Source organism: Streptosporangium sp. NPDC006930, assembly GCF_040635605.1.
GTDB lineage: Bacteria > Actinomycetota > Actinomycetes > Streptosporangiales > Streptosporangiaceae > Streptosporangium.
Genome location: NZ_JBEYID010000001.1, coordinates 661,321 through 717,395, shown reverse-complemented (window position 1 = coordinate 717,395; position 56,075 = coordinate 661,321). Strand labels below are relative to the sequence as shown.

The window sequence follows — 56,075 nt, the reverse complement described above, 5'->3', positions numbered from 1 at the left end:
GGCCAAACCGACGTACGCCTGCGGCTGGAACGTCAACACCCTCGGAAACTGGTGGCACGACGGCCGGCTGATCCCCTACGGCACCGAGAGCATCCTCGCCCGGACGAGCAACGAGTTCTGCTGGGCGGCGCTCGCCAACGGCAACGGCATCGACCTCGACACGATGATGTGGGAGGTGTTCCAGCAGTTCGCCGCCTGGCCCTCCCACGACCTGTTCTGAGGACGGCCCCCGTCAACGAAGAAACCCGGGCCCCCTTCGGGCCTGGGCTGCCGAGAGTCCCCTGCGTACACGAGACGGCCCCCCTTCACGATCACATCTCGGGCACGCTCGGGCACCTTCAGGCGCTGAGGGCCCGCGCGACCGTGAGGCTGTCCTCTTGAAGTGCTCTCCCGCTGAAGGGCGGGAGATTCCCCCCTACCTTGCGGTGGCGGGCTTGACGCGGCGAGCGCGCCTGACGACTGCCCTCCCGGCAGCCGGGACGAGTGCGAGGCCCGTCCGGTACAGGTGCAAGACGTTTCGGGCGGCGTTGTGGTCGGCGTTGCCGGACCAGCCGCAGCCTTCGTTCTTGCACACGAACACAGCCTGGGACTCCCGGCTGCCCGCCGTGGTGAACCCACAGGCCGAGCAGCGCCGGGAGGTGCCGGGGGCGGGAACCTTGTACAGGGCGCCGCCGTGGCGGGCGGACTTGTACGTCAGCATCGTCACGGCGCGCCCCCATGCCTCCTGGCCGATGGAGCGGTTCAGGCCGGACTTCTGCGCGACGTTCTTGCCCGGTTCCTCGATGGTGCCCTTGGCGGAGGTGACCATGTTCGGGATGTTCAGGTGTTCCACCACGATCACGCCGTAGGTGCGGGCGAGGTCGGTGGTGGTTTGGTGCTGCCAGTCGATGGCCCGGCGCTTGGCTCTCGCGCGCAGGCCTGCGATCTGGTCATAGGTCCGCTTCAGCCGGTTGGAGGGGTGCTCGCCGGGCTTGCGGAGGCTTTTGCGGTGCGCGGCCCGCTGTTGCAGCCGCAGCAGTTTGGTCTTCTCCTCGGCGTTGAGCCATTTGTCCCGGTCGGCCTTACCGTCCGCAAGCCGGGCAGGGCGGCCGTGGTGTCGATGGCGGCCATCGGACAGGGCCAGGGGGATGTTCACTCCGGCGTCGATGCCGACCTCGGGGCCGGTGTGGGGTTGAGGTTTCGGCTCAACGGTCTGGACGCGAAAGGCGAGGTGCCAGCCGAGGGCGTCCTTGATCAGCCGCGCCCCGGTGATCCGGTTGTCGGCGTCGGCCTTCGTGCCGACCGGTAGGTCTTTGGTCCAGCGGAACCGGATCCGGCCCACTTTGGGGATGTTCACCGTGCCCCAGCGTCGGTGCACCCGCTGGATGTGGAGGTTTCGGCCCTGTGGAATGTCCACGCCCATCACCGTGCGCAGGCGGGCCTTGAAGGTCGGCGCGTCGGCTCGGCCGTCCCAGCAGTTCTTCCACGCCTGGAAGTAGGTCTTCAGTACCGCTTGGGCAGCCTGGGCGGGAAGGACGGCGAGCCAGTCGATGTCTTTTCTGGCCTGCCGGATCGCGGCGTCGGCCGCGGCCAGGGAACGCTTGTGCTTGGGGAGCATCGTCCACCACTCGTGCAGCAGGTTCCACATCGTGCGGGCCGCGTGCGCCTGGTCGTCGATGAGCCGAGCCTGTGCGGGAGTCAGCGCCAGCCGGGCGCGATGCCCGAACCGCCGGTGCTCCACACCAAGCTCTACGCCACGCTCCACACCGAGTCCCATGCGGGGCATCGTATCGTTTGGTTTATGTCACCGCGCTGGAATTCGAATCCTGACGTACGCACGGGCCGTCATGTCGTCTATGCCCTTCATGTCCATTTGGTTTTCGTTACCAGGTACCGGCACGGCGCCTTCACCGAGGCCATGCTCAACCGGTGCGAGGAGATCATGCGGGATGTCTGCGCGGACTTCGAGGCGCAACTGAAGGAGTTCAACGGCGGGGGCGATCACGTGCACCTCCTGGTGCACTACCCGCCCAAGGTGCAGCTCTCAAAGCTGGTCAACAGCCTCAAGGGCGTCTCGGCCCGACTCCTGCGCAAGGAGTACGAGACGCACATCCGCCGATACCTGTGGGGTGGACGCTTCTGGTCTGGCTCCTACTTCGCCGGGTCAGTGGGCGGCCCACCGATCAGCGTCCTGCACCACTACATCGAACAACAGAACCCTCCGGCTTAGAGCACGCTCGGGCCTTGGCGACCCTCCCGCGCGGGCCTTCACCCCCTGGCCTGAGGGCCGAAGCACCGGCCCCCATTTCGGTAGATGTGGTAGCGGGTGACGAGCCCGTCCTCGACGGTGAGGTTCGGCGCGAACGGCGAGGTGTACGTGGACCCGTTGTCCCGCACCGTCTGCACGATCTCCCCAAACACGACGGGGTTCGCCCCGTCGACCAGGGTCCGCGTCACCGACGTGCCGTTCATCTCGGGCACATGATGGGTTTCCAGCGACCGGAAATGGTCCACCACCTCGGCCCGGCCCGACCGGGGACGAATCCACGGCACCGCCGGATGCCCCTCGGCGGGCCAGTTCAGCTGCCAGTCGACCGGTTCGGCGAACAACTCCGCCGTACGGTCATGATCGCCCTTGACCATCCGACCCAGCAGTTCTTCCACGACGTCACGGGTTTCACCACTCATGTCGCAAGCATCCCTATCTCGAATGCCACCCGTCGATTACCGCCGAGGTAGGGCGGGCTCGCGAAGGCCGAAACCGGAGAGCGCGCCCTACGCGACCGCGTCCACCACCCCGAACGGCTACACCATCACCCGAGGCCGCGCCTCATCGTGAACCGGTACGGTCAGCGGGCGGGAAAGTCGAACTCGCCGTCCTTGACGCCGCCGACGAACGCCTCCCACTCGGCCCGGGTGTAAACAATCACCTCAGCCCCAGGCCGACGACTGTGCCGCACAGCGACACGCCCACTACCATCAGCCAACGGACCAGCCTCGACGCACTGACCACCCGCATCAGGGCTTCTGGTGCTGATGTGCCAGGCGACACCCGCCAGTTCTTTGGGGTCGATCGTCATGTGCTTCTCCCTCTCGCTCGTCTGATACGACCGATCGCAGTCCGGATGACAGTCGCGGACTCATCCGGGTTGAGAGCAATGCTACGGATGGAATTGTACGCTCGCGTGAAGTTCTCGGCGCCCTCTGCTTCGCTATAAACAGCGCCGCTCCGGGTTTCCACACAGGCGATGTCGGAATATGGCTCTCGCATGTCGAAGATCGAAAAAGAGCCCTCCAGGCTGGCGTGCGCCCCAGCAGTGAACGACAGAATCCGAATGGTCACATTCGGCCTGTTCATAACCTCGGACAGATGCTCCAACTGGGCGCCCATCACCTTCGAATCGCCGATCATGCGGTGCAATACAGCCTCATCAAGGATGACCTCCAGGTTCGGAGCGGGTTCGGCATCGAACACACGTTGCCGGTCTATCCGAAAGTCCACCCAGCGCTCGATCTGCTCGTCGGAAGCATCCATGCCACCTGCCGCGATGACCGCCTGCGCGTAGTCCCGAGTCTGAAAGAGACCGGGAATGACCATCGCTCCGTAGAAGCGGATTCTCTCCGCCCGGGTTTCGAGCCAGGCATGATCAAACATCACACCAAGGGGAGCTGCGGCATAACCGTCCCACCAGCCCTTGCGCCAGATATCGCGACTCAGTTCTTCCAGTCCGTCACGAATCTTATGGTCGTCGACACCGTACAGGTTGAGGAGTGCCAGCACGTCAGACACCCTCGCCGGGATAATTCCGGACTCCAGTCGACTGATGGTCGCGGCGTCACGCTGCAGGTAATCGCCTGCCTGCTTGAGCGTTATTTTTGCCGACTCACGGAAGTCTTTCAGATGTTTGCCGAGCCATTGCGCCCGCAGAGTGGGTCCTCGCCTTGCACCCATCGCCGCCTCCTTCGAGTTCACCGTGTCGCCACTTCTGGGTAAATCTGAACAAATCCGGCAAGCTCATTACGTAAGCTTGCGCAAATTCGAATTCGATGCCACGCTACCGAAGCGTCGGTCGTCACGCTCGGTGTTCGCTCGAAAACGTAGAGGAATCAGGGCGGAGCGGAGCCGTACGGCAGATCTTCACCCAGGTTCAGCATCGGAAGGGAGCACCGACATGGAGCACCACCCTGGTTCCGACCAGCCATCCGCCTGCCATGGCCCGGACTTCGGCGAGCACTACCCGCGAGAGGTGGCTCTGGAGCGTGCGTACACGCTGACCGGCGATCTTCCCCGCATGTTCGCCCTGGTCCAGGATTTCGCCGAGAGCGAGGAGAGTCACCCCGAGGTGGTGGCCTACGGGCTGGCGCTGCCGGGAGGCACGGCGACGACCGTCGGCGCGAACGGCCGCGGCTTCGGCCTGTGGGCGAGCCCCCGCAGCGCCGCCCGCCGACTCCATTCCGACCTGGTCTGGTTCGGCGACGGCGGTATGCAGGAATCCACCCGGTAGATCCCGGTATGCACAGGCATCGACTCCCGGCACGGGACACCGTGCCGGGAGCCGTCCTGCACGACGCGGCCACCCACCTGGAAGCCCTCCGCTGTAGTGCCGTATCAGCCAACGTTTGCCCGGTGAGCGGGCGCTTGCGCTGACCTCCAAGTAAGGCACAAGTACCTTCTGCGACTTTTGGTGACCGATACCGAGATCGCAGGAGATTTTCCATGGGGGTTCACAACTTCTTTCCGGCCGACCGGATGCGCAGGTGGACGATGCCGTTCCCGCCGCAGGCATCCGGACCGGAAGAGGTCCTGGCGGCCGCGCGGCTCGATCCGCGGGCCGTCGGGGACACGAAGGAGGTCTCGCCGGGAGGCAGGACGCACCTGAAGGGGCCCATCGAGGCCAGACCGGATCCGAAGACCCGGGTGGAGCCGTCGCGACCCTGGCGGACCGCCTATGTGGCGCCCCCGGTCGCCTTCGGCGGGGACGACGAGAGGACGGCATTCGTCTCGCCGGCGAGCGGGAACGACGAGACCACCGCGACGGACGCCTGGCATGGCCTCAGGAGCCGCGCACCCGCCCGGCCGAAGACGGCGGCCATCGCCGTCTTCACTGCGGGTGCCACGATCGCCCTGCTCACCCTGGTCGCGTTCGGCACCGTGCTGGACCAGGTCTGGCTGATGCCCCCGCTCGTCGCCAGCGCCGCCCTGGTCTTCGGCGCGCCGACCCTGCCGCTGTCGCAGCCGCGAAGCGTGATCGGCGGCCAGTTCCTGGCGGCGCTCACCGGATTCGCCGTCCTGGCCGTCGCCGGCTCCTCCGTCTGGGCCGCCGCCGTCGCCGGCGGCTTGGCCCTCGGGGTCACGGCCCTGACGCGTACGCCGCACTCGCCCGCCGCCGCCACCGCGACGCTCGTGGTCGCCCAGCAGCAGCCCCTGGTGCCATTCCTGCCGATACTCGTCGCCGCGACCGTCATCCTGGTACTCGTCGGCATGCTCGTCGGACGCAGCGGGGTGACCCCGCGCTACCCCACCTACTGGTGGTGACAACCACCGGCTCCGCCGCTCGCCATGCCCGGCTCGCATTCACTGCGTCGGTGTGCGACAGACAGCAGTGGCACGGCCACCGGCATCGGCTCCCGGTACGGGGCACCGTGCCGGGAAGAGGACAGCGTTGTTGCTGAGCACGGTGGTGCTCAGCGGGCTGCTGGCCACCACCCTCTCGTACGCCGCCGCATCCTCCGCCCTCGCGCCCAAGACCGCTGTGGCCCAGGTGAAGGCGAGTCCCGCCAAGCGGTCGGGTGCGTGTCCGACCACGGTGGGATTCTCCGCGGTGGTGGCGGCCAAGGGCAAGGGCATCATCCGTTATAGGTGGGTACGCGGCGACGGCGGCAAGAGCGTCGTCAAGAGCTTCCGCGTCAACGGCTCGCGCAAGGTGGTCGTGCGAGACCGGCAGACCTTCGACCGCGACACCACCGGCTGGCAGGCCGTCGAGATCCTGGGCAAGAAGGGTCTGTCGGGCAAGGCACGCTTCAGCGTCGCCTGTGACGGTCCCGCACAGGTGTGGGACGTCTCCCACCCGCTGCCCGCCCAGCCCGGACGACCGATGGAGTCCGCGGCGGACGTGGACGTCAGCCCGGCCGCCCACAACGACGTTTGCCCGGCGACGGTACGGTTCACCGCGACCATCCAGGTCTCGCGCACCCCGGCCACCGTCGACTACCGGTGGATCGACAGCATCACCGGCGAGGGACGGCCGGAGTCGCTGTACTTCGCCGCCGGCGGGCCGCGCCTCCGCCAGGTCACGCTGCCGATGAGCGTGGGCAGCTCCGCCCGCGGGTGGAAGGCCGTCCACATCCTCACCCTCGGCGGACACGACTCCGGCCGCGCCGACTACGCGGTGACCTGCAAGAGCGGCCCGGCGCCCACCCCGACGTCCACTCCGAGTTCCACCCCGACGTCCACGCCCACGCAGCCTCCGGTGACGCCGGGACGGCAGATCGTGGAGCTCACCCCGGGCGACTACGCGGGCACCTGCGTGGAGCCTGTCGCGTACCGGGCCACCGGGCGGGTCACGCTCCCCGCCGGAGCCGCGCAGCAGGTCACGTACTGGTGGCTCGTGGACGGCGCCGCCTGGCAGAAGCAGGTGCTGGACTTCCCCGCCTCCGCCCAGGCCCGCTCCCAGGACGTCTCCGCCTCCTGGACCCTCGGTGCCGCAGGGGGCGGCCCGCACAAGGTCGGCCTCATGGTCGAGGGCGGCCCCTCCCAGCCTGACGAGCGCCCGTACACCTTCACCTGCGACGAGGGGCCCAACAACGCCAATGTGACCTTCCGCTACGTGCTCGTGCCGCTCTACGCGGGCGACTGTGACCGTTCCTTCAGCATGCGTGTGGACGGGCTGTTCACGACGGACCGGGAGACCGAGGTCAGGTACCGCCTGGTGGCCGACGGCCAGCCGGGGCCGGTCAGGAGCCGGGTGCTCAAGCCCGGCGTCGTCCAGACGATCGGCGATTTCTGGAACAAGTCCACGCAGAGCAGCGGAAACGGCACCGTACGACTTGAGGTGCTCAACCACAACAAGCCGTTCACCCAGCAGACCTACTCCTGGACCTGTGTGCCGAAGGACCCGACACCGGGCACGGTCCGCATCGGCGGGCTGACCTCGGTGGCCTACCACGGCGACTGCGACGCCGCGCCGTACCCGACCGCGTGGGCGGACCTCCATGCGGCTCCGGACACGGAGATCAGCTACCGCTGGGTCATCGACGGGAAGCCGGATGACACCCACACGCTCAAGGTCGGATCCAGCGGATTCCTCGGCCTCCAGTCCGCTCACTGGACCCGGAGTTCGAAGACCAGCGGAACGGTCGCCATCGAGGTGCTGAACCACAACAAGCCGACCAAGCAGGCCGCGTATCCGGTGAACTGCATCTGATCGACATCGTCCCGCCCGTAGCCCCCCTACGCGGACCACGGGCTTTCACGTTCTCCGGTGTCCTCGTCACCCGGCTTGGGCCTACCTCCGAATCCGGTTCCAATCTCCCCGGAAGCCGGTCCCACCACCCGCAGGCGAGGAGCGCCATGCCCCTGACACCGAGGCGGCGTCTGGGTCTGGACCCGGCGGAAGGGCCTGGTGCCGGTCCCGATGACGTCGCCGCCGAAAGAAGGACTCCGGAGAACACCGAAGGTGCCCCGGCCGGCGGGCCGGGGCACCTTGGTGAGACGATCTAGCGCTGGGCCTCGATCATCCAGTGGTGCTTCTCCAGATCCTGGGTGATCTCGATGAGGATGTCCTGGGTGACCAGGTCGGGCTTCTCGGTGGCCGCGATGCGCTCGCGCATCCGGCGGACGATGGACCCGAGGATGTCCGTCATCGCCGCCACGACCTTGCCGTCGTGGATGTAGCCGGTCTCCAGTTGCGGCACCTCGCTGGTCTTCGCGAGCGTGGAGGCCCGGCCGTCGGGGTTGCACCCGAGGGCCACCGCGCGCTCCGCGACGGTGTCCGCGTGCTTCCTCGCCGACGAGACGATCTTGTCGAGCTGCAGGTGCAGCGACCGGAAGTTGTGGCCGATCACGTTCCAGTGCGCCTGCTTGGTCAGGAGTGACAGGTCGAGCAGGTCGACGAGCGCGCCCTGGAGCACGTTGCCGACGACCTTCTTGTCTTCCGCGTTGAGTGGACTGGTGATCGCAGACATAGAGTTTCCCCCTGTTTCGAACCTAGTTTCCTCTTTGCTGCTAAATGTCCGTACCCACCTATCTGCCCCCTACGCAGGCCGAAATGTTGACACTGTCATGATTACAGTGTCACTATCGAGGCATGGAATGGACCATCGGTGAACTGGCTGAGCGGGCATCCGCGGCGCTGACCCCCACCGCCCAGCTCAACGGGCGGGTGAGGGACATGCCCAACGAACGCCTCATCCGCTGGTATTCGACGATCGGCCTCCTCGACCCCCCGGCGGCCCGCCGAGGTCGCGTCGCCATGTACGGCAGGCGCCACCTGCTCCAGATCGTCGCCGTGAAGCGACGCCAGTCCGACGGCCGCACCATCGCCGAGATCCAGGCCGAGCTGGCCGGAGCCACCGACCAGACCCTGGAGTCGATCGCCCGCCTCCCCGACCACCCACCGCAACCCGCACCCCCTCCGGCAAGCACAGGCTCCCCCCAGCCGGCACGCCCGCGCTTCTGGGCCGGACCGCCCTCCCCCGCAGAGCCACCGACGCCACCGAAGTCACCGGAGCCGGTGAAACCGGTGAAACCGGAGGTGCCCGCACCACCGCCCCGACCGGCCGCCGCACACACCGCACAGCCGCCACCGCCCACCGCTGCCGTCGCTGCCGAGCCCCGGCCCGCGCCGTCCTCGCCACCCGCCCCGAAGGCCGTGGCCGTCCACGGCGTAAAGCTGGCGAACGGCGTGACGCTCCTGCTCGACACGGGTGCGAACGCCCCCACCCCCGACGACCTCGCCGAGATCGCCGCCGCCTCGGAAGGGCTCCTGTCACTCCTCCGCGAACGCGGCCTCACACCTCCGGAAGGAACTCACTCATGATTACCTCGATCACAACGCTGCCGCCGGAGGAGTGCCACCCCGTCCCCGACACCGGGCTGGGGGCGCTCGCCACCGAGCTCGGCAACCTGCCGCTGGAGAGCGTGGACGTGACCGCCGCCGTGTCCGGCCTGAGTGCCGGGGTCGAGGTGGTCCAGGGTTTCCGCAACCCGCACGACGTGGCGCTTGAGGCGACGTACGTCTTCCCGCTGCCCGACCGGGCCGCCGTGACCGCCTTCAGGATGGAGGCCGACGGCCGGGTCATCGAAGGCGTGCTCAAGGAGCGCGGCCAGGCCAGGGCCGACTACGACCAGGCGATCTCCCAGGGCAAGAGAGCCGCGATCGCCGAGGAGGACCGGCCGGACGTCTTCACCATGAGGGTCGGCAACATCGTGCCGGGCGAGCGGGTCACCGTGCACCTCACGCTGAACCAGCCGCTCCCGTACGAGGACGGCGCGGCCACCTTCCGCTTCCCGCTGGTCGTCGCCCCCCGCTACATCCCCGGCACCCCGCTGGACGACGAGCGGGCGGGCGACGGGTGGGCACCGGACACCGACGCGGTCCCCGACGCCTCCCGGATCACCCCGCCGGTGCTGCTGCCCGGCTTCCCCAACCCGGTCCGCCTCTCGCTCGCCGTCTCCGTCGACCCCGCAGGACTGGAACTGCGCGAGGTCCGCTCCAGCCTGCACGTGGTCCTTCAGGAGGGCGGTGTGATCCGCCTCCAGCCGGGTGAGCGGCTGGATCGCGACTTCATCCTGCGCCTGGCCACCGGCGCCTCCACCTCCCTCGCGCTCGCCCCCGAGGAGAACGACGAGGAGAACGGCCCGGAGAACGATGAAGGCACGTTCACGCTGACCGTCGTCCCGGAACCGGCGCCCGCAGAGGCCAAGCCCAAGGACGTGGTGCTCGTCCTCGACCGCTCGGGCAGCATGACCGGCTGGAAGATGGTGGCGGCCCGGCGCGCGGCCGCGCGCATCGTCGACACGCTCACCTCGGGTGACCGGTTCGCGGTGCTCTCCTTCGACAGCGTCGTGGAATACCCGGAGGGTCTCGGCGAAGGGCTGTCCGAGGCGTCCGACCGCAACCGCTACCGCGCCGTGGAGCACCTGGCCAGGCTGGAGGCGCGCGGCGGCACCGAGATGCTGTCCCCGCTGGAGCGGGCCGCCGAGTTGCTCGCCGACTCCGCCAGGGACCGGGTGCTGGTGCTCGTCACCGACGGGCAGGTCGGCAACGAGGACCAGATCCTGGCGCGGACCGGTGCCGCGCTGGCCGGGGTGCGGGTGCACACGGTCGGCATCGACAGGGCGGTCAACGCCGGTTTCCTGGGCAGGCTGGCCGGGGTGGGAGGGGGTAGGTGCGAGCTGGTCGAGTCCGAGGACCGGCTGGACGAGGCGATGGAGCACATCCACCGCCGGATCGGCGCCCCCCTGGTCACCGACCTGTCCCTCAAGGCCGACGGGCTCGACCTGATCACCGAGACGGTCAGCCACATCGGCTCGATCTATTCGGGCGTCCCGCTCACCGTGCTCGGCCGCTACCGTGGCCCCGCGGAAGGGGCGATCACCGTACGGGGCGTGGGCGCCGACGGCTCGCCGTGGGAGCGGAGGGTCACCGCCTCCGTGGTGGACAATCCGGCCGTACGGGCGATCTGGGCGCGGGCGCGGCTGCGTGCCCTGGAGGACCGTTACGCGGCCGGTGACCGGTCGCTGGAGGCCGAGATCGTCGAGACCTCGCTCAGGTACGGGGTGCTCTGCAGGTTCACCGCCTTCGTCGCGGTCGACACGCAGGTGGTCGCCGAGGGCGGTCCCGGACACCGGGTGATCCAGCCGGTGGAGCCGCCCAGCGGCTGGGAGAACCCGATCGCCGCCGCTCCGATGATGATGACCTCGATGGCCTTCGAGAACGCGGCGGCCCCGCCGCCCCCCGCGCCCACGGGACCGCCCGGGATGGCCCGCCCCGGCTCCATGCCGAGGTTCGCGGCGAGCCCCGCCGTCGGCGGCATGCCGCACGAGGCGGCGGCCGGAGGCTTCGACGACCGCGCCAGGATGCTGCGCCCCGCGCCGGCGGGGGCTCCCCCGAAGCGCGGCAAGTCCCAGGCCGGCCCTCAGGACCCGCCGAAGGAGCAGCTCGCCGAGGAGCTGAAGCGGCTGCGCGCCGCGGCCTCCCTGCCCGCCGCCGAGCGGCTGCTCCTGCTGGAGGACCTGGGCAGCCGCCTCGCGGCCCTCGTCGTCTACCTCGGCGGCCACGCCGAACTCGCCGCCCTGGCGAGCGAGCTGCAGGCCGGTGGGGACGTGGACGTCCTGTGGCGCAGGGCCGTGGAGGTCCTGGAGTCCCTGACGGGTTCCACCGGGCGACGTCCGTTCTGGAAGCGGTGACCTCCCCGGTCCCGCCGCCCCGAGGAGCGGAGCCCGAACCCACGGGAGGCCGTGGCGACGAGCTGAGGGGCGGCGGGACCGATAAGGGACAGAGTGGGCCGGGGGCGGGAAGATCGGGGTTCCAACCTCGGCCGTGCCACATAAAGTAGCGGGATGGTGATTCTGGACGGCGGCCTGGCCACCCATTTGGAGGAGCTGGGCGCGGACCTGCGAGACGACCTCTGGTCGGCGAAACTCCTGCTGGAGAACCCCTCCGTGATCCGGCAGGCGCATCTCGACTACTTCACCGCCGGCGCCGAGGTGGCGATAACGGCGAGTTATCAGGCGAGCATCCCCGCGTTCGTGAAGCGAGGGCTGAGCGCCACCGAGGCCGAGGACCTCATCCTGCTCTCCGTGCACCTGGCCGCCCAGGCCAGGGACGCCCACGGTTCGGGCACCGTGGCCGCGAGCGTCGGCCCGTACGGCGCCTATCTGGCGAACGGCGCCGAGTACACCGGCGCCTACGACCTCGACGAGGACGGCCTCACCGACTGGCACCGCGACCGCTGGCACATCCTGGCCGACAGCGAGGCCGACCTGATGGCCTGCGAGACCATCCCGTCCTACACCGAGGCGAGGGCGCTGAGGCGGCTGCTCGCCGAGACGCCGGGGATGCGGGCATGGGTGAGCTTCTCCTGCCGCGACGGCGAGCACATCAACGACGGCACCCCGCTCAAGATGGCGGCCGGCCTGTTCGCCGGCAACCCCCAGGTGATCGCGATCGGCGTCAACTGCACGGCGCCGCGCCACGTGCTCAGCCTGATCTCGCAGATCAAGGGCAAGCCCACCATGGTCTACCCCAACTCGGGCGAGGTCTGGGACTCCGCGAACCGGCGCTGGCTCGGGCTGGCCGACCCGGTGGAGTTCGGGGAGGCCGCGGCCGGGTGGACCGCCGCCGGCTCGGCCTTCGTCGGCGGCTGCTGCCGCACCACCCCGGAGCACATCCGCCAGATCCGCGCCCACCTCACGGGGGCGGACACCCCGTGAGGTCCTGACCCACCGCTCCTGCCACGCCCGCGAACGCCGGATCTCCTGCCTGAAGGGGGTCCGGCCTGTCGGCGAGAGCGAGAACAGGGCGGACGATCCTCTCCGCTCCGCTCCTCCCCCGGACGCCGGGGAGACCGTCGCGCAAGATCCGAGCGCTTCTTGAAAACGTTTCAACGACGGCGAAAAAGTCGTGTGACACCCACGGGCAACGTCAACACCGCCACGTCGACCCGAGGGACGAAACCAGTCAAGTAGGACGAAAGTACCTGAACTCACTAGCAAACCGAAGGTTGTTACGTTTTAATCAGTGCACATGAGCTCGGTGAGCATAAAGGAAGTCGCGACGCGCGCCGGGGTCTCCCCAGGAACGGTATCCAACGTGCTCAACTGGCCGGACAAGGTCGCGGAGTCCACCCGCGCCCGGGTCGAGGAGGCCATCCGCGACCTGGGGTTCGTCCGGCACGGCTCCGCCTCCAGCCTGCGGGCCGGGCACAGCCGCACCCTCGGCCTGTCGGTCATCGACATCGCCAACCCCTTCTTCACCGACGTGGCGGCGGGGGTCGAGGACGTGGCCAGCGAGCGCGGGTACGCGGTGATCCTGGGCAACTCCTCGGGCGAGTCCCTCAAGGAGGAGCGCAACCTCCTGGTCTTCGCCGAACAGCGGGTCCGCGGGGTGCTCATCACGCCCGCCGGTGCGAACCTGACCAAAATCGACCAGCTCAAGAAGCGTGGCATCAGCGTGGTCCTGGTGAGCCACCCCGCCGAACACGCCGACCAGTGCTCGGTCGCGGTCAACGACATCGCCGGCGGCTCACTCGCGGTCTCCCACCTGCTCTCCACCGGGGCCGAGCGGATCGCCTACGTCAGCGGCCCGCACACCATCCGCCAAGGCGCCGACCGCCTGATCGGCGCGGAGCGGGCGCTGACCGCCGCCGGCCGCGACCCTGCGGAGGCACTGCAGGAGATCGCGATGAGCGCGATGAACGCCAGGTCGGGGCAGCAGGCGGCGGAGAAGCTGATCGCCGAGGGGCGGCTGCCCGACGCCGTGTTCTGCGCGAACGACCTGCTCGCCCTGGGCATGTTGCGCGGGCTGCTCCAGGCGGGCGTACGGGTCCCCCAGGACGTCTCTCTCATCGGTTACGACGACATCGACTTCGCCTCGGCGTCGACGCTCTCGCTCAGCTCCATCCGGCAGCCGACCCACCGGCTGGGACGGGTCGCCACCGAGCTGCTGCTGGACGAGTGCGACAACCCCGACTCGCACGCCCATCAGCAGATCATGTTCCAACCCGAGCTGGTGATCCGCGAGTCGACCCGCTGACCCGCCTCACCGGTGATCTCGTCTCACTCTCCGAGCCGTCTCACCGCCTCCCCCTGCCTCACCCCTTTGATCCCACTTCACCGGTCACCCAGCCCTCGGATGACTTCACCGGTCACCCCGCCCTTTGATCCCGCTTCACCGGTGACGCCGCCCCGGTCAGGAGCGCTTGCGCGCCTCCTTCGCGGCCTGCCTGGCGGCCTCCTTCGCCTCCTTGGCGGCGCGGGCGGCCTCGACCTTGGCACTCGCGGCGTATTTGTCGACGTACTCCTGACCGGAGAGCTCCATCAGCGCGTACATGATCTCGTCGGTGACGGCGCGCAGGACGAGGCGGTCCTCCTCCATCCCGTAGTAGCGGCTGAAGTCGAGCGGCTTGCCGAACTTCACCCCCGGGCGGATGCCCAGCTTGGGCAGGACGCTGCCCGGGGGCATCATCTCGAAGGTGTTGACCATCGCCCACGGGACGACCGGCACGCGCGACTCCAGCGCGAGGCGGGCCACACCGGTCTTGCCCTTGTAGAGGCGGCCGTCATGGGAACGCGTACCCTCGGGATAGATGGCGAGCACGTTCCCCTCGCCGAGGATGCGCTTGCCGGTGCGCAACGCCGCCTCGCTGGCCTTGCCGCCGGAGCGGTCGATGGGGACGGTGCCGACACCGCTGAAGAAGGCCTTGCTCGCCCGCCCCTTGAGACCTCGGCCGGTGAAATAGTCGGACTTGCCGAGAGAGATCACCTTGCGCCGCAGGAACAGCGCCCCGAAGAAGTGATCGGCGAACGACAGGTGGTTTCCGGCGAGGATCACCGGCCCTTGCTTCGGCACGTTCCCCACACCCTCCACCCAGGGGCGGAAAATCAGATGAAGCAAGGGCGAGAGGATGGCCTTCACCACCCAGTAGAACACTCGATGCTCCTTCGATTGACAGGCGAGAATCTGGAGTTATCCTCCCACTTCAGATCCCGGCCACCTACCCCCCCGAACCACCCAAATCGACCTCTCGCAAAACATGTCCCAGTCGTGCGACGATCAGGCGAACCTTACTAGGAGCCGCGATGCCAGTCATGCCCGGTGCGGAGGCGTACCACCATGCGGGAGGACAGATCGGCGTCCTGCTCTGCCACGGATTCACCGGATCGCCGCAGTCGTTGCGTCCCTGGGGCGAATACCTGGCGGCGGCGGGTCTGACGGTGGCGCTGCCGAGGCTGCCCGGCCACGGCACCACCTGGCGGGAGATGGCCCGCACCGGTTGGGAGGACTGGTACGCCGAGCTGGACAAGGCCCTGGCGGACCTGCGCGGCAGCTGCGCCGAGGTCTTCGTGATGGGCCTTTCACTCGGCGGGTGCATGGCGCTGCGGCTCGCCGAGGTGCACGGCGACGGAATCAAGGGAGTGGTGGTCGTCAACCCGTCGATCGTCAACGACGTGCCGCTGCTCAGACTGGCTCCCCTGCTCAAGTTCGTGGTCGCGTCGGTGCCGGGCGTGGCCGGGGACATCAAGAAGGAGGGAGCGGCCGAGCTCGGCTACACGCGTACGCCGGTCAAGGCCGCGGCCACCCTCCTGCGGCTGTGGTCGCTGACCCGATCGGAGCTGGGTAAGATCACCCAGCCCGTCCTGGTTTTCCATAGTCCGCAGGATCATGTTGTGAAACCGATGAGTGTGCGTATTCTGCGGGAGAGGCTGACCAAGGGGAATCTGAATGTTGTGGAGCTCGCCGACAGCTACCATGTCGCGACGCTTGACAACGACGCTGAACGGATCTTCGCGGGGAGCCTGGAGTTCATCACCTCGAACGCGTCTGTACCCTTGCAGAGAGACTGATCGCGAGCGGGGGATACGCGGTCTTCGGGAGAAAGTGATCGACCGATGAGCAACGAGCCCAACTAGGTGACACCTCAAAGCGATGAGGACGAGGTCTGGCGTCAGATCGTCGCGTCCTTCAACGACACCGCCGAGCGCGACTCGGCAGATCAGCCGTGGCCGGACAGCGAGAACCTTCCGGCCGAGCCTCCGCGACGGGTGATCAAACAATCGGACGAGGAAGACCTCCTGCGTGAGGACGATCCCGCCGACGAGGCCGAAACCGACACGGAGCAGTCCGGCGGCGAGGACGAAGGGCACTACGTGCCTCCGCCCCCACCTCCGCTGCCCAAGACCGACGCCACCACCAAGATCGCATGGCTCGCGCTGTTCGGCGGCCCCGCCTACCTGCTGCTGAGCGCCGCGCTCGGCTGGAACCTGCAGGGATGGATGCTCTTCACCGCGGTCGCGGCGTTCATCGGCGGCTTCGTGGCGCTGGTGGTCCGCATGGGTGACGGCCCGCCCAACGACTCCGGCTGGGACGACGGCGCGGTCATCTGAGCGGTCCGCTGCTCGGTGCGCCCCGGGTTCGCTACTGCTTGGTGCGTCCCGAGCCGGCACGCGCCGAGTTGCCGAAGCGCTCGATCACGTCGGTGTACTTGCCGGAGGCGTCGACCACGTGGCCGACGGTCCACACGGTGTCGGTGCCCGGCAGGTAGGCCACCGACTGGAGCCGCACCGTCCGGGGAGCGGCGGTCTCAGGACCGCGCAACGTCTTGACCTTGCGCCCGTCGTACCGGAGCAGGAAGGCCTCCCCCGGCCGATCCAGATCGACCCCGGAGATCCAGTAACGGCCCTTGCGGTCGCCCGTCACCCCGTACAGCCGAACGTCTCCCTCGGGGAGGGAGACCCGAGACCACTTCTTGCCGTTCCAGGACAGGGCGAGCGGGACGATCCCACCGTTCTCCCGGTAGACGCCGCCGACGGCGAGGGCCCGCTTGGGGCCGTCGAGGTGGACGTCACGCAGGTAGCCGCCCGGGATCCGGGGGGTCTTGTAGGTCTTCCAGCGCCCGCCGGACTGCTTCATGATCAACGGCTTGCCGCCGGTGTCGCCCACCGCCCACCCGTCGCTCTTGCCCGACAGCGCCACCCCGTACAGCGCGCCTTTGTCGGGAAGCTGGGTGAGCTTCCACTTCGAGCCGGTGCCGGTCACGACCATGGGCACCTTGTCGCGCCGCCCGACGGCGACCACCCGGCCGGGAACGGTCGCCACCCCGCCCAGCCAGTCGCCGGCGTGCAGCTTGTCGACGATGACCCTGTCGAAGGACGCCCCGTCTCCCCTCGCCAGGTAGGGAAGGCCGTCGTGCCCCTCACCGACGGCCCACAGCTCGGTCGCCGAGGCCGCCGCGACGGAGCGCAGCGGCCCGGCGCCGGTCGGGTCGTTGCGGATGCCGACCTCGCTCCACGAGGTGCCGTCCCAGTGGGTGATCGCGCCCCGGCTCTGCCAGACGTCCCAGACGCTCTGCTGGCCGACCGCCCACACGCTCGTGGCCGAGACCCCCACCACGTCGGACAGCGACCCGTCACTGCTCAGGCCCGCGCTCACCGGAGCCTGCCACGCCTCGATCGCGGGCGGGCTGACAGGGTCGGCATGGGCTGGGAACGCTTGCGAGGACAGCAGGAGCAGGCCTCCCGCGCAGAGAACCAGCGCACGCCGCGGAAGGCGACGGGTCATGTTTCAAATGGTACGGGGCTCATCCACTCCCCGTGTGCCGGTCTCCTCACTTGACGGGCGCTATCTGGAAAGACGTCCTTTCCTTGTCACGGAAATTTTCCCTGTCACGGAACCGCTCGTCATCCGGGCTCCCTCGCGAGACCTGGGTCGGGCTCCCCAGGGAGGCCCATATCGGGCTTGCCCTGCGTGCTGCCCGGCCCGCCCGTATCGGGTGATCTCACCGGGCCCGTACCGGAATCGGGACCCGTGGCCGGATCCGGTTGGCCGGTCTCGGGGCGCGGGTGGTCAAGCTCGGCGATCACCGGCAGGTGGTCGGTGGCGGCCACCAGGTCGGCGGGGTCCGCGTCGGCCCCGCCGCAGGACACCACGGAGAGACCCTCCACCGCGAAGATCGCGTCGATCCGCTTGTGCGGGCCCCTCGCGGGAAAGGTGAAGCCGTCGCCGCGCGGCGAGACCGGGTAGCAGTCGGTGAGCCGCTCGGTGAGGTGCCGCCAGCTCGGCTGACCGGACTGCTCGTTGATGTCTCCCGCCAGCACCGGCAGCGCGTCGAACCGGTCGGCCACCGCCCTCAGCAACCTCACCGCCTCGTCCGCGTGGCGACGCCGGGCGGTCTCGTCGAGATCCAGATGGACGGAGCCGACGGCGACCCGACGCCCCCCCGACTCCACCACGGCGATCGCGATGGCGCGCCGTTCCAGGGGAAAGAAGGACTCCAGCAGACGGCCCTCCCCGTACAGCAGCCGCACCCCGGGGCCGGTCAACACCGCGACCCCGCCCCTGCGGCGGCCCGCGGCCACGGCGAGCCCGCCGAAGGAGGCGAGCCGTCTTCTCCTGCGGCGCCAGCACAGGAACCGGGGCGCCTCCTGCACGCAGAGCACGTCGGCACGGAGCGCGGCGACCACCCGCCCCAGCGCCGGGACGTCGTCCTTCATGGAGCGCACGTTGTAGCTGGCGATCCTGAGCACACGGCCACCTCGATTCGCGACACGTGCCGCGAGGATAACCGCGCGCCGTCGGACGTACCAGCCCGTCCCGATCGGCATACGGGCGGGCTGGTACGTACGGAGTACAGCTGGCGAGGAAGCCGTCAGCGCCTGCGGGCGAGATCCGCGGCGCCCACCAGGCCCGCCGAGGGGCCGAGTTCGGCGCAGCGGACCTCGGCCAGCGGGCGGTGCCCCCGTCCGCTCAGGTGGGTGTTGAAGAACTCGCGGGTCTCGTCGATCCACAGGTCCGCGGCGCGCGAGACGCCGCCGCCGAGGACGAAGCAGCCCGGGTCGAGAACGGCGGCGAGGTCGGCCAGGCCCTGGCCGATCCAGCGGGCCATCGAGGAGAACGCGGCGAGCGCGGCCGGGTCGCCCTGCCTGGCCGCCTCGGTGACCTCCTGGCCCTCGATCTGGTCGGGCGTTCCTCCGGCGATCTCCAGGAGCCTGACGGCCCGGTCCGGCTCGGCCTCGGCGATCAGCTTGGCCTCCATCACGAGGGCGCTGCCGCTCGCGTACCGCTCCCAGCAGCCGAGGTTGCCGCACCCGCACAGGCGCCCGTCGGGGACCACCTGCATGTGGCCGAGTTCGGCGCCCATGCCCCAGCGCCCCCGGTACAGGGAGCCGTCGAAGACGATGCCTCCGCCGATGCCGGTGCCGACGGTCACGCACACCAGGTGGGTCTCGCCGCGCCCCGCGCCGAACCTCGCCTCGCCCCACGCCATCGCGTTGGCGTCGTTCTCCACCACGACGGGAAGGCCGACCATGTCGGAGACCTTCTTCTGCAGCGCCTCCTCGCGCCAGGCGAGGTTGGGGGCGAAGCGGACAATGGACCTGGTCTCGTCGACGAACCCGGCCGCACCGAGGCCGACGGCCTCGATCTCCCGGTCCTTGGAGAGCTCCAGGATCACGTCACCGATCGTGTGGGCGACCTGCTCCGGATTCTCCGCCGGGGTGGGCCGCAGAGCATGCTCGATAATCAGGCCGTCCTCGTCGACGACTCCCGCCGCGACCTTCGTACCGCCGATGTCCACACCGATGGTCAGCGCCATTGTCCATTCATCCTCTCCCCCTGGGCTCACCCCAGGTCGATGTGCTCCACGGGGGTGTCTCCTCGCTCGCGCTCGCGCTCCCGCTGTGCGGGCGCGGGCTTGCCGAGTCCGTCGACGGCCGACTTGAAGGCGGCGAACAGCTCGGTGCCCGCCTGCATGAGGTGGTCGGTGACGGCGCCGCCGCCCGACTCACGCTGCGCGGCCATCGCGCGGCAGACGGGGCAGGCCCGGCAGATGTACTCCTCATGCTCCGAGACCGCCTCCTCCCACACGTCCCGCTCTCTTCTTCCGCGCCCGCCACCGGAAAGCGCGCTGCCGACCCCGGTCATCGTGCCCTTGATCAGATTCTTGCGCAGTTCCCTGGTGGCTTTCTGCTGCAGGGTGTCGAAGAGCTTGAACGCCTCCTCGGCGGCGGTGCCCAGCGGGTCCTTGCCCTCCTGGGACCGCTCCTCCCGTGCCCGCCGCTCGTCACGTGCCCGCTCGTCGCGCGCCCGTTCCTCACGTGCCCGCTCCTCACGTGCTCGCTCTTCGGCGGCGGTGTCCTTCTCGCGGCCCGCGGGCTCGGCGCGGTCGCCTGGCCTGGCCCAAGGGGTCCATCCGGCCGCCCGCTCCTCACGCCTGGCCCGATCGGCGCGCTCGAACCACTCGGCGCGCGCGTCGCGCTCGGGCTCCCCCGCGTTCTCCTGCCGCTCGACGGCCTCCACCGGCTCAACCCACACAACGGGCTCGACGGGCTCGACGGGCTCGGACGTCCCCGCGGGGCCTCCCTGCGGGGATCGCTCGGCCGGCTCCGCGCGCCGGCCCTTCTGCGCCGTCGTCCTCCCGGTGCGCCGGCCCTTCTGAGCCTTGCCGGCACCTTCGGCCGCCTCGGCGGTTTCGGTACCCCCGGCACCCCCGGTGCCCCCGGTCTCTCCGACCTCGGGCGGCGGCTTCGCGGCGGCGGTCTTCCGCGGTTTCCTCGGCGCACGCGGCTTCGGGGTCTTCTCAGCGTCATTCGTGTTATCGGTCATCAGGCCCTCCCGATTCGAACCGTACCCGGAGAAACCCATCTCGGAGCGCGGCGTCCCGCACCGGCCTGCGGGCCAGTGCGACGGGCAGGGCCAGGACACGGCGGTAGGAACCGGCGTTGACGATCAGCTCGTCACCCTTGCGCGCCAGATCCACCTCGTCCTTGTCCGCGAGTGGCAGGGCGAGGAACAGCTCGCCGTCGGCGGTGATCCGCAGTGGCGGGTCGACGGAGGGCGGGGCGAAGGGGTCGCTCTCGCCGTACATGGCCTCGGCGACGGTGATGAGGGCGTCGAGGCCGACGGGCTCGGCCTCCAGGTACGGCACGATGTGCACGGGCAGCGGCGCGAAGGACTCCTCGACCTCGGCCAGGTGGCGGGCCTGGGCTCGCACCCATCTCTCCCGCCACGGGTCGGCGCCCTCGGAGGGGAAGACACGGTTCGCGACCACCGCGTCCACCCGGTAGCCGTACAGGCTGAGGGAGGTCAGCGTGCGCCGGGCCTCGGCGAGCACGACGGCCTCGGGGGTGAGCACCAGCCGGACGCTCGCGTCGGGTCCGGTGAGCAGCTCGCGAACTTCCAGCAGGCCCCGGTGGAGCCGCTCACCCGCGCCGATCACGTGGTCTTCCGGCATGCTGACCTGCGCCAGGCGGCGGACCAGCGGGGAGAGAGCGCTCAGCAGCCGCCTGCCGACGGGCAGCAGCCGGTTCACGTGCCAGTCGAGGGCCTCGGGCAGAGCGAGCAGCCGAAGTGTCTCGGCGGTCGGGGCGCAGTCGATGACGATGACGTCCCACAGGCCGGTGCGCGCCTGCTCACGCAGTTCGAGGAGCGCGATGATCTCCTCGGCGCCGGGCAGCACCGTGATCTCCTCGGCGGTCACCTCGTCGAGGCCGAGCTCGGCGAAGACGCCCCGGGCGTAGTCGCGCAGCTCGCCCCACTGGCGTTCCAGCACCTTCTGGGTGTCGACCTGGTAGAGGGAGAGACCGGGCGCGATCTCCGTGGGCTCCCCGCCCGCACGCACGCCGAGGGCGTCGGCGAGCGAGTGGGCGGTGTCGGTGGAGACCACCAGGGTCTTGAGCCCGGACCGGGCGGCGAGTGTGGCCGTCGCGGCGGCGGCGGTCGTCTTGCCGACGCCGCCCTTGCCGGTGAAGAGCAGGACCCTGCTCACGCCACCTCCCGGCGGAAAGACGTGGAGCCGCGCTCCGCGCCCGCGCCGTGCCGCGTCTCCTCCACCCTCATGGGGTCTCGACGCGCTTCTTCAGCCCCTTCAGGGCGGTGTCGATGATGACCTTCTCCGCCTTCCGCTTGATCATGCCGATCATCGGGACCTTGAGATCCACGGCGAGCTCGTACGTCACCTCGGTGCCGTTGCCCGCGTCGGCAAGACGATAGCTCCCGGTGAGCCCGGAGACCATCTTTCCCGCCTCGGCGATGCTCCAGTCGACGGACTCCTCGCCGTGCCAGGTGTAACGGAGGGTGTACTCGTCGCTGATCACACCCGCGTCGAGGACGAACCGGACCGTGGCGGGCCGACCGTCCTCCCCCGTGGACAGGACGCGCGCGGCCTTCACCTGACCGGCCCACTCCGGGTACGAGGGGAAGTCGGCGATGACCGTCATGACGGTCGACCGGTCCGCGCCGATCTTGATGCTGGAGGTGGTGCGATCAGCCATGGGGCAACCGTACTGCCTCACGATCGCCGATGTACGCCCGGCGGGGCCGGGCGTGGCCAGGCGGGGACACCGCGATGACGGTGGCCGGTGACGGCAACCCGACGACGGGAGGCCGACGGGGAGCCGTGCCCCGAGGCGCTCATCCGGCGCCGGATCGACTACAGCTCCAGCACGTAGGGGACGCCTTTGTTTCTGAAGTGCCCCACGTTGAGGCATTCGGTCCTGCCGATCCGGGTGCGGGTGGCCAGGGGCTGGTGGACGTGGCCGAACAGGGCGTAGCGCGGCTGGGTCCTTCTGATCAGCTCCAGGGTGGCCTCGCTGCCCCGCTCGAAGCGCCGGGCGACCACGTCGTAGAGCAGTTCGGGGACCGCGGGAGGGATGTGGCAGCAGAGCACGTCGACCTCGCCGACGGCCTCGACCTTGCGGGCGAACTCCTCGTCGTCGATCTCGTACGGGGTCCGGTACTGGGTGCGCAGTCCGCCCCCCACGAAGCCGAACCGCAGACCTCCGATCTCCGCGGTCTCGCCGTCGAGCACCCGGTGCCCCTCCCTGACGTACTCCGGCCAGTAGACCGGCAGGTCCACGTTGCCGTAGGTGATGTACGCGGGGGTCGGCATCGCGGCGAAGATCTCGCCGTACTGCCGCCGGACGGAGCGCTCGATGTGGTCGCGCGGGTCGCCCTCCAGCGAGGCCCACAGCGCGGAGGACATGGCCCGCGCCTCGTCGAACCGCTTGGCCGTGCGCAGCGCGATGAACTCCCCCGCCCGCTCGGCCCCGAAGAGCTCGGCGAAGATGCCCTGGGAGTGGTCCTCGTAGTCGACGAACAGGATGAGGTCGCCCAGGCAGATGAGCGCGTCGGCGCCGTCTCCCGCGCGGGCCAGCGCGTCGGCTCTTCCGTGTACGTCACTGACGACGTGAACCCGCATGTCAGGCATCCTCACCACCAACGAGTAGGGCCATATGGGATGAACCTCGCAGGGCGCGAGCCCAGCGTGAAGGCGTACGGCGCGGCCGACGGTTCGCTGTGACGGTACTTGCTACGGTGAAATCAGTCTTCATAACGCCTGGGTGACGAATTTACCCATACGTAACTTATCGCGATAGCTTCCAGACAGCCCATCGATCGTGCGTCTCCAGGAGTGACCCGTGCGCGAGTACAGCGTCCCCGTGCTGGTGGATGTCCCCGCCTCCGCCAACCTCACCGACACCGTGTTCCGGCGCGCGGAGGAGGAGCCCAACGTCGTCGCCCTGCGGCGCAAGGTGGGCGACGACTGGACCGCCGTCACCGCCCGCGAGTTCCGCGACCAGGTCGCCGCGGTGGCCAAGGGCCTGATCGCGGCCGGGGTGGAGCCGGGTGACCGGGTGGCCCTGATGTCGCGCACCCGCTACGAGTGGACCGTGATCGACTACGCGATCTGGGCCGCGGGGGCGGTCGGCGTGCCGATCTACGAGTCCTCCTCCGCCGACCAGGTCGCCTGGATCATCTCCGACAGCGGCGCGAAGGCCGTGTTCGCCGAGCTGGATTCGCACGAGGAGACCATCCGCGAGGACGCGTCCGGCCTGCCCGGCCTCAAGAACATCTGGCGTATCGAGGGCGGCGCCCTGGAGGAGCTCACCGCGCTCGGTGCCGAGATCTCCGAGGAGACGCTCACCGAGCGCAGGTCAGGTCGCGGCATCGCCGACCTGGCGACCATCGTCTACACCTCGGGCACCACCGGCAGGCCCAAGGGCTGCAGCCTCACCCACGACAACCTGCTGTTCACCGCGAGGAACGTCGCGAACGGCCCGCTGGAGCGCCTGTTCGTCGTGGAGGAGAGGGCGGCGCTGCTCTTCCTGCCGCTCGCGCACGTCTTCGCCCGCATCATCGAGGTCGTGCTGATCGAGACGGGCACGATCCTCGCGCACACCCCCAACATGAAGAACGTCGCCCCCGACCTGCAGTCCTTCAAGCCCACGTTCCTGCTGGGCGTGCCCCGCGTGTTCGAGAAGGTCTACAACGGCGCCGAGCAGAAGGCGACCGCCGAGGGCAAGGGGAAGATCTTCCACGCCGCGGCCGACACCGCCGTCGCCTGGAGCAGGGCCGAGTCGGCGGGTGGCGCGGGGCTGGGCCTTCGGCTCAAGCACACCATGTTCGACAAGCTCGTCTACGGCAAGATCCGCGCCGCGACCGGAGGCAGGCTCACGACGGCGGTGTCCGGCGGTTCCGCCCTCGGCGAGCGGCTCGGCCACTTCTTCCGAGGCGTGGGCATCGAGACCCTGGAGGGCTGGGGCCTCACCGAGACCTCCGCGCCGTCCTCGGTCAACATGCCGGGAGCCAACAAGATCGGCACCGTCGGCAAGCCGTTCCCCGGCGTCACCATCGGCATCGGCGACGACGGCGAGGTGCTCGTCAAGGGCCGCCACGTCTTCAAGGGCTACTGGAACAACGAGGAGGCCACCGCGCAGGCGATCGACGCGGACGGCTGGTTCCACACCGGCGACATCGGCGAGCTCGACAAGGACGGCTATCTCCGCATCACCGGCAGGAAGAAGGAGATCATCGTCACCGCCGCGGGCAAGAACGTCGCCCCGGCCCCGATGGAGGACCACATCCGCGCCCACCCGCTGATCAGCCAGGCGATGGTGGTCGGCGACGACAGGCCGTTCGTCGCGGCGCTCATCACCCTCGACGTCGAGGCCCTGGAGCAGTGGAAGACCGCCAACGACAAGACCGGCGCGGACCTCGCCACCCTCAGCTCCGATCCGGCGATCGTCGCCGAGGTGCAGAAGGCGGTGGACGGCGCCAACAGGTCCGTCTCCAAGGCCGAGCAGATCAAGAAGTTCGTCATCCTCGACCTCGACATCAACGAGGAGAGCGGGCACCTCACCCCGACCCTGAAGATCAAGCGCAATGTCGTGATGCGCGACTTCGCCAAGCAGGTCGAATCCCTCTACGGCTGAGATCTCCGCAGCCCCGCTCACAGCCGGGTGCCCGCTGAGACCTCTCACGAGAGATCTCAGCGGATCTCTCTACCGCCAGAGGGCTTGGCGGGTCCTTGTCCGGCTGTTACCGGCTGTCAAAGGCAGGTCCCCGCGGAGCCCTCTGCCGTCAGGGGGTCTCCGCCGGTTCCAGGAGGCGCGCGAAGCGGGAGGCCGCGAGGTCCCAGGTCCACTCGCGCGCCACCCATTCGCGCCCGCGTTCCCCCATGGCACGCGCCCCGGCCCCGTCCTTGAGCAGGCCGATCAGGGCCGCCTCGACCTCCTGCGGGCGGGTGCCGTCGACGACCAGGCCCGTCTCCCCGCGCAGTACGGCGTCGGGGGCGCCGCCCGAGGAGCCGGCCACCACGGGCAGGCCGCTCGCGGAGGCCTCCAGGTAGACGATGCCGAGCCCCTCCACGTCGACGCCGCCCAGGCGGGTGCGGCACGGCATCGCGAACACGTCGCCCGCGGCGAGGTAGCCGGGCAACTCGGCCTCGGACACGGGGCCGGTCATCCTGACCGAGCCGCCCAACGGCCGGGCCAGCCGCTCCAGGTTCCTGCGGTACGGGCCCCCGCCGACGATGAGGAGCACCGCGCCGGGCACATCCCTGAGCACGCCGGGCCAGGCCCGCAGGAGCGTGTCCTGCCCCTTGCGCGGCACCAGCCTGGACAGGCAGACCACCACCGGCCGCTCTCCCAGGCCGAGTTCCGCACGCACCCGCCCTCCCCCGGCCCCCGGGTGGAACACCTCGGTGTCGACTCCGGGAGCGAGCCTTACCAGCTTGTCCTCGGCTATCACCCCGGCCAGCCGCCGCCGGGTGTACTCCCCCAGATAGGTGACCACGTCCGCGCTCGCCCCGATCCTGGCGAGCACCTGGCGGCCGATCGGGATCCCGGTCCAGCCCGCCTCGTGGCCGTGGGTGACCATGACGACGCGGCGGGCCCCGGCCTCGCGCATCCTGGGCGCGATCAGCCCGAGCGGCGCCGCCGCCCCGAAGACCACGGTGTCACACCCGAACTCGGCGACCAGCTCGGCGGCCCGGCGGGCGACGGCGGGCGTGGGCAGCATCAGCGAGGTGGGGTGCCGCACGACGGGATACGGCTGGCGCAGGTCGAAGGCCGCGCTGCCGGTCCACCGGGGCGCGTAGACGACGACCGAGCCGGGCGGGCGGCGGGCGATGAGACCGTACACGAACGACTGGATCCCTCCCGCGCGGGGCGGGAAGTCGTTCGTGACGACCAGTGTGCGGCTCACGGCTCGGGGAGGCCGTTCAGCCCAGCCCAGGAGCGTGCCATGGCGATGCGCTGCGGTGCCGTGGGATGCGATACATAAAGTACATACTCAACGAAATCAGGCGACAAATCCGAAATATTGGTTACTGCCAGCCGTTTCTGCATGGCCACGAACGTCGCAGGATCCCTCGTCAGGTCCAGCGCGTGCAGATCAGCACGGGCCTCGATATGCCTGCTCACCAGGTTCTGGGCCGGCCCCGACAGGACGGTGGCCAGGCTCAGCACCCCCATCACCAGTCCCACCGCCCTCGGGTCGCCGAGTGAGGTGACCCCCGCCCTGCGCCGCACGCCTCCCGCCGAGGTCACCACGTACAGCAGGCACGCCCCGAACGCCGCGCCCAGGCCGCCGACGAGCGTGCCCCACAGCACGTCGTCCGCCTTGGCGTGGCCCAGCTCGTGCGCGACCACCAGCTCGACCTCGTCGGCGGGCGCGCGCAACAGCGTGTCGTAGACCACGATCCTGCGGGTCGCGCCGAATCCGGAGACGTACGCGTTGAGCGCGGTGGTCCGCCGGGAGGCGTCGGCGACGAGCACGTTCTCGACCGGCACGCCGTCCCTGTCGGCCATCGCGAGCAGGTCGTCGCGGAGCGGCCCGGCCTCCAGCGGCCTGAAGTCGTTGAAGACCGGCTCGATGAGCACCGGGTAGGCGAAGGAGGCCGCGACGGTCAGGACGAACGCCCCGGCCGCCGCGGGAATCCACCAGCGCCGGTAGCGCCGCGCCAGGCCGATCACCGCCACCACCATGATCGCGGTCAGCCCGGCGCCGATGCCGGTGCTCTTGGCCCGGTCCGCCGCCCACGCGGGCCAGGTCTGGGTGGACAGCCCGAATTCGCGCAGGTAGCCCTCCGACCACATCCCCAGGGGCCAGCGCAGGATCGCCACGGCCACCGACAGCGCCAGCACGCCGAGCAACGTCCGCAGCCACCACGGCCCCGGCAGCCGGTCGACGAGCCGCGCGCCCAACGGGGTGGCGATCAGCACCCCCGCCACGACCAGCGTCAGGCCGAGCGACAGGTAGCCGGGAAGGCTGACCAGCGCGTCGAAGGTCTCGGCCCTGGCGATCTGCTCGGCGGTGAAGTCGCGGGCCGGATCGGGGGTGACGGCCGGAGCTCCCTCGGGCAGCACGCTCCAGGGCGTGGTGAACGCCACGACCGCCAGCGTGACCGCCCCCAGGCCGGCCGTCGCCCATCCCGCGGGCCGCACACCCGAGGGCGCGTCCTTCGTGCTCAGCGTCACGTGAGTTCCTTCCTGAGGTAGTCGCGCCAGGATCCGGTGAACTCGGCCGGCGGCAGGCCGAGCGCGCTCCCGACATCGCTACCGTAGAGCCTCACCAGCGCCTTCTCCCCGAAGCGCTCCACGACGAACCGGCAGGCGAGCCACGCCTCCTCGTACGCCTGCGCGAGCCTCGGCGCCCCGGGAGCGAAGTCGGCCGGTCCCGGCAGGCGCTCGGGCAGGACGCCCGCGCGCACCTCGGCGGCCAGTTCGGCGGCGGCCGTGCGCACCGCGATCCCTGCGTCGCGGTAACCCGCGTAGTCGGCGAAGCCCTCCGACAGCCACATCGGCACCCGGCCACCACGGGTCGCGCCGGTGGCCACGTGGGCGAGCTCGTGGGTGATCACCACGTCCCTGCCGGTCTCGGTGAGCCTGGCGTATCCCGAAGGTAGAACGATCACCCGGTCCGCGGTCGCCATCGCGGCCAGGCCGCGGGTGCTGTCGGCTCCGGCGAGCGCCGCGGCCTCGGCGTCGGTGGCGGGGAAGAGGATCACCGCGGGGACCGGCCCCCAGATCTCCGCGATCGTCGCGCGGGCGCGGTCGGCCCTCGCCGCCAGGTCCCGCAGGACGGCGTCGGGGACGCCGTGGCCGATCACGAGGGAGTGCTCGCCCCTGACGGTGACGGCGGCACCCGGCCACAGGTCGCGGAGGTCGCCCGGGTCCCGGGAAACGCGCCGGGCGTCGTACGAGCCGCGCGGGAGGAGCGGGGCGGCTCCGGCCAGGAGGGGGCCCGTCCCGGCGAACGGACCGGCGCTCATCAGCGCCAGCATCCCGGCGAGCACGGCGCGGCGCCCTTTCGGGACGGACATACGAGCCGATGGTACTTGACCGGCATCTCGGCCGGCATGGAGCGGCCCCGGCCCTCCTGGTGGAGGGCCGGGGCCGCTTTTCCGTGCTCGGGCGTGTGCTTTCGGCACGTGCTCTCGACGCGCGCCTCCGGCGTGTGCCCGGACGCGGGCTCGGGCTCCCGTACTCGGGCGCGGTGTTCGGGCACCGTGCTCGGGTCCGGCGCTCGGGCTCCGGTTCGGGTCCGGCGCTCGGGCTCCGGTTCGGGTCCGGCGCTCGGGCTCCGGTTCGGGTCCGGCGCTCGGGCTCGGGTCCGGCGCTCGGGCTCGGGTCTCGGGAGCCGCGCTCGACGCGGTCCCGGGTTCCCCACCCGGGCGCGGGCTCAGGCTCCGGGCCGTGCCGCTCCGGCGAAGGAGGACTTGTAGTAGCCCGCCAGCTTCACGACACGAACCGTCTTGCCACTGCTCGGCGAGTGGACCATCCTGCCCTTGCCGACGTACATGCCGACGTGGCCCTTCCCGCTGAAGAACATCAGGTCACCGGGGCGCAGCTTGCTCCACGAGACCTTCTTCTTGAGCGCCCTGTACTGGCTGTGCGTGACCCTGGGGAGGGAGACGCCCGCCTTCTTCCAGGCGTACCGGACGAGCCCCGAGCAGTCGAACGCTCCGGGCCCGGAGGCTCCCCACCGGTAAGGGGTGCCGATCTGCTTCTTGGCCGTCGAGACCGCCTTACCGGCCCGGACCTTCTGTCGTGCCGCCTTGCTCATCTTGGCCTTGGCCTTCACCTTGGCCTTCGCCGTGGACTTGGCCTTCGCCGTGGCTGTGGCCGAGGCCTGAGTGACGGTCTTGGTGGTGCCTTCGGTCTTCTCAGAGACGCCGGCCGCGCTGTTGACCAGGATCTCGGGGGGACCGTCCGCCGCCTGCGCCGCCGTGGGCCCGAGGGTGACCGCTCCGGCTGAGGCGGTCAACGTGAGGGCGATACCGCCGAGGGAAAGGCGGAAAAGGCGCGACAGACGAGGGTTGTGCAGGGTGCTGGACAGGATTTCTCCTTGGGGCTTCCACTGATGCCTACCGGGTTAGCTGACGGATTCGGGCTTGGAAGATGCCCTACGGCATAAACATGCCGATTCACCCCTGGCCGCAGCGTGCTGGGCCTTTTGGGTCCCCGGTTCCATGCCTCCTGGCTGCATGGATTCGGCGGGCCGCCGTAATGATCTCCGCCCCCGACTGGGGGCACGGCGGCCGGCTGGATTCTTATGAGGGAACCGGCCCGAAGACCGACATTCGCCGCGACGGCGTGGCTTGCACGTCGCGACGCCAGAAGTTACCCCGATCCCCAACATTCGGCAAAGCATTCGCCAAATTCGGGAGAGCCGATCCCCATCTTGATCTTCCCGTTACCCCTGCTTAATGGCTATTTATGCTAATGAGATATGACTCTCGTCACATCCTTCGCATCACGCCAGACAGATCACGGTTTCGTAATGTTCGTCACATTCATGATGATCTAGTGATGATGGACCGTTCCCGGGTGATCGGCCGGACGCTCTCAGCGCCTGACACAGGTGTAGGCCCCGTAGATCGACTCCCGGAAGTCCGCCTCGGCGATCTCGAATCCGGCGGCGTCGAGCATCGGTTCGAGCAGCCATCTGAAGGTGCTGTACTCGGTGCGCAGATGCTCGGCGTAGTCCTCGCGCGTGTAGCCCAGCGCGGGGTCGTCCGCCGCACCGTCGAGCCAGCGGCCGAACACGGCGTCGGCCTCGTCCGGCCGGAAGTCGAAGATCAGGTCACGCAGGCGCAGGACGCCCCCCGGCCGTACGATCCGCGCGACGCGGTCGAGCGCGACGGCCTTCCAGAAGTCGGGGAGCTGATGGAGCGCGTGGCGGGTGTAGACCGCGTCGGCGGGCGGCCCGGTGTGCTCGTAGGACAGGAAGCCCGCCCGCACGCACTCAAGGGCGGAGAGCCCGTTCTCGGCGGCACGGGCGGCCAGGAAGTCGTGCATCGCCGGGGAGACGTCCACCGCCACCACCCGCGAGAACCGCCGCGCCGCGGCCAGGGCGAACTGTCCGGTCCCCGCGCCGAGCTCCACGACCGTCGCGCTCTCCCCCACACCGTGCCTCGCGAACACGGCGAGGTCCTCTTCGGGATCGGGCCTGCCCTGCTTCCGGTCGAACCCGGCGACGAACGCGGCGTCGAGGTGCTCCGGCCCGGCGTACGCGAGCTCGTCGGGTATCCATGATTTGATCATGTTCCGATGCTCGCAGCAGCACCGCGCCCGGCACATCCGGTTTTTCCGGCACCCTCACCCGGCACGAGAGCCGCGCCGCCCCCTGGAGGGCCGCTGTGGGGCCACGGGGAGCCACTGGGGAAACGTCAGGGGCGGACGGCTCCGACGATGCGGCGGCCGTAGGACGACAGCGGGACGGTCTTGACGACGTCGCCCGTCTGCGGGGCGTGCACGATCTGGCCGTTGCCCGCGTACATGCTGACGTGGCCGAGGCCCTCGCTGAAGATGAGGTCGCCGGGCTGGAGGTCGCTCAGGGAGACCTTGCGGCTCGCACCCCAGCTCCACTGCTCCCAGGTCGTCCGGGGAAGGGAGACTCCCCCGTTGCGCCAGGCGCCCTGGACCAGGCCGGAGCAGTCCCAGCCGGCCGGGCCCGTGCCGCCGTACCGGTAGGGCTTGCCGATCTGGGCGAAGGCGAACTGCAGGGCGGCGCGGGCGTTGCCCGAGGCGGAGCCGGTGTACTGGATCCCGGTGCTCTGGGGGTTGCCCACCTTGAAGGCGTTGAGCTCGCGCAGGAGCTTCGTCTGGGCCCTGACCATCTTTTCGGCCTTGGCCTTCTCCTCGGCCAGCTCGTCGCGCGTCTCGTCGGCCTCGACCAGGGCCTTCTTCGCCTCGTCCCTGCCGATCCGCAGCGCCTTGGTGGCCTCGTCGAAGGCGTTCAGCGACTGGGCGCGGGAGGTGGACATCTGGTCGGCGGCCGCCAGACCGCTCAGCAGGGCACCGGGGTCGGACTGGTAGATCATGCCTTCCCAGCCGTTGATCGACCCGACCTGGTAGCTGCTGACGGCCATCGAGACGAGCTCCTTGCGCAGCCCGACGACCTGCTTGTTCTTGCGGGTCAGATCGGCGTTCAGATCGCCGTACTTCTTCCTGGCCCGCTTCCACTTCTCCGAGGCCTGGTTGTACTTCTCGACGATCTGGTCGGCCTGCTCGTTGAGCTTCTCCAGCTTCTTCTTCGCCTCGGCGGGGGTCGGCCTCAGCTGGGCGGACGCTCCGCTCACCGGCATCGTCAACAGCGCGAGAGCGAGCCCTACCGCCACCGGTATCCGAATCAGTCCAACCGGCAAACCCGCCACGGCCACGTCAACGCCTCCCGACTGCACCAGACCTGCGGCGAATAGTACAGAAGAAGTAATGGTTGACTCACCTTTTCACCGGGTTTGCTCCTTGTTCGCAGGTGACCGCTTTACCCGCGGCCGACGGTTTTCTCCCCGGGGGGCGCCGTCGGCCGCGGGAGGCGGCCCTGTCAGGAGCGGCACCTCGGCCGCTGGGGGTGGCACCGCGGGAAGCGATCCCGCCGGGAAACGGGTGGTGTCTCGGCCGCGGGAAGCACCTCCGCCGGGACCCCGGGCGCGCTACCCGCAGGTGGCGATGTCGCAGATCTTGGCGGTCATCCTCCTGGCGTCGCGCAGCTGGACGCTCCAGTCACCCTTCGCCGGCTTGTAGTACTCCCCCGCCCAGAGATAGACCAGGACGGCGTTGCCCTTCCTGACCAGCACGCTCCGGTCACCGCCCACCCCGGCCTTCCTGCCGTAGTAGACCTGGCCGGAGATCCTCAGCGCCTCGTCACCGAGCCCGGTCAGGCGCGAGGAGGCGTAGCGGTAACTCGCGCCGGAGTTGGTCCTGGCCGCACACTTGACCAGGGCGGCACGCACCTGGGCTATGGCCGAGGCGGCCGAGGCCCGTGAGCCGTACAGAATCACCTGCTCGACCTTCATGAAGTCCGGCACGCCGGTGAAGGTCACTGTCCGGGCGGCCACGCGGCCGGTCGCGGCCAGTGTGCCCCTGTCGCACGGGTTGACGGCGAGCCTGGCCTTCGCCGAGTTGCCGACCGTCCAGTTGGTCTCGGGATCGTTGTCCTTCTTGGCGGCGTCCTTCTCGTACAGCAGGAAACCTCTGGGAATGGCGGCCGCCTCGGCCGTCGCGGGGGTGGTGACGGTCGCCCCTACGGCCAGGACGGCGAGGGCGAGCGTTATGATCTTCTTCATCTGAACCCTTTCAGCGCGGAGACCCCCGCCTTCAGCCGTGGGGAGAAAGTCAACGAATCGAGCCTCCTGGGTGATCCGATGCCCCACGCCCCCAAAAGGTTTACGCTCGGCCCAGACGTCTGAGAAGAAGCACCGAGGGCACCGGCCTCGCGCCCATCCTGCGCACCGACTCGGCCACCTCGCGATCCGAGGAGACCACCGCGATCGCGCGCCCCGCGGGCTCGGCGCGGACCAGCTGGCGGATCAGGTCGTCGGCGATCTGGTTCGGGGCGCTGAACAGCACGCGCACTCCCCTGGGTGCCGACACCGGGACCGGCCCGTTCAGCTCGGCGCCGTCGAAGACGCAGGTCAGCTCGGTGCGGGTCTGCGCGTAGAGCGCGCCGAGACCGGTGAGGAGACGGCTTCGCTGGTCGGCCAGGGTGAACGTGCCGTAACCGGTCTTGGTCACGTTGTAGCCGTCGACGATCAGATGGATCTGCGGCAGCGCGAGCAACTGGTCGAGCAGGGCGGGGTCGTCGTCGGCGAGCGCCCGCGCGGGAACCGCCTGGACCCCCTGCTTGCCCGGCGCCACCGAGACGACCGAGTCGGCGGGACGGTGGATGCCCGAGGGCAGGGCGAGCTCCCTGCGCAACCCCGCGGCGGCGTCCTGCAGGGCGTCGAGCAGCATCCGGACCTTGGTGTCCTCCACACTGCGGCCCTCGCGCGCGGCCCTGCGCGTCGACTCCAGCTGCCGCTCGGCGTCGGCGAGCCGCTCGCGCAGGCGGCGCAGCTCGCTCTCCACGGTGCTGCCCGCCGAGAGCGCGGCGGCCTTGGCCTCGTCGGCCACCTCCTGGGCCGCGGCGGCACGCGCCTCGGCCGCCTTGGTCCGCTCGCGGGCCTCGTGCAGCCTGCGGCGCAGGTCGGAGACCTCCGAGCGCGAGGTCTTGAGCTGCTCGCGCAGCCGCTCGGACTCCTCCTTGGCCGCGGCCTTCTGAGTGGCCAGCTGCTCGCGCAGCCGGGAGACCGTCTGCTCCTGGGCGGAGCCCTCGGCCGCGACGGCCGACCTCTCCAGCTCGGCGCGGGCCGCCTCCACCATGTCCGCCCAGCCCGGCGGCCTGGTCAGGTATGCGGCGGCGGCCACCATGACGGGCTCGGCCGCCGGCGGGACCGTGCCCTCGGCGAGGCTCGCGACCAGCTCGGGCCAGCCCGCGGTCAGCGTCTCCGCGACCAGCTCGCGGAACTTCTTGTCGACCTCCAGCTGCGCGGCGATCGGGGCGCCGCCCAGCTTGGCCCGCTTGCGGGGATCGAACCTGGCGATCCCCTTCAGCGGCAGTGGCACCGAGGCCGCGGGCATCGAACCGAGGATCTGGGAGGCCAGCTCCACAACGTGTAAGCGAACCTGCTCGGGTAACGGACGAGACAGGCCCTCTCCGGCTGAACTCATCACGGCCCCTACTCGGATCGGTCTTCACGTCAAGGGTACGGCTACCGCACCGTGACCCCGACCTGACCGTACGTGGACCGGCGATCGACGAGGCCGTGAACGCTTTATGGACAAGCGCTTGCTGCTGGGTTACGACTGTGCGGATCACCTTGTGACGCACGCCACCCGGGAGAGCGCGATGCATGAGCCGACGAACGAGCACGACCGGCGGACCCAGAAGATACGGACCTCGACCCGCGACCTCGGGGAGTTACGTGAGCGGATGAGGTCGTGGCTCTCCCTGAGGGTGGGAGGCCCGGTCACGATCTCTCCGCTTTCACGTCCCCAGAACAACGGCATGTCCAGCGAGACCCTGTTCTTCGACGCCTCCTGGGCCTCGGCCGAGGGCGGGTACGACCTTCCGTGCGTCGCCAGGATGGCCCCGGCGGACGAGGCCGTCCCGGTCTTCCCCGGCTACGACCTCGGCAGGCAGTACGAGGTCATGCGGCTGGCGAGGGAGCGCGCGGGCGTGCTCGCGCCCCGGACCCTGTGGTACGAGCCCGACCCCGGCCCCCTGGGCGCCCCTTTCTTCGTGATGGAGCGGCTCACCGGCGACGTACCGCCGGACGTGATGCCCTACACCTTCGGGAGCCGGCTGCTGGACGCCTCCCCCGCCGACCGCGACCGGCTGCAGCGCGGCAGCGTCGAGATCCTGGCCACGCTGCACGACGCCCGGTTCACCGCGGAGGAACTGCGCCCCCTGCGGAGCCCGGAGACGGGCGAAACGGCGCTGCGCAGGCACGTCGAGGAACAGCGGGCCTACTACGAGTGGGCGCACGGCTCCATGCCCGTACCGCTGCTGGAGCGGGCGTTCGCCTGGCTGGAGGAGCACTGGCCGGCGGATCCCGGACCCGACGTGCTGAACTGGGGTGACGCCCGTATCGGCAACGTGATGTACCAGGACTTCACCCCCGTGGCGGTGCTCGACTGGGAGATGGCCGCGATCGGCCCCCGCGAGTTGGACATCTCCTGGATGATCTTCCTGCACGCCTTCTTCCAGGAGATCACCGAGTTCATGGAACTGCCGGGGATGCCGGACTTCATGCGGCGCGAGGATGTATGCCAGACCTACCACGAAATAACGGGATACAAGCCTCGAGACATGGAGTTCTACGAGACGTACGCCGCCCTCAGGCACGGCAGCATCATGGCCCGCATCGAGCACCGCAGGATCCACTTCGGCGAGCGGGTCATGCCCGGCGACCCCGACGACCTGGTGATGCACCGGGCCACCCTCGAACGGATGCTGGACGGAAGCCACTGGGGCTGAGGCCCCGGAGAGAACACCGGTGAAGGCACCCGAGAAGGCACTCGTGAAGGCCACCCGGAAAGCCCGTCGGAGGTCCGTTGAAGGCCCTCGATGATCCGTGAAGGTCCCGGAGCTCCCCGCGCCCGGTGCGCACCGGGCGTGGAAGGGTCCGGTGCGGTAAATGTCGGTCGAGGCTTCTATGGTCGTGAATCGTGGACTACGCCGTGCAGGGAACACTCGACGAGCTGGGCACCCCGCTCAGCCAGGTCACCTTCGTCGTGTTCGACCTGGAGACCACCGGCGTCTCCGCGGGCGAGCACGCGATCACCGAGATCGGCGCCGTCAAGGTCAGGGGCGGCGAGGTGCTCGGCGAGTTCGCCACCCTGGTCGACCCCGGCTCGCCGATCCCGCCGTTCATCTCGGTGCTGACGGGCATCACCGACAGCATGGTGGTGGCCGCGCCGAGGATCGAGTCGGTGCTGCCGTCCTTCCTGGAGTTCGCCACGGGTTCCACCCTCGTGGCGCACAACGCGGGGTTCGACCTCGGGTTCCTCAAGGCGGCCTGCGCCGCGCACGGGTATCCCCCGCCGGCCCACCAGGTCGTCGACACCGTCGATCTCGCCCGCAAGCTGCTCACCCGCGACGAGGCTCCCAACTGCAAGCTGTCCACCCTGGCCAGGATCTTCAGCGGCACCGAGCCCTGCCACCGGGCGCTCGCCGACGCGCAGGCCACCGTCGACGTGTTGCACGCCCTGCTGGAGCGGGCGGGCTCCTTCGGGGTGCGGACGCTGGAGGAGCTCAAGGGCTTCGTCCGCGCGCCCACCCCCGAGCAGCGTCGCAAGCGGCACCTGGCCGACGCGGTTCCCGCGGGTCCCGGCGTCTACGTGTTCGAGGACGAGGGCGGCGACCCGCTCTACGTCGGCAAGAGCACCAACCTGCGCAACCGCGTGCGCGGTTACTTCACCGCGAGCGAGACCAGGCCCCGCGTCCGCGAGATGATCGGCATCGCCGCGAGGGTGAGGACCATCGGCTGCGCGACCTCGCTGGAGGCCGAGGTGAGGGAGCTGCGGCTGATCGGCTCGGCCAAGCCCCGCTACAACCGCAGGTCGCGCTTCCCCGAGAAGATGTTCTGGCTCAAGCTGACCGACGAGCCGTTCCCCCGCCTGTCGGTCGTCCGCGAGGTCAAGGACGACGCGGCCTCCTACCTGGGCCCGTTCAACAGCGTCCGCGCCGCGGAGGACGCCCGCACCGCCCTGCACGAGACGGTCCCGCTGCGGCAGTGCACCGAGCGGATCACCCCGCGCACCAGGCGTTCCGCCTGCGCCCTCGCCGAGATCGGGAGGTGCGGGGCGCCGTGCGAGGGCCGCCAGAGCCCCGATGAGTACGCCGTGCACGTCGTGGCGGCCCGCCGGGCGATGGAGCTGGACGCGGCCCCGGTCTTCTCCGCGATCGAGGCCAGGATGGAGCGCCTCGCCCTGGACCAGCGCTACGAGGAGGCCGCGGCCGACCGCGACCGGCTCGCCTCCTACGTCCGCACCTCGGCCCGCATGCAACGGCTGCGGTCGCTGACCACGATCTCCCAGATGGTCGCCGCCGCCCCCCTGCCCGACGGCGCCTGGGAGATCCACGTCGTCCGCTACGGGCGGCTCGCCTCGGCCGGGGTGATGCCGAGGGGCGCCCACCCCACCCCGTTCGTCGAGGCGCTGACCGCCACCGCGGAGACGGTGCCGCGAGGGCCCGGGCCGGTCCACGCCGCCAGCGCGGAGGAGACGGAGTGCGTCCTGCGCTGGCTGGAGTCCCCGGGGGTGCGGCTGGTGCAGGTGGAGGGCACCTGGAGCCTGCCCGTCTCCGGCGCGGGCCGGCTCAAGGCCCGCATCGACCGCGCCTACCAGACGGCCGAGCCGCGCAGGGCACGTGAGGGCCGCCCGCTGCGCTGACGGCCGCGCTGATAGCTTCTGAGGCGGCAAGCCGCACTCAACGAGGAGGAAGCTCGTGGTCACCGCGATCGTTCACATCAACGCCGAGGTGGACCGGATCCCCGAGGTCGCCCAGACGGTCGCCGAGATCGACGGGGTGAGCGAGGTCTACTCCATAACCGGGGAGTACGACCTGATGGCCATGGTCCGCGTCACCTCCTACGAGGAGATCGCCGAGGTCGTCCCCGGCCGGATCAACAAGGTCGACGGGGTGCTGCACACCGAGACCCACGTCGCCTTCCGCGCCTACTCGCGGCACGACCTGGACGCCGCCTTCTCGATCGGCCTCGGCGAGTCCGACTGACATCCAGGAGCATCCTCGGCCCACACGGGCCGAGCCGGAGCGCCGGGCGGGCCCGGCATCCTCGGCCCGCACGTGCCGAGCCGGAGCGCCGGGCGGGCCCGGCATCCTCGGCCCGTGTCAGCTCCCACGGACGGCCGCGTCCCCACCCGTACGGGCCGAGGCGGAGCCGCAGCGGGCCCGGCGGCATCCTCACCCCGTGTCGGAGCCTGAGGGGGCGCCATCCTCACCCGTACGGGCCGAGGCGGAGCGCGAGACCGGGACCGTGTCGTCCTCGTCCGCCTCGCCGACACCGGCGAATCCCCGGAGCGGCCCGACGACGGTGACGTCTCCCTCACTCATGCGGCCTCCCACCTCGCCCGCGGTGGGCAGCCTCGCCCGCACCTCGAAGCCCCCACCGGGCAGGGTCCCCGCCGCCAGCGTCCCGCCGAACAGGGTGGCCCGCTCGCGCATGCCGAGCAGGCCGTGCCCCGCGACGGCCGAGAGAGCGGCCCTGCCGTCGTCCCGTACCAGGACGTCGAGGAAACCCGGCCGCCAGCGCAGTGTGACGCGGACCGAACGGGCACCGGCGTGCCGCAGGGTGTTGGCGAGCGCCTCCTGGACGATGCGGTAGGCCACCAGTTCGAGGGCGAGCCCGACCTCGGCGGGCCTGCCGTCCTCGACCACGTCCACCCGCAGGCCCTTCTCCCTGACCTCGGCGAGCAGGTCGCGAAGGTCGGACAGTTTGGGCTGGGGCGTCCTGCCGGTCGAGGGGCCGTCGAGGTCGAGCAGCGAGAGGGTGCGCTGGAGCTCGACGAGTGCCTGGCGTCCCGTCTCCTCGGCCACCCGCAGGGTCTGCCTGGCCCGCTCGGGATCCTTGTCCATGATCATCCGTCCGGCGCCCACGCCGAGCGTCATCATGCTGATCCCGTGTGCGACGACGTCGTGCAGCTCGCGGGCGATGCGTGCCCGCCGCTGCGCGAGCTGGGCACCGGCCAGTGCCTCCCCCTGGTCGGCGAACCTGGCCTCCCAGGACCTGAGCCTCAGCAACAGGAGCCTGCGCTCCCACACCAGGCTCGCCACGGCCACGCCCAGTGCGAGCGCCGCACACGACAGCACGATGGGGAGCACCTGCTCGTCCAGGGGGTCAACACGCCACATGGCCGCAATCTAGAACGACTCCCCTCGGCGACACATCCTCTCTTGGGCGGATCTTCCATCCGCCCAAGAGGGGAGGACCCGGCGATCGAGGGTCAGGACGGCGTGAGCGCCCGGCTGACCTCGATCCAGCGGTCGAGGGTCTCGGCGGCGGCACCGGAGTCGACGGCCCGCGTCGCGCGCTCGTAGCCCGCGGCCAGCGCGGCGTTCAGGTCGTCACCGGCGCCCGCGCCCTCACCCGCGCCGTCGAGGGCGACCAGCGCGGCGGCGGCGTTCAGCAGCACCGCGTCACGGACCGGTCCCGTCTTGCCGCCGACCAGGTCGCGGACGGCCTGGGCGTTGAACTCCACGTCCCCCCCGCGCAGCGCGTCGGGCGCCGCCCTGGGGACGCCGAAGGCGGCCGGGTCGAAGACCACCTTCTCCATCGCACCCTGGCGCACCACCCAGACCGTGGAGGTCGTCGCGATGGTGAGCTCGTCCAGCCCGTCGTCACCCCTGAAGACCAGGGCGGAGACCCCGCGCTCGGCGAAGACGCCCGCGACGACGGGGAGCATGCCCTCGTCGAAGATGCCGATCGCCTGGGCCGCGGGCCTGGCCGGGTTGGTCAGCGGGCCAAGGAAGTTGAAGACCGTGGGGATGCCGAGCTCCTTGCGCGGCGGGCCCGCGAAGCGCAGCGCCGGGTGGTAGACCGGCGCGAAGCAGAAGGCGATCCCGGCCTCCACGGCGACCCTCGCGGTGTCGGCCGGGGCGAGGTCGAGCACGATCCCGAGGTGCTCCAGGACGTCGGCGGCGCCGCAGGAGGAGGAGGCGGCCCGGTTGCCGTGCTTGACGACCCTCGCCCCCGCCGCGGCGGCCACGATCGCGGCCATGGTCGAGACGTTGACGGTGTGTGCCCGGTCGCCGCCGGTGCCGACCACGTCGACGACGGGACCGGCGACCGAGAGCGGGGTGGCCCGCTCCAGCATCGTGCGCGCCAGGCCGGTCACCTCCGCGACCGTCTCGCCCTTCGCCCTCAGCGCCACCGCGAAGCCCGCGATCTGGGCGGGTGTGGCGGAGCTCGACATGATCTGGTTCATCGCCCAGGCGGTCTCGTCGGCCGTCAGGTGCTCGCCCGCGAGCAGGGCGGACAACAGCGCTGGCCAGGTGGTGCGCGCGTCCATCAGAGGTCTCTCCAGAGGGGGGTTCCGAGGGGCTAGCGGGCGGACAGGCGGGTGGCGGAGCGGCGTCGCATCAGGTCGGCGACGGTCTCGGCGAGGACGACCGGGTCGATCGGCTGCGGCACGACGGCCTCGGCGCGCGACCACTCGGCGAGCCAGCGGTCGTCGCGGCGGGCGATCAGCAGGCAGATCGGCGGGCAGTCGTGGACCTCGTCCTTGGCCTGGCGGGCCACGCCCATGCCTCCGGCCGGCCGAGCCTCGGCGTCGAGCACGGCGACGTCGATCTCCCCGGAGTCGAAGTGCTGGACGACCTTGGCGTGGGTGGCGCACTCCACGATCTCCACGAGGGGCACGTCTCCGGCGGGGCGGCGGCCGATCGCCTGCCGCACCTTCTCGCGGGTGCTCGCGTCGTCGCTGTAGACGAGAACCCTCATCTTGTCGTCGGTGCTCACGGTCGCGCTCACTATCCCTCGTCGATGTATGGTCACCTGGGATGCTACCGGTCGGCCGCTCCGGAGACCCAGGCCGGAGCCAGCGCCGAGAAAATTGCCCTATACGTCCACTTTGGGGGGGCGTAGGTACCCCCTAACGGGGGGTCGTGCGGCGACCCGAGCAGGAGAGCCGCAATAATGCTGCCCGTGGCGACAGCATCCGCAATTTCAACGACGACGACAGCACACTCGTCCCGCCGGCCCGATCTGGTCAGCGTCGGGACGATCGTCTGGCTGTCCTCCGAGCTCATGTTCTTCGCGGCGCTGTTCGCGATGTACTTCACCATCCGGTCGGTGAGCATCGGCCAGGGACTGCCCTGGCCAGAGGCCCATCTGAACGTCCCCTTCGCCCTGGCCAACACGACCATCCTGGTCCTGTCGAGTGTGACCTGCCAGATGGGCGTGTGGGCGGCCGAGAAGGGCCAGGTCGCCAAGCTGCGCTTCTGGTACATCGTCAGCTTCGTGCTGGGCTCCGTGTTCGTGGCCGGCCAGCTGTACGAGTACAGCGAGCTGGTTCACGAGGGGCACACGCTGTCGCACTCCGCGTACGACTCCGTGTTCTACCTCACCACCGGCTTTCACGGCCTGCACGTGACGGGTGGACTGATCGCGTTCCTGTTCATGCTGGGACGCACGTACGCCGCGAAGCGCTTCACCCGTGAGCAGGCGACCAGCGCGATCGTCGTGTCCTACTACTGGCACTTCGTCGATGTGGTCTGGATCGGGCTTTTCGTAACCATCTATGGCATTCACTAAGGAATCGGGGATCTCTGTGAATAGGATCACCGCTGGGCGGCGGCATCCCCTCGCGAGATACGCCGTCCTGCTTCTGGCCCTGGGCCTGATAGGCGGTGTCTACACCGTCGTGCTCTCGATCTCCCCGAGCCGGCAGGCCGACGCCGCCATCGCTTCCGGCAGGGCCGACGACGTGGCGGAGGGCAAGAAGCTCTTCGAGCAGAGCTGCTCCAGCTGCCACGGGCTCAACGCCGAGGGCACCGCCCAGGGTCCGACCCTGATCGGCGTCGGCGCCGCCTCCGTGGACTTCCAGGTCAGCAGCGGCCGTATGCCCCTGGCCAACCCCGGCGCGCAGGCACCGCGTAAGCCCCCGGCGCCCTGGGTCAACGAGGACACCATCCGGCAGCTCTCCGCCTACGTGCAGTCACTCGGCGGTGGCCCGACCATCCCGACCGACGAGCAGGTCGACGCCTCCAAGGGCGACAAGGCCAGGGGTGGCGAGCTGTTTCGCGCCAACTGCATCCAGTGCCACAACTTCGTCGGCTCCGGCGGCGCCCTGACCCAGGGCAAGTACGCGCCGCCGCTCCACGAGTCCACCGAGAGGCAGATCTACGAGGCGATGATCACCGGTCCGCAGGCGATGCCGGTGTTCAACGACAGCATCATCACCCCCGAGCAGAAGCGGGACATGATCGCCTACATCGTGGGCGTGCGTGAGGAGCCCAACCCGGGTGGCGCCGGTCTCGGCCGCATCGGCCCGGTCACGGAGGGTCTGGTGGCCTGGATCGTCGGCCTCAGCCTCCTCTCCCTGGCCGCCATCTGGATCACCGCGAAGAGGCGACAGGCCAAATGACTGACAACAATCACGACATCGAACAGCCGGAGGAGCGCGCGCCCAAGCGCGTGATCGGCACCCCCTCCCCGGCGGCGAGCACCTCCCTTCTCGGCCATGAGGAGCCGAGGAGGGCTGAGCCCGTCCAGGTGCCCGGTGTGACCCCGCAGGACGAGGCGACCGCGAGGAAGGGCGAGCGGTACGCCGCCCTGTGCTTCCTCGTCGCCTTCCTGGGCGGCATCGGCTTCGTGGTGTCGTACGTGGTCTTCCAGGTCGGCGACCTCGAGACCACGCAGGTCTCCAACTTCGCCCTGGGCGCCTCGCTCACGCTGGCGCTGCTCGGGCTGGCCGCGGGCATGACGACCTGGGCCCGCATGGTCATGCCCAAGTACAACCTGATCCAGGAGCGCCACCCGATGGCCTCCGACTCAGAGACCAGGTCCTATGTGGGCACGACCTTCGTGCAGGGCGCGAACGAGAGCGGCATCCTCAAGCGCCCGCTGCTGCGCCGCACCCTGCTGCTCGCCGCCGCCCCTCTCGGCCTCGCCCCGCTGGTCCTGCTGCGCGACCTCGGCCCGAGCTACTCGGACTTCCCCGCCAAGCTCCGGCACACCGTCTGGGGAGAGAAGACCAAGGACGGCAAGCAGCGCAAGCTCATCGTCGAGGGAAGCGGCTCCCCCATCAGGGCCGCCGACTTCAACTCCCCGGGCGGCATCCTCTCCGTGGTACCCGAGGGATACGAGCACGACCTGAACGCGCTGGCCAAGGCCACACTGATCCTGATCAAGTTCCGTCCAGAGGAGCTCAAATCAGGAACTAACCTGAACTGGACACACGACGGGATCGTGGCGTACTCCAAGATCTGCACGCACGTCGGCTGCCCCGCGGCCCTGTACGAGCAGACCACCCACCACATCCTGTGCCCGTGTCACCAGTCGACCTTCGACGCCGCCGACGGCGCCAAGGTCATCTTCGGCCCGGCCGCCCGGCCCCTGCCTCAGCTGCCGATCGCCGTCGATAATGAGGGATACCTCGTCGCAACGGCGGACTTCCCGGTCCCCGTCGGCCCCAGTTTCTGGGAGCGCGGCGACGCCGAGGCCGAGGTCCGTGAGAACGGAGCCCAACAGTAATGAGCATGGAGACCGTTCCGAAGCCCATCGAGGGCGCGAGCACCTACGTCGACGACCGCATCGGCGCGGGAAACTTCCTGCGGCGCAACCTACGGAAGATCTTCCCCGACCACTGGTCGTTCCTGCTGGGTGAGATCGCCCTCTACTCGTTCATCGTCGTGCTGCTGACCGGCACGTTCCTGACGTTCTTCTTCAAGCCCGGCATGGGCCACGTCGAGTACACCGGGTCCTACGGTCCGCTGCAGGGCGTCGTCATGTCCGAGGCGTACGCCTCGGCGCTGAGCATCAGCTTCGACGTGCGCGGCGGCCTGCTGATGCGGCAGATGCACCACTGGGCGGCCCTGCTGTTCATCGGCGGCATGATGGTCCACATGCTGCGGGTGTTCTTCACCGGCGCCTACCGCAAGCCCCGTGAGTTCAACTGGCTGATCGGCGTGCTGCTGCTGACGCTGGCGCTGCTCGCGGGCCTGACCGGTTACTCCCTCCCCGACGACCTGCTCTCCGGCGCCGGTCTGCGGATCACCGAGGGCGTGGCGATCTCGCTGCCGCTGATCGGCACCTGGCTCACGTTCTTCCTCTTCGGCGGCGAGTACCCGGGCGAGGACGTCATCGCCCGCTTCTACTCGCTGCACATCCTGCTCATCCCGGCCATCCTGCTGGCGCTCATCTCGGCCCACATGATCCTGATGTGGGTCCAGAAGCACACGCAGATGCCGGGCAAGGGCCGCACCAACGAGAACGTGGTGGGCGCGCCGTTCTACCCGGCCTTCATGATCAAGGCCGGCGCCTACTTCATGTTCACCTTCGGGGTCATCGCGCTGCTGGGCACCTTCGCCCAGATCAACCCGATCTGGCTGTACGGTCCCTACACCCCCGCCGACATCTCGGCGGGCTCGCAGCCCGACTTCTACATGGGCTTCCTCGAAGGCTCGCTGCGCCTCATGCCCGCCTGGGAGCTCAACCTCTTCGGCGGCGCGGGTGGCACGGTCGCGATGAGCGTGCTCATCCCGGCCCTGGTGCCGATGGGCATCGTGATGACGGGCCTGGCGCTGTATCCGTTCATCGAGCAGTGGGTCACCGGGGACCGCCGCGAGCACCACGTCGTGGACCGTCCCCGCAACAACCCGCACCGCACCGCGATCGGCATGTCGGCGATCACGTTCTACGGTGTCCTGTGGCTGCTGGGCGCCAACGACGAGATCTCCGCGTTCTTCCACATCTCGCTGAACTGGACGACCTACGCCGGCCGGTTCCTGGTCATCGCGGGTCCCGTGATCGCCTACATCGTCACCTACCGGATCTGCCTCGGCCTGCAGCGCAGCGACGCGGCGATCATCAGCCACGGCGTGGAGTCCGGTGTGATCAAGCGGCTGCCCCACGGCGAGTACATCGAGGTCCACGTACCGCCGCACGAGGCGATCGAGGCCCACATGCGGGGCAAGGAGGCGGTCCCGATCGTCTCCGGAGACGGCGCGGGTCCGAAGAGTCGCGACGACATCCCCTCCAAGGGGATGCGCGGCCCGCTCGGCCGACTCCGCGCCAAGATGAGCGCGGCGTACGGCGGCGAGAAGATCCCGCTGGACGACGGCCACGGCCACGGCGAGGGTCACCACGCCATCGGCGACGGAAGCCACGAGGAGCACGCGACGGTCGGCCAGGGCGGCGAGGACAAGTCCCTGACCCGCTGATCCGTCACGGCCGGCACCACCCGGCCACCCGAGGGGCCCGGACACCACACGGTGTCCGGGCCCCTCGTCGTTCACGGGTCCTTCGCGGGTCGGGAGACGCTTGAGCTGCCACGATGCCCCCGGAAGGCCCTCAGAGGACTTCTCGGGGGCTTTGGGAGCAGGTGAGAAGTCGGGGGCCGCTGAGCGCGTCTCCCGCCCTCAGCGGATTTCAGGGCGCCGCGGCCAGCGGCCGTCCCCGCCCCGAGGCGCTCAACCGCGTCCTCGCGTCGGGACCGTCAGACGTCGTCGGTGGTGAAGTGCTTGAGGCTGCTCCACTTGAGCCATTCCTTCCAGCTCTCCTGCCAGTGGCCCCACCCGTTGGTGGGCTCCAGGACGCGGGGCGAGCCGGTGATGATGATCGGGTCCCCGATCAGGGTGTTGTCGAGGAACCACTTGGCGTTGCTCGGGCTGACGTTGACGCATCCGTGGCTGACGTTGGAGTTGCCCTGGGAGCCGACCGACCACGGGGCGCTGTGGATGTACTCGCCGCTGTTGGAGATGCGGACGGTGTCGTAGACGGTCAGCTGGTAGTAGCCGGCGGAACCGGGGCCGATGCCCGGGGAGGTCATCACGGTGACGTTCTCCCTGGACATGGCGAGATGCACCCCGCTGGTCGTGTGGTACTTCCAGTCGCCGCCCTGCCCGGCGCTCATCGGCATCTCGCGGACGACCTTGCCGTTGCGTTTCACCGTGAGGTTGTGCGACTGGATGGTGCCCCGGGTGATCTGCGAGCGGCCGATCTTGAAGTTGACGACCTTGTTCGCGGCTCCGTAGAGGCCGTCACCGCCGCGCACCCCCGCGAGGCGGGCCTCGACCCTGACCTTGGTGCCCGAGGGCCAGAAGTTCTTCGGCCGGAAGTGCACGTTCCGGTTGTCGAACCAGTGCCACGCGCCCAGGACCGGCCTGGAGGTGCGGACGAGAAGGTTGCGCTCGATGGAGACGCGGTCGGTGACGTCGCGGTCGAAGGTGATCATCACCGGCATGCCGACGCCGACGGTGAGGCCGGTCGAGTCCCTGCCCGGCATGAAGCTCTCGATCGTGAAGGTCTCGTTGCCCTTCACCGTGGAGAAGGAGGAGGTCTTGGTGGTGACGGCGCCTTCCGGGTTGACGGCCGTCACGGAGACCTCGTAGGAGGCCCCGGGAGCCGCCAGGCCGCTGCTGCGCCACTGTGTGCCGTCGGCGCTGAGAACGCCCGGCAGGGAGCCCTTGGCGCCCTTCACGGCCTTCACGGCGACCTGCTTGAGGGTGCCGCCCTGCGCCGCGACCAGGACGGGCGTGTCCGTGGCGACCCCGTTGGCCCTGTCGAGGGGGGCCACGGTGACGACGGCCGCGGCGGCGGCCGGATTCTGTGACGCCTGCGGCGTCTTCTCGCCCTGTACGGCGGTGTTTCCCGAGCAGGAGGCCGTCACCAGTGCGAGGGCAAGCAGTCCCGCTCCCTGGCTCGAACCACGGATCGCGTGCCCCACATGAACTCCCCTGTCCCGGACTGAACCACTGAGTCAGTTATTACCCGGAGTAAGCGGTTCGCCACATAAGACGGCCATCTTGAGCGTCCAATAAACGCCAAAAAGCGGGCCACGGAAGCTCTTCCGTGGCCCGCCCGGTTTGTGGCGAGAAGCGCGGGGTCAGTGCGAGAAGTTGCCCCGGTAGTACTCGAAGACGAAACCGATCATGCTCATCACGATCGCGAAGACGCCGATCAGGAACAGCCACCAGCCGATGACCAGGCCGACCGCGCTGAGCGCGACGGCGAGGCAGACGAAGAGCGGCCACCAGCTGTGCGGGCTGAAGAAGCCGAGCTCCCCCGCGCCGTCGCTGATCTCGCCCTGCTTGTCGTCCTCCGGCTGGTCGCCGATGCGGCGGGCCGTGTACATCAGGTAGTAACCGATCATGAACGCGAAGCCCACCGAGATGGCCATCGCGGTCGTGCCGACCGGCTCCCTCGACCAGTACCAGTAGACGACGTCCACGGCGGCGAAGAAGACGCCGCAGAGGATGAACAGCCAGCCCTGGACCTTCATCGGCTCTCCTCCAGCTCACGGGCCGGGATGTGCGGGTGCTTGAGGTCGAACGCCGGGCGCTCGGACCGGATACGGGGCAGCGAGGTGAAGTTGTGCCTCGGCGGCGGGCAGGACGTCGCCCACTCGAGGGAGTTGCCGTAACCCCACGGGTCGTCCACGGTGACCTTCGGAGCGGTCTTGTGGGTCTTCCACACGTTGTACAGGAACGGCAGCGTGGAGGCGCCCAGCAGGAACGCGCCCACCGACGAGATCATGTTGAGGTCGGTGAACCCGTCGATCGGGCTGTAGTCGGCGTAGCGGCGCGGGAAGCCCTGCGCGCCGAGCCAGTGCTGCACCAGGAAGGTGGTGTGGAAGCCGATGAACAGCGTCCAGAAGTGGATCTTGCCCATCGTGTCGTTCAGCATCTTGCCGGTGAACTTGGGCCACCAGAAGTAGAAGCCCGCGAACATCGCGAAGACCACGGTGCCGAAGACCACGTAGTGGAAGTGCGCGACCACGAAGTAGGAGTCGGAGACCTGGAAGTCCAGCGGCGGGGAGGCGAGGATGACGCCGGTCAGGCCGCCGAACAGGAAGGTCACCAGGAAGCCGATCGAGAACAGCATCGGCGACTCGAACGACAGGTGGCCGCGCCACATGGTGCCGATCCAGTTGAAGAACTTCACCCCGGTGGGCACCGCGATGAGGAACGTCATGAAGGAGAAGAACGGCAGCAGCACCTGTCCGGTGGGGAACATGTGGTGCGCCCACACGGTGATCGACAGACCCGCGATCGCGATCGTCGCGCCGACCAGGCCGATGTAGCCGAACAGCGGCTTGCGGCTGAAGACCGGCAGGATCTCGGTCACGATGCCGAAGAACGGCAACGCGATGATGTAGACCTCAGGATGCCCGAAGAACCAGAACAGGTGCTGCCAGAGCAGCGCACCGCCGGTCTCCGGGGCGAAGATGTGCGTGCCGAGCTTGCGGTCGGCCTCCAGCGCGAGCAGCGCGGCGGCCAGCACCGGGAAGGCCATCAGCACCAGGATCGAGGTGAGCAGGACGTTCCAGGTGAACATCGGCAGGCGGAACATCGTCATGCCGGGCGCGCGCATGCAGATGATCGTGGTGATGAAGTTCACCGAGCCGAGGATGGTGCCCAGACCGCTGATGGTGAGGCCCACGATCCACAGGTCGCCGCCGATCCCGGGCGAGCTGATCGCGTTCGACAGCGGGGTGTAGGCGAACCAGCCGAAGCTCGCCGCGCCGCCCGGGGTGATGAAACCCGACAGGGCGATGAGGCTGCCGAAGGTGAAGAGCCAGTAGCTGACCATGTTCAGCCGCGGGAACGCGACGTCGGGGGCGCCGATCTGCAGCGGCATGAGCTCGTTGGCGAAGCCCGCGAACAGCGGGGTCGCGAACATCAGCAGCATGATCGTGCCGTGCATGGTGAACAGCTGGTTGAACTGCTCGTTGCTGGTGAACTGCAGACCGGGCTGCGCCAACTCCGCCCTCATGATCAGCGCCATCACGCCGCCGATCAGGAAGAAGATGAACGAGCTGATGAGGTAGAGGTGTCCGATGATCTTGTGATCGGTGGACGACGCCCACTTCGTGATGATCGAGCCCTTACGGGTCGGCACCGGGGAGTGGACAAGGGGTTCGTTAAGTGCGGTCACTGGGCACCCGCCTGGCTAGCGATGTACTGGTCGAACTCGGCCTGGGGCACGAGTTTCACCGAGAAGAGCATCCGGCTGTGGTCGACGCCACAGAGCTCGGCGCAGCGGCCGGCATAGACGCCGGGCTTGTCCAGGGTGTCGATCTCGAACTTGTTGTTCACCCCGGGGATCACGTCGAGCTTGAAGTGGAACGCCGGGACCCAGAAGGAGTGGATGACGTCCGGCGAGTGGAGGTCGAACCTCACCTTGCTACCGGTCGGCAGCACCAGCTCAGGCCCCTTGGTGTAGTCGAGGGCGGGCTGGCCGACCACCTGGGCGGTCTTGCCGTTGTACTCCGTGGTGAAGCGCCAGCTCCACTGGAAGCCCTCGACCTTGACCGTCACGTCGGGCTTCTCGGACATGCTGGTGATGTAGTTCTGGTCGCGCGCGGTGAAGAAGAAGAAGACGCCGACCATGATGATCGGCACCACCGTGTAGAGGATCTCGATCGGGAGGTTGTACCGCACCTGAGGCGGCAACTCGTCCTTGGAGTTCTTCTTCTTACGGTGGAAGGCGACGGACCACAGGATCAGGCCCCACACGACCACACCGGTGGCGAGGGCGGCGATCCACGATCCGTTCCACAGACTCTGAACGGCTTCGGACTGCTTGGTGACGCCCTCGGGCAAGCCGGCTCGGGACCAGTCTTCGGCACTGCACGCCGTCAGGGAAACCAGCAGCAGTGCCAGAGCGGCAGCGCGCGGCACCCGGCGGCGGGCCAACGGACGCCGTGCAGAACGGCGGGTCGGACTCACGGATCGCCTACCCCACAGATGAAGCCCAGGAGTCGCTCCTGGGCGGTCGTTTGTTCACGTTCAAGATTTCGTAGTTCACAGCTTCACGCTGGGGGACACATTAGCGCGGACCACCCTCGCCCTCCCCCGCAGCCCCCGCACGCACCGCGCGTGGTGCGACGATTGAGAGGTGGCGTACTTCGACGCGGCCTCCACGGAGCCGCTGCACCCCCAGGCTCGCGAGGCTCTGATCGCGGCCCTCGACGTCGGCTGGGCCGACCCCGCGAGACTGTACGGTGCCGCCCGCCGGGCAAGGATGTTACTGGAACAGGCGCGTATCGAGGTGGCCGAGGCGCTGGGCGCCAGGCCCGACGAGGTCTCCTTCACCACCTCGGGCACCCAGGCGGTGCACCTGGGCGTCCTCGGCACCCTGCACGGGCGCCGCAGGACGGGCCGCCGCCTGGTCACCTCGGCCGTGGAGCACTCCAGCGTGCTGCACGCGGCGGGGGTCCACGAGCGCGACGGCGGCTCGGTCGAGACGGTCGGCGTCGGCATCACCGGTGCGGTCGACCCCGACGCCTTCTGCGAGGCGGTCCGCGCCGAGGGCACGGCGCTGGCCTGCCTGCAGAGCGCCAACCACGAGGTCGGCACGCTCCAGCCGGTCGCCGAGGCGGCGGCGGCCTGCGCGGAGGCGGGGGTGCCCCTGCTGGTGGACGCCTCCCAGACGGTGGGCAGGATGCCGCCGCCCCCCGGCTGGTCGGTGCTCGCCGCCGGCGCGCACAAGTGGGGCGGCCCCGCCGGGGTCGGCGTGCTGGTGGTCCGCAAGGGCACCCGGTGGCGCACCCCGCTGCCCGAGGACGACCGCGAGCGCCGCCGGGTCCCCGGGTTCGAGAACGTCCCCGCGATCGTCGCGGCGGCCGCCGCGCTGCGTGCCATGGTGGCCGAGTCGGCCGTGGAGTCCGCCAGGCTCTCGGCGCTCGTGGATCGTGTCAGGGCCGAGGTGCCCCGGCTCGTCCCCGACGTCGAGGTCATCGGTGATCCGGTCGCCCGGGCACCGCACATTGTCACCTTTTCGTGTCTTTACGTGGAAGGTGAGGCATTGCTCACCGAGCTCGACAAGGCCGGGTTCTCGGTGTCGTCCGGCAGTTCCTGCACGGCGAGTACGCTTCGTCCGTCGCATGTTTTGGAGGCCATGGGCGTGCTCACACACGGGAACGTCCGCGTTTCGCTACCCCGGGGCACCTTGACGGCGGATGTCGACCGCTTCCTCTCCGTCCTGCCGGGCATGGTGCGCAGGATCCGCGAGGAGGCGGGGGTCAAGCTTTGATCAACATTCGGGGAGTGAAGACGCGATGACCTCCAGCCAGGCCACCCCGGCGGGATCGGCGCAGCCTCCCGCCCTCACGATCGACGCGCTGGGCAAGAAGTGCCCGATCCCGATCATCATGCTCGCGGCCCAGATCAACGACGTGCCGCGCGAGGGGATCGTCGCGGTCCTCGCCGACGACCCGGCCGCCTTCACCGACATCCCGGCCTGGTGCCGGTTGAAGTCACACCACCACGTGGGCAGCCACGAGCTCCCCGAGGGCGGCTGGGCCATCCATGTGCGCCGCAATTACTGACATGTCCTGAAATTGGGTATGACCCTCCCCGAAAACACGCCCAAACAGTTCGGGGGGACGACATGAGCGGTGAGACGGCGAGAGATCTGATGCACACCGGGGTCAGGTGCGTCGAGGCGCACGAGACGCTCGACCGGGCGGCGCAGATGATGCGGGACATGAACGTGGGTGCCCTGCCCATCTGCGGCAGCGACGACCGGCTGAAGGGGATCATCACCGACCGCGACATCGTGGTCAAGTGCGTGGCACACGGCCTCGACCCCTCCACGACGACCGCGGAAGACCTCGCCACCGGCCTGGTCTGGGTGTCGTCGGACGCGAGCGTCGAGGAGGCGCTCGCCAAGATGGAGGAGAACCAGATCCGGAGACTGCCGGTGATCGAGGACGGCCGCATCGTCGGCATGATCACCGAAGCCGATCTGGCGAGGAAACTGCCCGACGACAAGATGGCCGAGTTCGTGCATCGCGTCTACGCGAATCTCTGACACCAGGCACCCGACCGGCACAGGTGCCTGACGGTGGCCGCCGTACCGGCGGCACCGGCCGGGCCACCGCCGGGCGACGGCCCGGCCGGTGGTCCGATCGGCGGCTCGAACACGGTGCCCGGGAAAGACATGGGCCCGAAGAACCGCCGCGACACAACGGCTCAGAGGAGGCGTCGCGGCCGTGACGGCTCAGGGATGACGGTCACGGCCGTGGCGACTCGGGAGGAGCGTCACAGGCCTGGTGGCTCGTGGTGGCTCAGGCGCGGTGGCTCAGGCGCGGCGGCTCAGGCGTGGTGGCACTTCACGAAGGCGGCCACCTCGGCCGCGGCGTCGGCGCCGTAGGCGTCGGCGAGGCGCTCCAGGAAGACCTTCTGGCCGAGCTCGTACTCCTGGCCGCCGACACGCTCCAGGACGTGGGTGGCGGTGAGGTTGCCGACCTGGCCGCAGCGCTCCAGGGACAGCCCCCAGGCCAGGGCGGCGAGGAAACCGGAACGGAAGGCGTCGCCGACGCCGGTGGGGTCGACCTTGCCGAGCTCCGGCGCCGAGGGGACGTGCAGGGACGGCTCGCCCTTGCGGTCGATGACGACGCCCTTGGGACCGAGCGTGGTGACGCGGACGCCGACCCTGCCGAGGATCTCCTCGTCGCTCCAGCCGGTCTTCTGCTCGATCATGCCCTTCTCGTAGTCGTTGCCGAACAGATAGGCGGCGCCGTCGACCAGCTCACGGATCTGCTCCCCGGGCATACGGGCGAGCTGCTGGGAGGGATCGGCCGCGAACGGGATCGCGCGCTGGCGCGCCTCGGCGGTGTGCCTGAGCATCGCCTCGGGGTCGTTGGGGCTGATCAGCACCAGGTCCAGGCCACCGATCCGCTGGGCCACCGGGCCGAGCTCGATGAGGCGGGCCTCGGCCATCGCGCCGGTGTAGAACGAGGCGATCTGGTTGTGGTCCTCGTCGGTCGTACACAGGAAGCGCGCGGTGTGGTGCGTCTCGGAGATGTGGATGGACTCGCAGTCGACGCCATGGCGCTCCAGCCAGGAGCGGTAGTCGGCGAAGTCGGAGCCGACCGCGCCGACCAGGACGGGCCTGAGGCCCAGGCAGCCCATTCCGAACGCGATGTTGGCCGCGCAGCCGCCGCGGCGGACCTGCAGGTCGTCCACGAGGAACGACAGGGAGACCCGGTGAAGCTGATCGGCGATGAGCTGGTCACTGAAGCGGCCGGGAAAGGTCATCAGTTGGTCGGTCGCGATTGAGCCGGTGACGGCGATGCGCACGGGGTTCTTCTCCTCGTTGTCAGCATCTCTGGGAACGCGGGCGGTTGGTCCACGCGGGAAGATGAGCCACGCAAGAATACGCGACCTTGCTCGCGTCCCGCTCGTGTCAGCGTGCTATCCCGGCCGCGCATGCGAAAGCCCCGCGGGGGTGACCAATGTCACCCCCGCGGGGCCGGACATTCTCGCTTGCCCGACTCGCGGGTAACTCGCCTAGTTGAACGAGTCGCCGCAGGCGCACGAGCCGGTGGCGTTGGGGTTGTCGATCGTGAAGCCCTGCTTCTCGATCGTGTCGACGAAGTCGACGGTGGCGCCCACGAGGTAGGGGGCGCTCATCCGGTCGGTGACCACGCTCACGCCGTCGAAGTCGGAGACGACGTCGCCGTCCATCGAACGGTCGTCGAAGAAGAGCTGGTAGCGCAGGCCGGAACAGCCGCCGGGCTGCACGGCCACGCGCAGCTGGAGACCTTCCTCGCCCTGCTGCTCCAGCAGGCTCTTGACCTTCGCCGCGGCCGCGGAACTGAGGATCAGGCCCTGCGCCGTGGTCTCGCTGCTCTCAACCGACATGTTGGTGACTCCCGCGTCTGCGTCGGCCGCTCCCCGGGAACGGCTGTCTTTTTTGACGTCCTTCTCAGACGCTACCAACACCCGTCCCTCGGCACACATTCCTCAGCCGCCAGAACCATCCACCTTTGGACAAAGACCCCTCCCCCGGAATAAAGCCCCAATCCTGTGTGTCATCATTAGTCGTCACTTAGACGATAAGGGGGTGTGGCCGTGACGACCACCGAGACCGGGCTTCCGCTCTTCGTCCTCGGCAGGGGGATCGACCCGCACAGCGAGCGCGGCGTCGACTGTCCCGGCGAGCTGCCGTCCGCTTCCGATCCGGCGCTCGTCGAGCGCGCCAGGAGGGCGAAGGCGGCACTCGGCGACAGGGTCTTCGTGCTGGGCCACCACTACCAGCGCGACGAGGTCATCCAGTTCGCCGACGTGACGGGCGACTCGTTCAAACTCGCGAAGGAGGCCGCGGCCCGGCCCGACGCCGAGTACATCGTCTTCTGCGGTGTGCACTTCATGGCCGAATCCGCCGACATCCTCACGTCGGACTCCCAGAAGGTCGTCCTGCCCGACCTCGCGGCGGGATGCTCGATGGCCGACATGGCCACCTTCGACCAGGTCGAGGAGTGCTGGGAGGCCCTGGAGGACGCGGGGATCGCCGGAATCACCGTCCCCGTCACCTACATGAACTCCAGCGCCGACATCAAGGCGTTCTGCGGGCGCAACGGCGGTGCCGTGTGCACCTCCTCCAACGCCAGGCGCGCCCTGGAGTGGGCCTTCTCACGCGGGGAGAAGGTGCTCTTCCTCCCCGACCAGCACCTGGGCCGCAACACCGCGGTGCTGGAGATGGGCCTGTCGCTGGAGGACTGCGTCGTCTACAACCCGCATCGGCCGAACGGCGGCCTCACCGCCGAGCAGCTCGGGAACGCCAAGATGATCCTGTGGAAGGGGCACTGCTCGGTGCACGGCCGCTTCAGCCCCGAGTGCGTGGACGACGTCCGCGCCCGCATCCCCGGCGTCAACGTGCTGGTCCACCCCGAATGCAGGCACGAGGTCGTCACCAAGGCCGACCACGTCGGTTCGACCGAGTACATCATCAAGAAGATCGAGGAGGCTCCGGCCGGATCCTCCTGGGCGGTGGGCACCGAGCTGAACCTGGTCAAGCGGCTCGGCGCCATGTTCCCCGACAAGAACGTGACGTTCCTGGACCGGACGGTCTGCTACTGCTCGACGATGAACCGGATCGACCTTCCACACCTGGTGTGGGCGCTGGAGTCGCTCGCCTCCGGCCAGGTCGTCAACCAGATCACCGTGGACGCCGACACCACCCACTGGGCCGGGGTCGCCCTGGACCGGATGCTGGCCCTGCCCTGACCTCGTGGCGAGGCCCTCGGCCGAGGAAGGTCTCACGATCTGATCCTGCCGGGCTTGAGGGTCCCTGCGGCTCCACCCTGACCTCAGGGACCTCAGGGACCTCAGGGACCTCAAGATGGACGGGCCCCGGCGGGTGGTGACCCGCCGGGGCCCGTCGCGTGCCGGGGACCTGTCGCGTACCCGGGGTCGGGGGAGCACCGCGTGAGCGGGGCCTATTCGAGCTCGTAGACCACCCTGACGCTGACGGAGACGTTCTTGCGGCCGGGGCTGATCGACGACCTGTCGACGGCCGCGGCGAAACCGACGAACGGCGTCGGCGGGGTGACGTTCTGCTCGGTGATCTCCATGACGCGGCCGAGCCCGCGGCCCGCGAGCCTGGCGTACTGCGTGGCACGGCTCTTCGCGTCCCTGAACGCGATGTCGCGCGCCAGCCTGAGCGGCACACGGTTGTCGGACACCTCGAAGGTGACGCCGTCGAACCGGACCGCCTCTCCGGCGGCGGCCGCCGCGTCCACCACGTCGTCCGCCTTGTCGAGGTCGCGTACCACGGCCTCGACGCCCTGCGTGGCCCGGTATCCGGAGATCGTGGGGTAGTCCTTGTACTCGGGGGCGAGGGTGAGCTCGTCGGTCCGCAGGTCCTTCGGCGCGACCCCGGCCGCGAGCAGCGCATGCGTCAGGTCGGCGGCGGCGGCACGGGCCGCGGTGAAAGCCTCACCGGGGGTGGGACGGCGCACCTCGACGCCGGTGTCCAGTCGCATGATGTCGGGGGTGGTGGACACGCTGCCCTCTCCCACGACCGTGATCTGAGGGCGGCTCCCCTCCACGGTCATTACGGAGGAACCGGAGTCCGCGAGCGCGGCGCCGCCGGACAGACCGGCGAAGCACAGTCCCGTGGTGACGAGCACCGCCGAGGTGATCGCCTGAGACATCTTGATCATGAAGTCATGACACCACGGGACCGTGATCACGGCGGCGAGCCCCGTGCGCTCCCTGTCGTGTCTTGGCCGAACCTCGGACGGCTGTTTTGCCTTCCCCCTCCAGATCGGGGACCTGCCCGGGAAACCGGGTGAGCCTAGATCCGGGCGAGCCCTCGCCACCAGCCCAGCAGCCCGCCGTCCCCCTCGATCGCGTAGTCGTCGGGGCTGCGGCGTCCCCACACGACCTGGAGCAGGTCGGCCGACGTGGCGGCGAGCACGGTCACGGTGCCCGGTTGCAGGGACCGGTGGTAGTGGAAGCGGTCGGGGTCGAGAGTGATCACCCACCCGGCTCCGGTGTCGGCCTGCAGCGAGATCGTCTCACCACCGCCCCTGATCTCGGCCACGTCCGGGTTCCACTTCACATGCGGCAGGACGTCGAGAAACTCCTCGACCCCGTCGGCCGCCACGTGCTCGTCGATCGCGATTGGGACGCCCAGCGCGAGCTCGGCGTCCACCCGGTGCACCAGGGTCTCGTGCAGCATCCGCCTCGACCAGAACCGCACCCGCCTCTCCCCTCCCCAGGACCACATCGGCGCCTGTGGATCCCGCGACAGCAGCGCCTCGGGCAGGAAGGAGGCGCCCTCGCCGAGCCAGG

Annotated in this window: 55 protein-coding genes and 1 riboswitch (2 of these 56 only partly in view); of the genes, 23 read left to right on the top strand and 32 right to left on the bottom strand. The window is 69.5% G+C overall.

All coding sequences use genetic code 11. From position 1 onward, the window contains the following. A protein-coding gene (locus ABZ664_RS03360; protein ID WP_362502200.1) for a serine hydrolase crosses the window boundary here: on the top strand, positions 1-220 show its 3' portion. It extends 1,748 nt beyond the left edge of the window; 220 of the gene's 1,968 nt are visible here — the last part of the coding sequence; the start codon falls outside the window, past its left edge; it ends in the stop codon at positions 218-220. Positions 221-415: 195 nt separating this feature from the next. Here ABZ664_RS03360 and ABZ664_RS03355 read toward each other — a convergent pair whose 3' ends face one another. Then, positions 416-1,756 (bottom strand): transposase, encoded by a 1,341-nt coding sequence (locus ABZ664_RS03355; protein WP_362502198.1) that lies wholly within the window; start codon positions 1,754-1,756, stop codon positions 416-418. Between the two features lie 24 nt (positions 1,757-1,780). Between ABZ664_RS03355 and tnpA the strand changes: the two genes are divergently transcribed. Next, positions 1,781-2,209, top strand: coding sequence for an IS200/IS605 family transposase (gene tnpA, locus ABZ664_RS03350; RefSeq protein ID WP_362502196.1), 429 nt, complete (start codon positions 1,781-1,783; stop codon positions 2,207-2,209). Between the two features lie 38 nt (positions 2,210-2,247). Here the strand turns inward: tnpA and ABZ664_RS03345 are convergent, their stop codons facing one another. The 3 genes from ABZ664_RS03345 to ABZ664_RS03335 form a co-directional block, all read right to left on the bottom strand. Beyond that, positions 2,248-2,667, bottom strand: a complete 420-nt coding sequence (locus ABZ664_RS03345) for a nuclear transport factor 2 family protein (protein ID WP_362502194.1) — start codon at positions 2,665-2,667, stop codon at positions 2,248-2,250. A 161-nt stretch (positions 2,668-2,828) separates the two neighbouring features. After that, positions 2,829-3,059: a DUF397 domain-containing protein gene (locus ABZ664_RS03340; protein ID WP_362502192.1), complete on the bottom strand. Its 231-nt coding sequence runs from the start codon at positions 3,057-3,059 to the stop codon at positions 2,829-2,831. Further along, positions 3,056-3,931, bottom strand: a complete 876-nt coding sequence (locus ABZ664_RS03335) for a helix-turn-helix transcriptional regulator (protein ID WP_362502190.1) — start codon at positions 3,929-3,931, stop codon at positions 3,056-3,058. Before ABZ664_RS03335 ends, ABZ664_RS03340 begins: the two co-directional genes overlap by 4 nt. A 220-nt stretch (positions 3,932-4,151) precedes the next feature. Here ABZ664_RS03335 and ABZ664_RS03330 point away from each other — a divergent pair, with 220 nt between their 5' ends. The 3 genes from ABZ664_RS03330 (at position 4,152) to ABZ664_RS03320 (ending at position 7,403) form a co-directional block, all read left to right on the top strand. After that, positions 4,152-4,484 carry a hypothetical protein gene (locus ABZ664_RS03330; RefSeq protein WP_362502188.1) on the top strand — a complete coding sequence of 111 codons (333 nt, stop codon included), beginning with the start codon at positions 4,152-4,154 and terminating at the stop codon, positions 4,482-4,484. Between the two features lie 212 nt (positions 4,485-4,696). Further along, positions 4,697-5,515 (top strand): HPP family protein, encoded by an 819-nt coding sequence (locus ABZ664_RS03325; protein WP_362502186.1) that lies wholly within the window; start codon positions 4,697-4,699, stop codon positions 5,513-5,515. A 127-nt stretch (positions 5,516-5,642) separates the two neighbouring features. Next, positions 5,643-7,403: a hypothetical protein gene (locus ABZ664_RS03320; RefSeq protein ID WP_362502184.1), complete on the top strand. Its 1,761-nt coding sequence runs from the start codon at positions 5,643-5,645 to the stop codon at positions 7,401-7,403. Positions 7,404-7,695: 292 nt separating this feature from the next. Here ABZ664_RS03320 and ABZ664_RS03315 read toward each other — a convergent pair whose 3' ends face one another. Next, entirely contained in the window at positions 7,696-8,163 is a 468-nt protein-coding gene (locus ABZ664_RS03315) for a DNA starvation/stationary phase protection protein (RefSeq protein WP_362502182.1), read from the bottom strand. Between the two features lie 122 nt (positions 8,164-8,285). Here ABZ664_RS03315 and ABZ664_RS03310 point away from each other — a divergent pair, with 122 nt between their 5' ends. From ABZ664_RS03310 to ABZ664_RS03295, 4 genes are all read left to right on the top strand, one after another. After that, positions 8,286-9,017 carry a MerR family transcriptional regulator gene (locus ABZ664_RS03310; protein ID WP_362502180.1) on the top strand — a complete coding sequence of 244 codons (732 nt, stop codon included), beginning with the start codon at positions 8,286-8,288 and terminating at the stop codon, positions 9,015-9,017. Further along, on the top strand, positions 9,014-11,389 hold the full coding sequence (locus tag ABZ664_RS03305; RefSeq protein ID WP_362502178.1) for a VIT domain-containing protein: 2,376 nt from the start codon (positions 9,014-9,016) through the stop codon (positions 11,387-11,389). Before ABZ664_RS03310 ends, ABZ664_RS03305 begins: the two co-directional genes overlap by 4 nt. 153 nt (positions 11,390-11,542) lie before the next feature. Beyond that, positions 11,543-12,415, top strand: a complete 873-nt coding sequence (gene mmuM / locus ABZ664_RS03300; RefSeq protein WP_362502176.1) for a homocysteine S-methyltransferase — start codon at positions 11,543-11,545, stop codon at positions 12,413-12,415. A gap of 313 nt (positions 12,416-12,728) precedes the next feature. After that, positions 12,729-13,736, top strand: coding sequence for a LacI family DNA-binding transcriptional regulator (locus tag ABZ664_RS03295; RefSeq protein WP_362502174.1), 1,008 nt, complete (start codon positions 12,729-12,731; stop codon positions 13,734-13,736). 156 nt (positions 13,737-13,892) lie between these two features. Here ABZ664_RS03295 and ABZ664_RS03290 read toward each other — a convergent pair whose 3' ends face one another. Beyond that, positions 13,893-14,633: a lysophospholipid acyltransferase family protein gene (locus ABZ664_RS03290; protein WP_362502172.1), complete on the bottom strand. Its 741-nt coding sequence runs from the start codon at positions 14,631-14,633 to the stop codon at positions 13,893-13,895. A gap of 149 nt (positions 14,634-14,782) precedes the next feature. Here ABZ664_RS03290 and ABZ664_RS03285 point away from each other — a divergent pair, with 149 nt between their 5' ends. Both ABZ664_RS03285 and ABZ664_RS03280 read left to right on the top strand, forming a co-directional pair. Continuing rightward, positions 14,783-15,547: an alpha/beta fold hydrolase gene (locus tag ABZ664_RS03285; protein ID WP_362502170.1), complete on the top strand. Its 765-nt coding sequence runs from the start codon at positions 14,783-14,785 to the stop codon at positions 15,545-15,547. 66 nt (positions 15,548-15,613) lie between these two features. After that, positions 15,614-16,087, top strand: a complete 474-nt coding sequence (locus tag ABZ664_RS03280) for a hypothetical protein (protein WP_362502168.1) — start codon at positions 15,614-15,616, stop codon at positions 16,085-16,087. A gap of 31 nt (positions 16,088-16,118) precedes the next feature. Here the strand turns inward: ABZ664_RS03280 and ABZ664_RS03275 are convergent, their stop codons facing one another. The 7 genes from ABZ664_RS03275 to ABZ664_RS03245 all read right to left on the bottom strand — a co-directional run bounded on the left by ABZ664_RS03275 (position 16,119) and on the right by ABZ664_RS03245 (position 22,896). Next, entirely contained in the window at positions 16,119-17,261 is a 1,143-nt protein-coding gene (locus ABZ664_RS03275) for a hypothetical protein (protein WP_362502166.1), read from the bottom strand. A gap of 119 nt (positions 17,262-17,380) precedes the next feature. Next, entirely contained in the window at positions 17,381-18,226 is an 846-nt protein-coding gene (locus tag ABZ664_RS03270) for an endonuclease/exonuclease/phosphatase family protein (protein WP_362502164.1), read from the bottom strand. 122 nt (positions 18,227-18,348) lie between these two features. Beyond that, on the bottom strand, positions 18,349-19,293 hold the full coding sequence (locus ABZ664_RS03265; RefSeq protein WP_362502162.1) for an ROK family glucokinase: 945 nt from the start codon (positions 19,291-19,293) through the stop codon (positions 18,349-18,351). 26 nt (positions 19,294-19,319) lie between these two features. Further along, entirely contained in the window at positions 19,320-20,303 is a 984-nt protein-coding gene (locus ABZ664_RS03260; RefSeq protein ID WP_362502160.1) for a hypothetical protein, read from the bottom strand. Beyond that, on the bottom strand, positions 20,293-21,465 hold the full coding sequence (locus ABZ664_RS03255) for an ArsA family ATPase (protein WP_362502158.1): 1,173 nt from the start codon (positions 21,463-21,465) through the stop codon (positions 20,293-20,295). Before ABZ664_RS03255 ends, ABZ664_RS03260 begins: the two co-directional genes overlap by 11 nt. 67 nt (positions 21,466-21,532) lie before the next feature. Then, complete coding sequence (locus ABZ664_RS03250) at positions 21,533-21,970, bottom strand: SRPBCC family protein (RefSeq protein WP_350947491.1); 438 nt, start codon at positions 21,968-21,970, stop codon at positions 21,533-21,535. Between the two features lie 158 nt (positions 21,971-22,128). Beyond that, the gene (locus tag ABZ664_RS03245) at positions 22,129-22,896 is read right to left on the bottom strand and encodes a metallophosphoesterase (RefSeq protein ID WP_362502155.1); all 768 of its coding nucleotides are present in this window, start codon (positions 22,894-22,896) and stop codon (positions 22,129-22,131) included. 220 nt (positions 22,897-23,116) lie between these two features. On the opposite strand from ABZ664_RS03245, the gene ABZ664_RS03240 reads away from it, so the two are divergent. Further along, complete coding sequence (locus tag ABZ664_RS03240; protein ID WP_362502153.1) at positions 23,117-24,910, top strand: long-chain fatty acid--CoA ligase; 1,794 nt, start codon at positions 23,117-23,119, stop codon at positions 24,908-24,910. Positions 24,911-25,058: 148 nt separating this feature from the next. Here ABZ664_RS03240 and ABZ664_RS03235 read toward each other — a convergent pair whose 3' ends face one another. The 8 genes from ABZ664_RS03235 to ABZ664_RS03200 form a co-directional block, all read right to left on the bottom strand. After that, positions 25,059-26,183, bottom strand: a complete 1,125-nt coding sequence (locus tag ABZ664_RS03235) for a glycosyltransferase family 4 protein (protein ID WP_362502151.1) — start codon at positions 26,181-26,183, stop codon at positions 25,059-25,061. Beyond that, positions 26,180-27,457 carry a M48 family metallopeptidase gene (locus tag ABZ664_RS03230; protein WP_362502149.1) on the bottom strand — a complete coding sequence of 426 codons (1,278 nt, stop codon included), beginning with the start codon at positions 27,455-27,457 and terminating at the stop codon, positions 26,180-26,182. The genes ABZ664_RS03235 and ABZ664_RS03230 overlap by 4 nt, the downstream gene beginning before the upstream one ends. Continuing rightward, entirely contained in the window at positions 27,454-28,302 is an 849-nt protein-coding gene (locus tag ABZ664_RS03225; RefSeq protein ID WP_362502147.1) for a hypothetical protein, read from the bottom strand. The genes ABZ664_RS03230 and ABZ664_RS03225 overlap by 4 nt, the downstream gene beginning before the upstream one ends. Positions 28,303-28,661: 359 nt before the next feature. Next, on the bottom strand, positions 28,662-29,246 hold the full coding sequence (locus ABZ664_RS03220) for a C40 family peptidase (protein WP_362502145.1): 585 nt from the start codon (positions 29,244-29,246) through the stop codon (positions 28,662-28,664). 82 nt (positions 29,247-29,328) lie between these two features. After that, positions 29,329-29,488, bottom strand: a riboswitch (cyclic di-AMP (ydaO/yuaA leader). A 339-nt stretch (positions 29,489-29,827) separates the two neighbouring features. Next, positions 29,828-30,526 (bottom strand): class I SAM-dependent methyltransferase, encoded by a 699-nt coding sequence (locus ABZ664_RS03215; protein WP_362502143.1) that lies wholly within the window; start codon positions 30,524-30,526, stop codon positions 29,828-29,830. A gap of 125 nt (positions 30,527-30,651) precedes the next feature. Beyond that, positions 30,652-31,602: an NlpC/P60 family protein gene (locus ABZ664_RS03210; RefSeq protein WP_362502141.1), complete on the bottom strand. Its 951-nt coding sequence runs from the start codon at positions 31,600-31,602 to the stop codon at positions 30,652-30,654. 315 nt (positions 31,603-31,917) lie between these two features. Then, a complete protein-coding gene (locus ABZ664_RS03205) occupies positions 31,918-32,550 on the bottom strand; it encodes a hypothetical protein (protein ID WP_362502139.1) in 633 nt (210 codons plus the stop codon). Between the two features lie 100 nt (positions 32,551-32,650). Continuing rightward, positions 32,651-33,913 carry an NYN domain-containing protein gene (locus ABZ664_RS03200; RefSeq protein ID WP_362502137.1) on the bottom strand — a complete coding sequence of 421 codons (1,263 nt, stop codon included), beginning with the start codon at positions 33,911-33,913 and terminating at the stop codon, positions 32,651-32,653. A gap of 238 nt (positions 33,914-34,151) precedes the next feature. On the opposite strand from ABZ664_RS03200, the gene ABZ664_RS03195 reads away from it, so the two are divergent. The 3 genes from ABZ664_RS03195 (at position 34,152) to ABZ664_RS03185 (ending at position 37,541) form a co-directional block, all read left to right on the top strand. Next, positions 34,152-35,282, top strand: coding sequence for a phosphotransferase family protein (locus ABZ664_RS03195; RefSeq protein ID WP_362502135.1), 1,131 nt, complete (start codon positions 34,152-34,154; stop codon positions 35,280-35,282). A 191-nt stretch (positions 35,283-35,473) separates the two neighbouring features. Then, on the top strand, positions 35,474-37,198 hold the full coding sequence (locus tag ABZ664_RS03190) for a DEDD exonuclease domain-containing protein (protein ID WP_362502133.1): 1,725 nt from the start codon (positions 35,474-35,476) through the stop codon (positions 37,196-37,198). Between the two features lie 55 nt (positions 37,199-37,253). Continuing rightward, on the top strand, positions 37,254-37,541 hold the full coding sequence (locus ABZ664_RS03185) for an Lrp/AsnC ligand binding domain-containing protein (RefSeq protein WP_350947478.1): 288 nt from the start codon (positions 37,254-37,256) through the stop codon (positions 37,539-37,541). Positions 37,542-37,730: 189 nt separating this feature from the next. Here ABZ664_RS03185 and ABZ664_RS03180 read toward each other — a convergent pair whose 3' ends face one another. The 3 genes from ABZ664_RS03180 to ABZ664_RS03170 all read right to left on the bottom strand — a co-directional run bounded on the left by ABZ664_RS03180 (position 37,731) and on the right by ABZ664_RS03170 (position 40,266). Next, the gene (locus ABZ664_RS03180) at positions 37,731-38,678 is read right to left on the bottom strand and encodes a histidine kinase (protein ID WP_362502130.1); all 948 of its coding nucleotides are present in this window, start codon (positions 38,676-38,678) and stop codon (positions 37,731-37,733) included. Between the two features lie 92 nt (positions 38,679-38,770). Continuing rightward, positions 38,771-39,835: an anthranilate phosphoribosyltransferase gene (gene trpD, locus ABZ664_RS03175; RefSeq protein WP_362502128.1), complete on the bottom strand. Its 1,065-nt coding sequence runs from the start codon at positions 39,833-39,835 to the stop codon at positions 38,771-38,773. A 32-nt stretch (positions 39,836-39,867) separates the two neighbouring features. Beyond that, the gene (locus ABZ664_RS03170) at positions 39,868-40,266 is read right to left on the bottom strand and encodes a hypothetical protein (RefSeq protein ID WP_362502258.1); all 399 of its coding nucleotides are present in this window, start codon (positions 40,264-40,266) and stop codon (positions 39,868-39,870) included. 195 nt (positions 40,267-40,461) lie between these two features. Between ABZ664_RS03170 and ABZ664_RS03165 the strand changes: the two genes are divergently transcribed. The 4 genes from ABZ664_RS03165 to ABZ664_RS03150 are packed head-to-tail and all read left to right on the top strand — an operon-like array spanning position 40,462 to position 44,708. Further along, positions 40,462-41,079 carry a heme-copper oxidase subunit III gene (locus tag ABZ664_RS03165; protein ID WP_362502126.1) on the top strand — a complete coding sequence of 206 codons (618 nt, stop codon included), beginning with the start codon at positions 40,462-40,464 and terminating at the stop codon, positions 41,077-41,079. A gap of 16 nt (positions 41,080-41,095) precedes the next feature. Continuing rightward, entirely contained in the window at positions 41,096-41,911 is an 816-nt protein-coding gene (locus ABZ664_RS03160; RefSeq protein WP_362502124.1) for a c-type cytochrome, read from the top strand. Then, positions 41,908-43,020, top strand: a complete 1,113-nt coding sequence (locus tag ABZ664_RS03155) for a Rieske 2Fe-2S domain-containing protein (protein WP_362502122.1) — start codon at positions 41,908-41,910, stop codon at positions 43,018-43,020. The genes ABZ664_RS03160 and ABZ664_RS03155 overlap by 4 nt, the downstream gene beginning before the upstream one ends. Then, positions 43,020-44,708, top strand: coding sequence for a cytochrome bc complex cytochrome b subunit (locus ABZ664_RS03150; RefSeq protein ID WP_362502120.1), 1,689 nt, complete (start codon positions 43,020-43,022; stop codon positions 44,706-44,708). The genes ABZ664_RS03155 and ABZ664_RS03150 overlap by 1 nt, the downstream gene beginning before the upstream one ends. A 275-nt stretch (positions 44,709-44,983) precedes the next feature. On the opposite strand, the gene ABZ664_RS03145 is transcribed toward ABZ664_RS03150, so the two are convergent. The 4 genes from ABZ664_RS03145 to coxB form a co-directional block, all read right to left on the bottom strand. After that, entirely contained in the window at positions 44,984-46,213 is a 1,230-nt protein-coding gene (locus tag ABZ664_RS03145; protein WP_362502118.1) for an Ig-like domain-containing protein, read from the bottom strand. Positions 46,214-46,372: 159 nt separating this feature from the next. Beyond that, entirely contained in the window at positions 46,373-46,768 is a 396-nt protein-coding gene (locus ABZ664_RS03140; protein ID WP_362502116.1) for a cytochrome c oxidase subunit 4, read from the bottom strand. After that, a complete protein-coding gene (gene ctaD / locus ABZ664_RS03135; RefSeq protein WP_362502114.1) occupies positions 46,765-48,423 on the bottom strand; it encodes a cytochrome c oxidase subunit I in 1,659 nt (552 codons plus the stop codon). The genes ABZ664_RS03140 and ctaD overlap by 4 nt, the downstream gene beginning before the upstream one ends. Continuing rightward, positions 48,420-49,091 carry a cytochrome c oxidase subunit II gene (coxB, locus tag ABZ664_RS03130; protein ID WP_362502112.1) on the bottom strand — a complete coding sequence of 224 codons (672 nt, stop codon included), beginning with the start codon at positions 49,089-49,091 and terminating at the stop codon, positions 48,420-48,422. The genes ctaD and coxB overlap by 4 nt, the downstream gene beginning before the upstream one ends. Before the next feature lie 295 nt (positions 49,092-49,386). Between coxB and ABZ664_RS03125 the strand changes: the two genes are divergently transcribed. The 3 genes from ABZ664_RS03125 to ABZ664_RS03115 all read left to right on the top strand — a co-directional run bounded on the left by ABZ664_RS03125 (position 49,387) and on the right by ABZ664_RS03115 (position 51,303). After that, positions 49,387-50,523 carry an aminotransferase class V-fold PLP-dependent enzyme gene (locus tag ABZ664_RS03125; RefSeq protein WP_362502110.1) on the top strand — a complete coding sequence of 379 codons (1,137 nt, stop codon included), beginning with the start codon at positions 49,387-49,389 and terminating at the stop codon, positions 50,521-50,523. Between the two features lie 25 nt (positions 50,524-50,548). Further along, the gene (locus ABZ664_RS03120; RefSeq protein WP_362502108.1) at positions 50,549-50,818 is read left to right on the top strand and encodes a sulfurtransferase TusA family protein; all 270 of its coding nucleotides are present in this window, start codon (positions 50,549-50,551) and stop codon (positions 50,816-50,818) included. A gap of 62 nt (positions 50,819-50,880) precedes the next feature. Next, the gene (locus ABZ664_RS03115; RefSeq protein WP_362502106.1) at positions 50,881-51,303 is read left to right on the top strand and encodes a CBS domain-containing protein; all 423 of its coding nucleotides are present in this window, start codon (positions 50,881-50,883) and stop codon (positions 51,301-51,303) included. A 284-nt stretch (positions 51,304-51,587) separates the two neighbouring features. Here ABZ664_RS03115 and ABZ664_RS03110 read toward each other — a convergent pair whose 3' ends face one another. Next, positions 51,588-52,574: a carbohydrate kinase family protein gene (locus tag ABZ664_RS03110; RefSeq protein ID WP_362502104.1), complete on the bottom strand. Its 987-nt coding sequence runs from the start codon at positions 52,572-52,574 to the stop codon at positions 51,588-51,590. A 210-nt stretch (positions 52,575-52,784) separates the two neighbouring features. Next, complete coding sequence (locus tag ABZ664_RS03105; protein ID WP_030910261.1) at positions 52,785-53,138, bottom strand: iron-sulfur cluster assembly accessory protein; 354 nt, start codon at positions 53,136-53,138, stop codon at positions 52,785-52,787. Positions 53,139-53,348: 210 nt separating this feature from the next. Between ABZ664_RS03105 and nadA the strand changes: the two genes are divergently transcribed. After that, positions 53,349-54,503, top strand: coding sequence for a quinolinate synthase NadA (gene nadA, locus ABZ664_RS03100; RefSeq protein WP_362502102.1), 1,155 nt, complete (start codon positions 53,349-53,351; stop codon positions 54,501-54,503). 212 nt (positions 54,504-54,715) lie between these two features. Here the strand turns inward: nadA and ABZ664_RS03095 are convergent, their stop codons facing one another. Together ABZ664_RS03095 and ABZ664_RS03090 are read right to left on the bottom strand one after the other, a co-directional pair. Further along, complete coding sequence (locus ABZ664_RS03095; protein ID WP_362502100.1) at positions 54,716-55,441, bottom strand: SIMPL domain-containing protein; 726 nt, start codon at positions 55,439-55,441, stop codon at positions 54,716-54,718. Between the two features lie 134 nt (positions 55,442-55,575). Next, positions 55,576-56,075, bottom strand: the 3' portion of a protein-coding gene (locus ABZ664_RS03090) for a maleylpyruvate isomerase family mycothiol-dependent enzyme (RefSeq protein ID WP_362502098.1). It continues 253 nt past the right edge of the window; 500 of the gene's 753 nt are visible here — the last part of the coding sequence; its start codon lies off the right edge, out of view; the stop codon is at positions 55,576-55,578.

Bases quoted from the DNA above. Each gene is read 5' to 3' on its own strand.
- ABZ664_RS03115 (WP_362502106.1), top strand. From the start codon at position 50,881: ATGAGCGGTGAGACGGCGAGAGATCTGATGCACACCGGGGTCAGGTGC.
- ABZ664_RS03195 (WP_362502135.1), top strand. From the start codon at position 34,152: ATGCATGAGCCGACGAACGAGCACGACCGGCGGACCCAGAAGATACGG.
- ABZ664_RS03355 (WP_362502198.1), bottom strand. From the start codon at position 1,756: ATGGGACTCGGTGTGGAGCGTGGCGTAGAGCTTGGTGTGGAGCACCGG.
- trpD (WP_362502128.1), bottom strand. From the start codon at position 39,835: ATGGACGCGCGCACCACCTGGCCAGCGCTGTTGTCCGCCCTGCTCGCG.
- ABZ664_RS03250 (WP_350947491.1), bottom strand. From the start codon at position 21,970: ATGGCTGATCGCACCACCTCCAGCATCAAGATCGGCGCGGACCGGTCG.
- mmuM (WP_362502176.1), top strand. From the start codon at position 11,543: ATGGTGATTCTGGACGGCGGCCTGGCCACCCATTTGGAGGAGCTGGGC.
- ABZ664_RS03340 (WP_362502192.1), bottom strand. From the start codon at position 3,059: ATGACGATCGACCCCAAAGAACTGGCGGGTGTCGCCTGGCACATCAGC.
- ABZ664_RS03150 (WP_362502120.1), top strand. From the start codon at position 43,020: ATGAGCATGGAGACCGTTCCGAAGCCCATCGAGGGCGCGAGCACCTAC.
- ABZ664_RS03095 (WP_362502100.1), bottom strand. From the start codon at position 55,441: ATGATCAAGATGTCTCAGGCGATCACCTCGGCGGTGCTCGTCACCACG.
- ABZ664_RS03265 (WP_362502162.1), bottom strand. From the start codon at position 19,293: ATGGCGCTGACCATCGGTGTGGACATCGGCGGTACGAAGGTCGCGGCG.
- ABZ664_RS03215 (WP_362502143.1), bottom strand. From the start codon at position 30,526: ATGATCAAATCATGGATACCCGACGAGCTCGCGTACGCCGGGCCGGAG.
- ABZ664_RS03170 (WP_362502258.1), bottom strand. From the start codon at position 40,266: ATGAGGGTTCTCGTCTACAGCGACGACGCGAGCACCCGCGAGAAGGTG.
- ABZ664_RS03260 (WP_362502160.1), bottom strand. From the start codon at position 20,303: ATGACCGATAACACGAATGACGCTGAGAAGACCCCGAAGCCGCGTGCG.
- ABZ664_RS03275 (WP_362502166.1), bottom strand. From the start codon at position 17,261: ATGACCCGTCGCCTTCCGCGGCGTGCGCTGGTTCTCTGCGCGGGAGGC.
- tnpA (WP_362502196.1), top strand. From the start codon at position 1,781: ATGTCACCGCGCTGGAATTCGAATCCTGACGTACGCACGGGCCGTCAT.
- ABZ664_RS03345 (WP_362502194.1), bottom strand. From the start codon at position 2,667: ATGAGTGGTGAAACCCGTGACGTCGTGGAAGAACTGCTGGGTCGGATG.
- ABZ664_RS03285 (WP_362502170.1), top strand. From the start codon at position 14,783: ATGCCAGTCATGCCCGGTGCGGAGGCGTACCACCATGCGGGAGGACAG.
- ABZ664_RS03245 (WP_362502155.1), bottom strand. From the start codon at position 22,896: ATGCGGGTTCACGTCGTCAGTGACGTACACGGAAGAGCCGACGCGCTG.
- ABZ664_RS03330 (WP_362502188.1), top strand. From the start codon at position 4,152: ATGGAGCACCACCCTGGTTCCGACCAGCCATCCGCCTGCCATGGCCCG.
- ABZ664_RS03310 (WP_362502180.1), top strand. From the start codon at position 8,286: ATGGAATGGACCATCGGTGAACTGGCTGAGCGGGCATCCGCGGCGCTG.
- ABZ664_RS03295 (WP_362502174.1), top strand. From the start codon at position 12,729: ATGAGCTCGGTGAGCATAAAGGAAGTCGCGACGCGCGCCGGGGTCTCC.
- ABZ664_RS03205 (WP_362502139.1), bottom strand. From the start codon at position 32,550: ATGAAGAAGATCATAACGCTCGCCCTCGCCGTCCTGGCCGTAGGGGCG.
- ABZ664_RS03105 (WP_030910261.1), bottom strand. From the start codon at position 53,138: ATGTCGGTTGAGAGCAGCGAGACCACGGCGCAGGGCCTGATCCTCAGT.
- ABZ664_RS03165 (WP_362502126.1), top strand. From the start codon at position 40,462: ATGCTGCCCGTGGCGACAGCATCCGCAATTTCAACGACGACGACAGCA.
- ABZ664_RS03315 (WP_362502182.1), bottom strand. From the start codon at position 8,163: ATGTCTGCGATCACCAGTCCACTCAACGCGGAAGACAAGAAGGTCGTC.
- ABZ664_RS03155 (WP_362502122.1), top strand. From the start codon at position 41,908: ATGACTGACAACAATCACGACATCGAACAGCCGGAGGAGCGCGCGCCC.
- ABZ664_RS03325 (WP_362502186.1), top strand. From the start codon at position 4,697: ATGGGGGTTCACAACTTCTTTCCGGCCGACCGGATGCGCAGGTGGACG.
- ABZ664_RS03225 (WP_362502147.1), bottom strand. From the start codon at position 28,302: ATGTCCGTCCCGAAAGGGCGCCGCGCCGTGCTCGCCGGGATGCTGGCG.
- ABZ664_RS03335 (WP_362502190.1), bottom strand. From the start codon at position 3,931: ATGGGTGCAAGGCGAGGACCCACTCTGCGGGCGCAATGGCTCGGCAAA.
- ABZ664_RS03120 (WP_362502108.1), top strand. From the start codon at position 50,549: ATGACCTCCAGCCAGGCCACCCCGGCGGGATCGGCGCAGCCTCCCGCC.
- ABZ664_RS03305 (WP_362502178.1), top strand. From the start codon at position 9,014: ATGATTACCTCGATCACAACGCTGCCGCCGGAGGAGTGCCACCCCGTC.
- ABZ664_RS03180 (WP_362502130.1), bottom strand. From the start codon at position 38,678: ATGTGGCGTGTTGACCCCCTGGACGAGCAGGTGCTCCCCATCGTGCTG.
- ABZ664_RS03140 (WP_362502116.1), bottom strand. From the start codon at position 46,768: ATGAAGGTCCAGGGCTGGCTGTTCATCCTCTGCGGCGTCTTCTTCGCC.